Raw genomic sequence first — 57,671 nt, 5'->3', positions numbered from 1 at the left:
GATAATCGACTTCGGCGCCAGCCAAGTACTGGAAGCTCATCGGATCGACCACCAGGCTTACACCTTCGCGCTCGACGATGGTGTCGTCATCGGCCACTTCTTCATCAAAAGTGAAACCGTACTGGAAGCCCGAGCAGCCACCACCGGTGACGAACACGCGCAATTTCAGACGTGGATTACCTTCCTCATCAACCAGGTTTTTGACCTTGTTCGCCGCACCGTGCGTGAATTGCAGCGGAGTGGGGGTGAAGGATTCGACGCTCATGCTGTCTTTCTCCCGGCCAGTGGCCGACGTATTACTTGGGGATAGCCTCATTATCCGCTTCCCCTACCAAAATGGTCAACTATTGATCAGCGCCCCGGAGCGGGGCATTGATCGTTAGCTGCAACTTACGGCAGCAATGCCGCGTGGGACAAACCCAAGCGCTCATCGAGGCCAAACAGGATATTCATATTCTGCACCGCCTGGCCCGATGCGCCTTTGACCAGGTTGTCGATCACCGACAACACCACAACCAGGTCGCCACCTTGCGGACGATGCACGGCGATACGGCAGACGTTGGCGCCGCGCACACTACGGGTCTCCGGATGGCTGCCAGCCGGCATCACATCTACGAACGGCTCGTTGGCATAACGCTTTTCAAACAATTGCTGCAAGTTTACCGACTTATCCACAACGGTCGCGTACAGCGTGGAGTGGATACCGCGGATCATCGGCGTCAGGTGGGGCACGAAGGTCAACCCCACATCGCCACCGGCGGCGCGACGCAAGCCCTGACTGATTTCCGGCAGATGACGGTGCCCCTTTACCGAGTACGCCATCATGCTTTCGCCGGCTTCACAGAACAGCGAGCCCACTTTCGCACCACGGCCCGCGCCGCTTACACCCGACTTGCAGTCGGCAATCAAACGGCTGGTATCGGCCAAACCGGCTTCGAGCAGCGGCAAGAAACCCAACTGGGTCGCGGTCGGGTAGCAACCCGGCACTGCAATCAGACGGGCATTTTTGATCTGCTCGCGATTCACTTCCGGCAAACCGTAAACCGCTTCACCGAGCAGTTCCGGGGCACCGTGCGGCTGGCCGTACCACTTGGCCCACTCTTCGGCATCCTGCAGGCGGAAGTCGGCAGAGAGGTCGATCACCTTGGTACCGGCTTCCAGCAATTCGCCAGCCAGGGCATGGGCAACGCCGTGGGGCGTGGCGAAGAACACCACGTCGCAGGCCGCCAGGGTTTGCGTGTCCGGCACGGTGAAGGACAGATTGTCGTAGTGGCCGCGCAGGTTCGGGTACATCTCATCGACGCGAGTGCCCGCTTCCGAGCGCGAGGTAATCACCACCACCTCAGCTTGCGGATGCTGAGCCAGCAGGCGCAGCAATTCGACCCCGGTGTAGCCTGTGCCGCCGACGATACCGACCTTGACCATCACGAACCCCCTACAGATAAAAGGACACCCGGCTGCGGAAAGCGTAGCGAGCGAAGAGTAGGCAAAGCGAAGGCAAGTGAGAACGCGCAGTGGGCTGGAGCCAATGAGCATTTCGAACCTGCTTTCAACGCCGCCTGACCGAGCGCAGTAGCTGTTCCGTAGTCGGGGAAAGGTGCCGATGATACGGGTGCTCCGGCCACGGGCCAACCGTATTGGTGACGTATAGCCGATATAACCTGTTTAATACGGCCACTTCCGGGCATTTAAACCCCGCCCCTTTTATTTCTGTTCGAGAACCTGCGAATGCTCTACCTCTGGGTCAAAGCGTTTCACATCATCGCCATGGTTTGCTGGTTCGCCGGTCTGTTCTACCTGCCGCGCCTGTTCGTCTACCACGCCATGAGCGAAGACAGCACCAGCAAGGAGCGTTTCTGCGTCATGGAGCGCAAGCTCTACCGAGGCATCATGACGCCGTCGATGATTGCCACGGTCGGCCTCGGCATCTGGCTCCTCACGCTCAACCCCACACTGCTCAGCCAAGGCTGGATGCACGCCAAGCTCACACTGGTGCTGCTGCTTATCGGCTATCACCATATGTGCGGCGCCATGCGTAAGCGGTTTGCCGCGGGCGAGCAACGCCACAGCCATGTGTTCTACCGTTGGTTCAACGAAGCGCCGGTACTGGCGTTGCTGTTTATCGTAATTCTGGTGGTGGTGCGTCCGTTCTAATCAGCACAGCTGCCTCAACTTGATTGGAGATTGTTTATGTCTTTGCCCGCCCTGCTCGAACAACGTCTGCGTTTGCCGGTAGTTGCGGCACCGATGTTTCTGGTTTCCAACCCGCAGCTGGTGTTGGCGTGCTGCAACAGCGGCATAGTCGGTAGCTTTCCGGCCCTCAACCAACGTGAAAGCAGCGGCTTCAAGGCCTGGCTGGACGAGATCAATGCAGGGCTGAACGCCGACGCCGCGCCGTATGCGGTCAACCTGATCGTGCACAACACCAACCCGCGCCTGCAGGCGGACCTGGCCATCTGCGTCGAGCAGCGCGTGCCGATCGTGATCACCAGCCTCGGCGCCGTAAAAGAGGTGGTGGATGCCGTGCACAGCTACGGCGGCCTGGTGTTCCACGACGTCACCACCCGCCGCCACGCCGAGAAAGCTGCCGAGGCTGGCGTTGATGGGCTAATCGCCGTCGCCGCCGGCGCAGGTGGCCACGCCGGCACCTGGAGCCCGTTCGCGCTGGTCGCGGAAATCCGCCAGTTCTTCGACAAAACCCTGTTGCTGGCCGGCTGCCTCAACCACGGTCACGAAATTCTTGCCGCACAAATGCTCGGCGCCGACCTTGCCTACCTCGGTACCCGCATGATCGCGGTAAAGGAAAACGATGCCCCGCAGGCGTACAAAGACATGATCCTCGGCGCCAAAGCCGCCGATATCGTGCACACCCCGGCGGTGTCCGGCGTACCGGCAAGCTTTATGCGCCAGAGCCTGGAGCAAGGCGGCTTCGACCTGGGCAAGCTGCAAGACAAAGGCGCGGTGAACTACGGCGAAAAGCTCAAGCCCATCAACGACGAAGCCAAGGCCTGGAAAACCGTATGGTCGGCTGGCCAGGGCGTCGGCGACATCACCGACCTGCCGACCGTGGCCGAGTTGGTCAAGCGCCTGGATGACGAATACCGCGCCGCCCAGCAGCGCACCGTGCAACTGGGGCAGCGCTGGCCGCGATGAACCGTCGCCACCTGCTCGGCCTGGGCGCACTGGGCCTGTTGGGTATCTGGGCGGCCCGGCCGAGCGACAGCGGTCGCCCGTACGACGACTACTTTGGTGCCCTCAATCAGCTGTTGAAACAGCAGGGCGGCGGCATTCCCCAGTTAGTAGTAGACATGCAGCGCCTGGACGCCAATGCCGAACTCCTGGCTCAGCGGTTGGGCACCAAGCTGCCGCTGCGCCTGGTGGCCAAATCCCTGGCCAGCGATGGCCTGCTGGACTACCTGGCGAAAAAACTCGGCACACGCCGCTTCATGGCGTTCCACCAACCACAGGTGAATCAACTGGCGCGCCTGTTCGAGGACGCCGACCTGCTGCTGGGCAAACCATTGCCGCTTAGCGCCGCCCTGGGCTTCTACCAGCAACTGGGCAATACCACGACCTTCGAGCCGAGCCGCCAGGTCACCTGGCTGATCGACACACCCCAGCGCCTGCAGCAATACGCCGAGCTGGCGACGGCCCTGAAACAGCCACTGCAAATCGCCCTGGAGATCGACCTGGGCTTGGCGCGCGGCGGGTTTAGCGATCCCCAGGCGTTGGGTCAGGCACTGACTGCGTTACGTACCAGCAAAGCGCCGCTAACGGTACGCGGTCTGATGGGCTATGACGCCCAAGTCGCCCATTCACCGCCGTGGATCGGCCGTGACCGCGCCTTGGCCGACAGCAATGCGCGCTACCGAGCGTTTGTTGCCACGGCGCAGACGTTCGCCGACCTCTGGCCCGCAGATCCGCTGCTCAATGGCGCTGGTAGCCTGACGTACGCCCTGCATGCGCGCGGCGATACGCCGCTGAACGAAGTCTCGGTCGGTTCTGCCCTGCTCAAACCCAGCGAGTTCGACAGTGACCTGCTGGCCGAGCATCTCCCCGCACTCTGGATCGCGACCCCGGTGCTCAAAGCGCAGACCGGTGAACTCCCCTATCTGCGAACCCTGCAAACGGCGCTGCAAACCTGGGACCGCAATCGCCAGCAAGCCTATTACCTGTATGGCGGCCGCTGGCAGGCAGACCCCGTTGCGCCCGCCGGGCTGAGCTACGACAGCCTGTACGGCCGCAGCGCCAACCAGGAGCGGGTAAACGGCTCGAGCGCCACGGCGTTGCGGGTCGACGACTGGGTTTTCCTGCGCCCACAACTGAGCGAAGGCCTGCTGGATGACTTCGCGGAACTGCGACTGGTGCGCAACAACCGCCTTGTAGGTCGCTGGTTACCGCAAAACATGGGCTGAAGCGTGACTCGCATCACGCTCACGCTTGTCTGAAACGCCAAAGGGCCATTACGCTGTGGCCACTTCATCTCTCGCTGACAGGGACGTGCGCATGACCGATACACGCTACAAGATCGTATTCACCGGCGAGTTGATGCCGACAGCGACACTGGACGCTGTTAAAGACAACCTGGCACGCCTGTTCAAAAGTGACCGCGACAAGATTGATGGGCTGTTCACCGGCAACCCCGTCGCCCTCAAACGTGACCTGACCGATGCCGAGGCTGACAAGTATGTAGGCGCTCTGCAGAACGCCGGCGCCAAGGTCTACAAGGAAAAGGATCTGGCCTCCAGCCTCAGCCTGGTGGAAACCGACGACCACCACACCGCGGCGGTCGAGCCCGACGAAAATGTGCGCATGACCTGCCCCAAGTGCGGTCATGAGCAGGCCCAGGGTATCGAGTGCAGCGCCTGCGGCATCGTGATCGAGAAGTACCTGGCCCGTCAGGCTCAACTGGCTGAGGCCGGCGCTACCGAACCGGCGCCAGCAGCCGCTGCCGCCGTCGCCTCGCCCTATGCCACGCCGCAAGCCCAGGTAGGCGATGTGATGCCCGAATACGGCGAGCTCAACTACTTCACCGTCGAAGGCCGTATCGGCCGCGTGCGCTACTTGGGTTGGAGCATGGCGATGACCTTGCTGGCCATCCCGATCATGGGCGTGTTTGCCGGTATTTCGGCACTGTCGTCAATTTTCGGCGGCTTGCTGGTGATTCTCGCCGTCATCGCGATGGTGGTGGTCGGTGTGTTTATCGGCGCCAAGCGCCTGCACGACATCGGTTGGTCCGCCTGGCTCTGGTTGCTGTTGCTGGTGCCGGCGGTTGGCTCTGTATTTGCCATCATCATGCTGGTGGTGCCCGGTACGCCCGGCCCGAACCGCTATGGTCCGCCGCCGCCACCGAATAGCAAAGGTGTGGTGGTGCTGGCCTGGACCATGCTGCTAGTCCCCATCATCGGTATCCTCGCTGCCATCGCCTTACCGGCGTATCAGGGTTATGTTCAGCAAGCCGAAGAAAGCAGCTACTCCGAGCCGGCTGTTGATTCGGCCGAGCCCTCTGTCGATATGGCCGAGCCTGCCGAAGCGGTAGAGCCGGCCGAACCTGGCGAGCCGGCTGATGAAGCCGAGTCGAGCCAAGAGTAAGCCCTGCACTGACCTACATTTCACTAGCCGCGCGGAGAACCCCATGCCCCGTTATGCACTGGTAACCGGGGCCTCCAGCGGCATCGGTCTGGCCTTGGCAGAAGCCCTGGCCAGGCGCGGGCGCAACCTGATTCTGGTGGCCCGTCAGCGCGACGTGCTGGAAAGCGTCGCCTGCGAGTTCACCCAACGCTTCGGCGTGGAAGTGCTGTTTCGCACTTGCAACCTCGCCCACCCCACCCAACTCACCGGCCTGATCCATGAACTGGAACAAGGCGAGCTGCATATCGACTTGCTGGTGAACAATGCCGGCCTCGGCACCTCGGGGCCATTTCTGGACAGCGACTGGGGCCGCGAACAGCAACAACTCGAAGTCAACCTGCTGGCCCTCACCCGCCTCTGCCATGCCGTGGGCAATAGCATGGCGCTGCAAGGCGGCGGGCAGATTCTGAATGTCGCCTCGGTAGCGGCCTTTCAACCTGGCCCGTGGATGAGCAGTTACTACGCGGGCAAAGCCTACGTACTGAATCTCTCGGAAGGCTTGCGCGAGGAAATGAAAAGCCGTGGCATCAAAGTGTCCGTGCTTTGCCCGGGGCCGACCCGTACGGCGTTCTTTCGCGGCGCAGCCATGGAAATGGGCAAGCTCGATGGCAGCAAGCTAATGATGAGCGCCGAAGAACTGGCCCTTTACACCGTACGGGCGCTGGAGAAAAACCGCGCCATCATCATTCCCGGTTGGCGCAACCGCCTGGCTGCCCGCAGTTCACGCTTCGCCCCGCGCTGGCTGGTACGCAAACTGGCCGGGGCGATCAACAAGCGCTTTACCGCGCAATAGGCATCAGCCCGCCGACACCGTACGCCCCTGCGCCCAGGCGCGCAGCCCGGCGAGGTCTTCGGCCATCACCACTGACAGCGGCGCCGTGCTGCTGATAGTGCGCAGCAGCAAGCCTTGGTCCACCGGCTGCTGTTGTGCCTGTGCGGCATACAAGGCGCTGACCACCACCTGCTCGATCTCGGCGCCGGTAAAGCCATCACTCACCGTAGCAAGCTGCGGCAGATCGAATGCCTGCGGATCGAGCTCACGGCGCAGCAGGTGGATGCGGAAAATATCGGCGCGGGTGTCGGCATCCGGCAAGTCGACGAAGAACAGCTCATCAAAGCGGCCTTTGCGCACCAGCTCCGGTGGCAGGCGGTCGATGGCGTTGGCCGTGGCCACCATAAATACCGGCGCCTTGCGCTCGGCCATCCAGGTCAGCAAGGTACCGAGCACCCGCTGGCTGACGCCGCCGTCCTGATCACCGCTGGCCAGGCCTTTTTCCACCTCATCCATCCACAACACACAGGGCGCCATCTGCTCCGCCAGGCGCAGGGCTTCACGCAGGTTGCGCTCGGTTTCGCCAAAGAACTTGTTGTACAGACAGGCGAAATCCAGGCGCAGCAGCGGCAGGCCCCAGAGCCCGGCCACTGCCTTGGCCGCCAGGCTCTTACCACCGCCCTGCACGCCGACCAGCAACATGCCCTTGGGCAGATCGGCGGCTTTGCCGGCGAGAAAAATATCCTGCCGCTCAGCCAGCCAGCGTTTGAGGTTAAGCAAGCCACCCACTTCGGCAAACCGCGCGGTGTCGTGTTCAAAGCTGAGCACGCCCTCGAGGTCGAGCAGCTTGAATTTGGTTTTGTTCAGCTCGGGCAAATCTTCCTGGGTGATGGCGCCATCGTTGCAAATCACACCGCGCGCCAGCACCCGCGCCTCGGCGTGGCTCATGCCGCGCAGGTTTTTCACCACTTGCTGCAAGGTACGGTTGTCGGTACGTACCCGTGCGCCGCGGTTGCGCTCGCTCCAGCGCGCGGCTTCTTCGCGCACGATGGCCAGCAACTCGTCTTCGGATGGCAAGGACAGGGAGAAACGCGCCGCATAGCGCTGCACTTCCGGCGGCAACTTGAGGGCATGGGATACCAGCACAACCGTGGGCTTGTGTTGCGCCTGGGCCATGGCGATTTCCTTGAGCAGGCGCACCAGCTTGGGGTTGTCCTCCATAAACGGATGCAAATCGCAGAGTACGTAGAGGTTGGGCATCGGGTCATGCTTGATCAGGCGCAATGCGGCCTCAGGCTCGAAGCTGGGCATTTCGCCCTGCGGCTCGCCACCGAAGCCCAGCTTCTGCATGCCCTCGGTCACCGCCCAGGTGTACAACCCCAAGCCGCGTTTCACCGCAAGGCTGGTGAGGGTTTCCATTACCCGCTGTTCATCCCAGGACTCGATCACGACCAGTTTCACTTTGGAGTCGAGTACCAAGCCCAAGTCATGGATATCGTTCTTCACACCGCGTCCCTATGTGCGCTCGCCCTCAAAGGCGCGCGTGGTTAAACTCCGGCTTCCTATCGCCAGTTGGAGACCTGTCCGTGGACTGTCTGTTCTGCAAGATCGTCGCCGGGGACATTCCCGCGCGCAAGCTTTATGAAGACGACCAGGTTGTTGCATTTCACGATATTGGCCCACAGGCGCCGGTGCATTTCCTGGTAATTCCGAAAAAACACATCGCCACCCTGCACGACCTCGGGGAAGAGGACAAAGCCCTGGCCGGCCATATGCTCTTCACCGCCCAGCGCCTGGCCAAGGAGCAAGGCTGCGAGCAAGGCTTTCGCGCCGTGATGAACTGCAACGAGGATGGCGGGCAAACCGTCTACCACATCCATATGCATGTGCTCGGCAAGCGCCAGCTGGCCTGGCCTCCGGGTTGATGCGGGCGCTTATTGCCCTGGGCCTTAGCGGCCTGCTGAGCTGGCCGGCCGGTGCCGTCGAAGCCTTTCACGACACGCTCAATACCGAAGAACCCGGGCCGGAACTGGTGAAAGTGCCAGCCGGTCAGTTTCTGTTCGGCGACAGTACCGGGCGCGGGAATTACAACGAGCAGCCGGCGCATCTGGTCACCATCGCCAAACCCTTCGCCATCGGCCGCTTCGAGCTGACCTTCGCCGACTGGCAACGCTACGCCCGTGCCACCGGCAAGCCACTGCCCGACAACGAAGGCTGGGGCTTGTCCGAGCGGCGGCCGGTTATACATGTGTCCTGGTTCGACGTGCAGAGTTACCTGCAATGGCTCTCCAAAAGCACCGGTCAGCGTTATCGCCTGCCAACCGAAGCCGAGTGGGAGTATGCCGCACGGGCCGGTAGCAACAGTTTCTACTGGTGGGGCGAGCAGCTCGACAGCCCCGAAGACCACCCGCGCGCCCATTGCCGAGGCTGTGGTTCGCCGCGTTCCGATCAGTACAAAACCAGCCAGGTCGGCCAATTCGCGCCCAATGCGTTTGGCCTGTACGACACGGCTGGCAATGTCTGGGAATGGACCGCCTCGCGCTTTGTCACCCCCTTCGACGGCAGCGAGCAACAGGCCGCCGGCCTGCTCGACCAGAGCCCCCGGGTGGTGCGTGGCGGCGCCTGGAATGCCGGCCCGACGTACCTGCGCAGCAGTTTTCGTGACATGAAGCAGCCCGGCAAAGATGACTATGCTTTAGGTTTTCGCGTGCTCCGCGAGCTGCCCTGAACCTGCCATGTGCCGCTTCTGGCTTATGATTGGAGTAAACTGCCCGCAGACTTTTCCGGAGGTAATCCTATGACTACCGAACGCCACTACTCCCCGGTCGACCGCCTGCTGCTGCAGGCCGACGCCGCCCTGCGTACCCTGCTGCCGTTCAGCGGCCAACCCTATCGCCCGTCGCCCGGGCTGACTCAACCTGATGTGGAGCTGAACGCCGACGACACCCGCCACGTGGCTGGCCTGATGCGCGTCAACCACACCGGCGAGGTCTGCGCCCAGGCGCTTTACCAAGGGCAGGCACTGACCGCCAAGCTGCCCCACGTGCGCAAAGCCATGGAACATGCGGCCGAAGAAGAAATCGACCACTTGGCCTGGTGCGAACAACGCATCCGCGAGCTGGGCAGCCACCCGAGCATTCTCAATCCGGTGTTTTATGGCTTGTCGTTTGGTGTTGGCGCGGTGGCCGGGCTGATCAGCGACAAGGTCAGCCTGGGCTTTGTGGCCGCCACCGAAGATCAGGTGTGCAAACACCTTGATGATCACCTGACGCAGATTCCTGTCGAAGACGAAAAGTCGCGGGCGATTCTGGAGCAAATGCTGAGCGATGAAGCGCAGCATTCGGCCAGTGCATTGGACGCCGGCGGTTATCGGTTCCCGCGTCCGGTGAAGTTCGGCATGAGCTTGTTGTCCAAGGTGATGACTAAAAGCACGTACCGCATCTAAGTTTCTACGCAAATAAAAAGGGCGCCTTGATGGCGCCCTTTTTATTTGCGGTAACGCGCAAGCGCATCGAGGCTGAAGCCTCTCCTACAGAGGTCGGGGTCACTTGTAGGAGAGGCTTCAGCCTCGAGCAGTTGATCTTCGATCAGCCAACCATATTGCGGGCGTAGAAGATCTCCAGCATCTCGTGCTTCACCCGCTTGGTTACCGTGTCGCGCTGTTCGGCGGACAAGTTCTGCGTGGCATCGCCAAACAAATAGTTATCCAGCTCGAACTCTTTGAGGAGCATTTTGGTGTGGAACAGGTTCTCCTGGTACACGTTCACGTCGGTCATCTGATAGGCCGCCTGCGTGTCGTCGGAGAGGTAGTTCTGGATCGAGTTGATCTCGTGATCGATAAAGTGCTTCTTGCCCTGCACGTCGCGGGTAAAGCCGCGCACGCGGTAGTCGACGGTGACGATGTCGGAGTCGAACTGGTGAATCAGGTAGTTGAGCGCCTTGAGCGGTGAAATTACGCCGCAGGTGGACACGTCGATATCCACGCGGAACGTGGCAATGCCGTCTACCGGGTGAATTTCCGGGTAGGTGTGCACAGTGATATGACTTTTATCCAGGTGCGCGAGGATGGTATCGGGGAGCGGGCCTGGGGATTCCTCGATCTGGCTTTCAGTCGGTGTGACCGGTTGCTCGGAGATCAGAATGGTCACGCTGGCGCCTTGCGGATCGTAATCCTGGCGAGCGATGTTGAGGATATTGGCACCGATAATGTCGACGACATCCGTGAGAATCTGCGTCAGCCGCGCTGCGTCGTACTCGGTATTGATGTACTGGACGTAGGCCTGCTGGTCTTCCGGCGTTTCCGCGTAGCAGATGTCGTAGATGTTGAAGCTCAAGGTCTTCGTCAGGTTGTTGAACCCGTGGAGCTTGAGTTTGCTTTTCACCGTAAGGAACTCTCTTTTAACGATGCGGCGAGGCCGCGTGATCGAGCATGCCCGTCAGTTGTGAACAACACAGCTGCGTAGGACGGTTAACACCTCTTCGCTTTGGCGATTTTGGGTATGGGTTCGTGGCGCCGCACTTATAGCGACGCCCCGGAAAAAGGGGCGCCATTATGCAGAGGTCGGCCAGCGGCTGCCAGGGCCTTTGCCACCTGCTTTCGATCGAAAGAGTGTGCGCCACTTTTATGAAACGAACGTGTCGGGCCGATCAGCCCAGTTCGATGATTTCGTAGTCGTGGGTAATTTCCACGCCGCCACGGCCGAGCATGATCGAGGCCGAGCAGTATTTCTCAGCGGACAATTCCACCGCGCGCTTTACCTGGGCCTCTTTCAGGCCACGGCCTTTGACCACAAAGTGCACATGGATCTTGGTGAACACTTTCGGTTCTTCGCTGGCGCGCTCGGCTTCCAGAAACGCCTCGCAGCTTTCAACCGGCTGGCGGGACTTCTTCAGAATGCTCACCACATCGTAGTTGGTGCAGCCGCCCAGACCAATGAGCACCATCTCCATCGGCCGCACGCCAAGGTTGCGTCCGCCGCTCTCGGGCGGGCCATCCATGACTACCACATGGCCGCTGCCAGACTCACCGAGGAAAAGAGCTTCGCCAGCCCACTGAATCCGCGCTTTCATTGCCACGTCTCCGCTGTTAAAAGGGACGGGGAGCTTAGCACAAGCATATAGACCCACTTACTCAAGACCGGCAGGTCGATAGTTAGCCATCATTGTTAGCCACGTCTCAAAACCGACTAACGGCCGCGACTGTCTGTTAAGCTGGCGACAATTTACTGGCACACTTGCTCGAATAACTATTAAAAAAATTTGCTGCTAGACAATGGGTTGCACTAATTTTTTCTTCGGGGCTAGGGCATGGTCGCAATAACTCTCACACCAAAAATAAAGAACATCGACAAACTGCTCGCGCATTGTCACCGTCGTCGCTACACCGCCAAAAGCACCATCATCTACGCAGGCGATCGCGGCGAGACGTTGTTCTTTATAGTCAAAGGCTCGGTCACCATTCTTATCGAGGATGACGACGGCCGTGAAATGATCATCGCCTATCTCAACTCCGGCGATTTCTTCGGTGAAATGGGGCTGTTCGAGAAGGACGGCATCGAGAAAGAACGCAGCGCCTGGGTACGGGCCAAAACCGAATGCGAAGTGGCCGAGCTCAGCTACGCCAAGTTCCGCGAACTCACCCAGCAAGACCCGGACATTCTCTACGCCCTGGGCAGCCAGATGGCTGAACGCCTGCGCAACACCACGCGCAAGGTGGGCGACCTGGCGTTTCTCGACGTCACTGGCCGCGTAGCACGCACGCTGCTCGACCTGTGCAAACAGCCCGACGCCATGACTCACCCCGACGGCATGCAGATCAAGATCACCCGTCAGGAAATCGGTCGCATCGTGGGGTGCTCGCGGGAGATGGTGGGACGTGTGCTCAAGGCACTTGAAGAACAAGGCCTGGTCAACGTCAAAGGCAAGACCATGGTGGTGTTCGGCACCCGCTAAGCCCACAAGGCTTGGATAAAAACACGAACAATAAAAAGGCCAGCTTCGGAGCTGGCCTTTTTATTTGTAGCGGTTTTTCCAGGCGCGGCGCTTTTGTAGGAGAGGCTTCAGCCTCGAGCTTTAGATCTCAAAAACATCGCGGCTGAAGCCGCTCCCACAGGGATCGATTTGGCTACCAGCCTAGTCGATGCTGACCGGCCCTTTACGTTCCGGGAAAAACAAGCGCTGCAACTCCAGCCCAGGGTTGGCCGCACGCATAAACGCTTCGCCTACCAAGAAGCCAAACACATTGCTGATTTCCATCAGCTCAACATCGGCGCGGTTCATGATGCCGCTTTCGGTTACCACCATGCGGTCGCGGGGAATGCGCGGCAGCAGGTCGAGGGTGGTTTCCAGACTCACTTCAAAGGTGTGCAGGTTACGGTTGTTGATGCCCACCAACGGGGTATCCAGCACCTTCAGCGCGCGGTCGAGTTCTTCGCCGTCGTGTACTTCGACCAGCACATCCAGGTTGACCGACTTGGCCACCGCCGCCAGTTCGCCCATCTGCACGTCATCGAGTGCCGAGACGATCAACAGAATGCAGTCGGCGCCCAAGGCACGGGACTCGATAATCTGGTACGGATCGATCATGAAGTCTTTGCGAATCACCGGCAGGCTGCAGGCGCCACGCGCCAGCTTCAGGTAATGATCGGCGCCCTGAAAAAAGTCGATATCGGTAAGCACCGAGAGGCACGCTGCCCCACCGGCCTCATAACTCTGGGCAATTTCAATCGGGTCGAAGTTCTCGCGCAGCACGCCTTTGCTCGGCGAAGCTTTTTTCACCTCGGCGATTACACCCGGCTGCTTAGCCTTGGCCGCCGCTAGCAAGGCAGTGGCAAAACCGCGTGGTGCATCGGCTGCACGGGCCTCACGCTCCACGTCGGCGAGGGTGGCCACCGCCTTGCGAGCAGCCACTTCTTCGGCCTTGCGGGCGAGGATTTTCTCCAGGACGGTAGGCACACTCACGCTTGATTCTCCTGGCGGAACACCGCCGTAAAGGACGCCAATTCTTCCATCTTTTCCCGGGCCAAGCCGGTGTGCAGGGCGTCATGGGCCAGCTGCACACCTTCATGCAGGCTAGTCGCTAAATCGGCGGCATACAGGGCCGCGCCCGCATTCAGCACAATCAAATCACCGGCTTTCTTGCCGGCGTCGGTTTTGCGCCGGCCCAGGGCATCGCGAATCAGCTCCAACGAGGCGGCCGGGCTGCCCACTTCCAGTCCCATCAGGGTCTGGCTGGTGATACCAAAATCTTCCGGGCGCACATCGTATTCAGTGATCTGGCCATCTTTGAGCTCAGCCACATGGGTCGGCGCGGCGAGGCTGAATTCGTCCAGACCGTCACGCGAATGCACCACCAGAATGTGCTCGCTGCCCAGGCGCTTGAGCACCTCGGCCAGCGGCCGGCACAGCTCCTGACTGAACACGCCGACCACCTGGTGTTTGACGCCAGCGGGGTTGGTCAGCGGGCCGAGCATATTGAACAGGGTACGCAGGCCCATTTCACGGCGCGGTCCGGCGGCGTACTTCATCGCCTTGTGGTGCACCTGGGCGAACATAAAGCCCACGCCCACGCTGTCGATGCAACGCGCGACCTGCACCGGCGTGAGTTCGAGGTAGATACCGGCCGCTTCCAGCAAGTCGGCGCTGCCGCTCTTGCCCGACACCGCGCGGTTACCGTGCTTGGCCACCTTGCCGCCCGCCGCCGCGACGACGAACGCCGCCGCCGTGGAGACGTTGAAGATATTGGCGCCGTCGCCGCCGGTACCGACCACGTCGACCACATGCTTGAGGGTCGGCAGTTCAACCTGGGCCGCCAGCTCGCGCATCACCGAAACGGCACCGACGATTTCGTCGATGGTTTCGCTCTTCATGCGCATGCCCATCAAAAACGCACCGATCTGCGCGTCAGTGCACTGCCCGGTCATGATCTCGCGCACCACGTCCTGCATTTCTTCGGTGGTCAGGTCGAGCTGCGCGACCACGCGGTTCAGGGCTTCCTTGATATTCATGCGCGCACACCCCCGGTCTGCTTGAGGAAGTTGGCAAACAGCTCATGGCCCTGTTCCGACAGGATGGATTCGGGATGGAACTGCACGCCCTCGATATTCAGGGTCTTGTGGCGCAGGCCCATGATTTCGTCCACCGAGCCATCTTCATGCTGGGTCCAGGCGGTCACTTCCAGGCAATCGGGCAAGGTTTCCAGCTTGACCACCAGCGAGTGGTAGCGGGTGACGGTCAGTGGGTTGTTCAGGCCTTCGAATACACCGGTGTTGTTGTGGTACACGGCACTGGTCTTGCCGTGCATCACCTGGCGAGCGCGCACCACATCACCGCCAAACGCCTGGCCGATGCTCTGGTGGCCCAGGCACACGCCGAGAATCGGCAGCTTGCCGCCAAAGTCTTCGATGGCTTCGATGGAAATACCGGCTTCGCTCGGGGTGCAGGGGCCGGGCGACACCACAATGCGCTCGGGCTTGAGGGCTTCGACTTCGGCCACAGTCAGCTCGTCGTTGCGCACCACCTTCACGTCAGCACCCAGCTCGCCCAGGTACTGCACGACGTTGTAGGTAAAGGAGTCGTAGTTGTCGATCATTAACAGCATGGCAGTTACTCCTTAAACGTCGGCAGACGGGGTGGTGGTTTGTTCGGCCAACGCCACCGCGCGGAACATTGCACGGCGCTTGTTCAGCGTCTCTTCCCACTCCAGCGCCGGCACCGAGTCGGCAACGATGCCGCCACCGGCCTGCACATGCAGTTCACCGTTCTTGATCACGGCGGTGCGAATTGCAATGGCCGTGTCCATGTTGCCGTTCCAGGCCAGGTAACCCACGGCACCACCGTAGACGCCACGCTTGACCGGTTCCAGCTCGTCGATGATTTCCATGGCGCGAATCTTCGGCGCACCCGACAAGGTGCCGGCCGGCAGAATCGCCCGCAGCGCGTCCATTGCCGTGAGGCCTTTTTTCAGTTGGCCGGTGACGTTGGACACGATGTGCATCACGTTGGAATAGCGCTCGATCACCATCTTCTCGGTGAGCTTTACGCTGCCGATTTCCGAAACCCGGCCGGTGTCGTTACGGCCCAGATCGATCAGCATCAAGTGCTCGGCGATTTCCTTGGCGTCGGCCAACAGGTCTTCTTCCAGCGCACGGTCGGCTTCTTCGGTAGCACCCCGCGGGCGGGTGCCGGCAATCGGGCGCACGGTGATCAGGTTATCTTCGCAACGCACCAGCACTTCCGGCGAGCTACCAACCACATGGAAGTCGCCGAAGTTGAAGAAGTACATATACGGCGTCGGGTTAAAGCAGCGCAGCGCCCGGTACAGGTCGATGGGCGCGGCCTTGAAGTCGATGGACATGCGCTGCGACGGCACCACCTGCATGCAGTCGCCGGCCAGGATGTATTCCTTGATGGTGTCGACCGAGCGCTCGTAGTCCTCGCGGGTAAAACTGGAGCGGAAGTTCGGCTCGCGGCCGGACTCCTTGGTGAAGTCCAGGCCACGGCGCGGGGTGATCGGCTGGCGGAGTTTTTCCAGCAGCTCTTCCAGGCGCGCCAGCCCATCTTCATAGGCGTTCGGTTGCGCTGGGTCGGCCAGTACAATCGCGTGCATCTTGCCGGCCAGGTTGTCGAACACCACCACGGCGTCGGACACCATCAGCAGAATATCCGGCACACCGATCGGGTCTGGGTTCGGGCTCTTGCCCAAGCGTTTTTCCACATAGCGCACGCAGTCGTAACCGAAGTAGCCCACCAGGCCGCCATTGAAGCGCGGCAGGCCGGCGATGGTCGGCACGTTGTAACGAGCTTTGAAGGTTTCAACGAAGGCCAGCGGGTCTTCGCTTTCCAGGCTTTCGATCTCCACGCCGTCGTGGGTCACACTGACGTGGTGGTCATGCACACGCAGCACGGTGCGGCACGGCAGACCAATGATCGAATAACGCCCCCACTTCTCGCCGCCTTGAACGGACTCGAGCAGGTAGGAGTTGGGTTGGTCGGCCAGCTTCAGGTAGATCGACAGCGGTGTGTCGAAGTCGGCCAGGGTTTCGCAGGCAAGCGGGATGCGGTTATAGCCTTCAGCGGCTAGACGCAGGAATTCTTCGCGGTTCATGTAAACAGCCTCATGGCTTGAGGGTAAAAACCTGGCTGGGGGTTGCGTCACGTCAGGCGTCTTGGCAGCTCTTCAACTGCACGCCCTCGCTTTGTTAATCGCAACCGCACTGCTCAGGTTTAGGGTCGTAATGGCAAACACACCGGAGAACCGGCCAGGCTCTAATCAGGCGCGCCAACGCCAACGGGCCAGGGCCTTGAGGATTTTCATCCCGGATTTGACGAACCAGTGTTTGCGGGTGACCACCACGATGGCATCTCTTGGGCGGGGGGATTTGACAGCGTCGGGCAACATTATCGCAGCGCCACGCTCGGCGCAATCAGGCAGCAGTTCGCGTAGATCGTCGATAACCAGGGCCGGATCTTCTTCGGCAATCGGACGACCATGGTTGTAGCCATAACTCATTGCCACGCATGGCACGCCGGCCGCTTTGGCCGCCAGCACATCGCTGCGCGAGTCACCCACAAATACCGCTTCGCCTGCGGACACTTCGGCCATCTGCATGACCACGTTCAAGGCCGCCGGATCAGGCTTCTGCTGAGGCAGCGTGTCGCCACCGATAATCCAGCGGAAGTAGCGACCAATACGCATCTCATCGAGCAGCGGGCCAACAAACCGCTCGGGCTTGTTGGTGATCAGCGCCATCTCGATGCCTTGGCTTTTCAGCCACTTCAGCGTTTCGCGCACGCCTGGGTACAAGGCGCTCAGCGCATGGTTGTCGGCGTACAGCTCCATAAAGATCGCCAACGCCTGCTCGGTCTCTTCTTCGCTGACCGCTTCATGCTCAAGGCCGCCGGCCAGGGCGCGACGCACCAACACGCGCACGCCGTTACCCACCCAGGTACGCACCTGTTCGATGCCGGCAGGCTCGCGGTCGAGTTGCTTGAGCATCTGGTCCACAGCGGCGGCCAGGTCCGGCACCGAGTCGATCAGCGTGCCGTCCAGGTCGAACATCACCAGGCGCGGCATGCGCCCGGCGAGCACCTGCGCAAAGCCGCTCATGGGCGGGCGAGCGCGAGTTCGGCGCGCATCTGGGCGATGACGGTTGCGTAGTCCGGAGTGTTGAAGATGGCCGAGCCGGCCACGAAGGTGTCAGCGCCGGCAGCGGCGATTTCACGGATGTTCTGCACGTTCACGCCGCCGTCGATTTCAAGGCGGATATCACGGCCCGAGGCGTCGATCAGCGCGCGCGCTTCACGCAGTTTGTCGAGAGTGCCGGGAATAAACTTCTGCCCGCCAAAGCCCGGGTTCACGCTCATGAGCAAAATCATGTCGATCTTGTCCATCACGTATTTGAGGCTTTCCAGCGAGGTGGCCGGGTTGAACACCAGGCCGGCCTTGCAACCGCCTGCCTTGATCAACTGCAGCGAGCGGTCGATGTGCTGGGATGCTTCAGGGTGGAAGGTGATGTAGGTGGCGCCGGCGTCGATAAAGTCACCAATGATGCGGTCCACCGGTGACACCATCAGGTGCACATCAATCGGCGCGGTCACGCCGTACTTGCGCAGTGCCGAGCAGACCATCGGGCCGATGGTGAGGTTGGGCACGTAGTGGTTGTCCATCACATCGAAGTGGATGATGTCGGCGCCAGCGGCGAGCACGTTATCCACTTCTTCACCCAGGCGGGCGAAGTCGGCGGAGAGGATGGATGGGGCAATAGCGAAAGGCTGCATGGCGCACCTCGGACAAAATTCGTCGCGCATTGTACCCGATGTGTTAACAACCGACCTCCTGGGCGTCGGCCATGCGGCGTTGAGATTGCGCGGCCCGCGCTCACGTACTGGAGTACGGTCCGCGCGGTCCGCGCAATCTCGCCTTGCCTGGCTCTAGCCCCAGAGCTCTCGACCGCAGCAATCAAAAGCAGATCAAACGCATCGTGGGCTCAGCTTTCGCTTGAGGAGGTGCGCAACTTCTCACTGCGCCCACGCAGCCACTCCAGCGTCAGCAGCAGCACGATGGAGAAACCGATCAACAAGGTCGCCGCCGCCGCAATGGTCGGGCTGAGGTTTTCGCGAATGCCGCTGAACATCTGCCGCGGCAATGTCGCTTGTCCCGGCCCGGCGAGGAACAGCGTGACCACCACTTCATCGAACGAGGTGGCAAAGGCAAACAGCGCCCCGGAGATTACGCCCGGCGCAATCAGTGGCAAGGTCACCCGGCGAAACGCGGTAATGGGTGATGCCCCCAGGCTGGCTGCTGCCCGCACCAGGTTGTAGTTAAAGCCCTGCAAGGTGGCCGACACGGTGATGATTACAAACGGCACACCCAGTACCGCATGCACCACGATCAGCGACAGGTAACTGTTGCCCAGCCCCAGCGGCGCGAAAAACAGGTAGCTGGCCACGCCAACAATCACCACCGGCACCACCATCGGCGAAATCACCAGGCTCATCACCAGCGCCTTGCCACGGAATTCACCGCGGGTCAGGCCGATGGCCGCCAGCGTGCCGAACACCATGGCCAGTATGGTGGCGGCCGGGGCAACGATCAGGCTGTTTTTCAGCGAGCGCATCCAGTCGGCCGAGGCGAAGAAGTCCTGGTACCAGTGCAGCGAAAAACCTTGCAGCGGGTACACCAGAAAACTGCCGGAGTTGAACGACAACGGCACGATCACCAGCACCGGCAGAATCAGAAACAGCAGCACCAGCGCGCACAGACCGCGCAGGGCGTAGTACCACACGCGTTCAATCGGAGACATATAAGGGCTTTGCATCGAATGTTCTCCTTATCAGCTCAGGCGCAGGCGGCTTGCGCCCACCAGCCAGCTGTAAACCACGTAGAGGGCCAGGGTAGCGAACAGCAGCAGGCCGCCCAGGGCCGTAGCCATGCCCCAGTTGATGCTGGTGTTGGTGTAGAAGGCGACGAAGTAGCTGACCATCTGATCGGTCGGGCTGCCCAGTAGCGCCGGGGTGATGTAGTAGCCAATGGCAAGAATGAACACCAGCAGGCAACCGGCGCCGACACCGGCCAGGGTCTGCGGGAAATACACCCGCCAGAAACTGGCGAACGGATGGCAGCCCAGCGAAATCGCCGCCCGCATATAAGTAGGGGAGATGCCCTTCATCACGCTGTAGATCGGCAGAATCATGAACGGCAGCATGATATGGACCATGGCGATGTACACCCCGGAGCGGTTGAACACCAACTCCAGCGGCTTATCGATAACCCCCATGGCCATCAACGCGCTGTTGATCAGGCCGCCCGATTGCAGCAACACGATCCAGGCCGCCACGCGCACCAAGATCGAGGTCCAGAACGGCAGCAGTACCAGAATCATCAACAGGTTGCTCTGGCGCGACGGCAGGTTGGCCAGCAGGTAGGCCAGCGGATACGCCAGCACCAGGCAGATGGCGGTAATCACCAGGCCCATCCAGAAGGTGCGGGCAAAGATATCCAGATAGATGGCCTGGTCCGGGGTGGCGGGTGCCACTTCGCCGACGTCGTCGATGCGGTGGTCCACAGCGGCCAGCAGGTAATACGGCGTCACGCTGCTGGTGTTGCGGCGGATCACTTGCCAGTAAGCGGGGTCGCCCCAACGCTCATCCAGCCCTTCCAGCGCCTCTTTATAAGAGGCCGGGGTTTCGGCGAATGGCAGCGCTTTGGCGGTTTTCATCAGCAGGCTGCGGTAGCCGGCCGACTCCATATTCAGACGCTTGGACAGGTCGCCCAAGACTTGATTCTTGCGGGCTTCGCCCAGGTCTTCGCTGATGGCCTTGTACACAGGCTCTGCAGGCAGGCCTTTGCCATCCCACTCGGCGACAGCCACCACGGTACGCGGCAAACCATTGACCACTTCCGGGTTGGCGACGCTTTTGTACAGCAGCGCCACGATCGGCACCAGAAACACCAGCAGCAGAAACAGCACCAGCGGCGCGATCAGCGCTTGTGCCTTGAGGCGGTTGACCCGCTCGGCACGCGCCAGGCGTTGTTTCAAGGTGGCTTCGGGAATGGCGACGGCCATGGAAAACTCCGGATCTAAAAGATGAATCTCGGTCCCTTGCAGGAGCGAGCAAGCTCGCGAAGATCGTCAACGAAATGCCGGTCTGACGCGGCGCTCTCAGGTTCTTCGCGAGCAAGCTCGCTCCTACGGTGGGGTTACACGCTAATTACTTGGCTGCCCAGGAGTTGAAGCGTTGCTCCAACTGCTCGCCGTTATCAGCCCAGAACGTCACGTCGATCTGCACTTGATCAGCGATGTTTTCCGGGGTGGTCGGCATGTCTTTCAGGATGCCTTTGTCCAGCAGTGCAACGGCTTTGGAGTTGGCCGGGCCGTACGCGATGTTTTCCGAGTAGATCTTCTGCTGCTCAGGTTGAACCGAGTAGGCGATGAACTTCTTGGCTTCCTCGGCGTTTTTCGCACCCTTTGGAATGGCCCAGGCGTCGAAGTCGTAGATGCCGCCGGTCCATACCACTTTCAGGTTGCTTTCTTTCTGCACGGCAGCGATACGGCCGTTGTAGGCCGAGCTCATCACCACGTCACCGGAGGCGAGGTACTGCGGCGGTTGTGCGCCGGCTTCCCACCACTGAATGTTCGGTTTCAGCTCGTCGAGTTTTTTGAACGCGCGGTTCTGGCCGTCTTTGCTGGCCAGCACTTTGTAGACGTCTTTGGGCGCCACGCCGTCGGCCATCAGGGCGAATTCCAGGGTGTACTTGGCGCCTTTGCGCAGGCCACGTTTACCCGGGAACTTGGTGGTGTCCCAGAAATCGGCCCAGCTGGTGGGTGCGGTTTTCAGCTTGTCGGCGTTGTAGGCCAATACGGTGGACCACACGAAGAAGCCCACGCCGCAGCTCTGGATGGCGCCCGGCACGTAGTCGGCCTTGTTGCCGAACAGGGCTGGGTCGAGGGTTTCGAACATGTCTTCATCGCAACCGCGCGACAGTTCCGGCGACTCTACTTCCACCAGGTCCCACGACACGCTGTTGGTGTCGACCATGGCTTTGACCTTGGCCATTTCACCGTTGTATTCGCCAGCCACGATCTTGCCTTTGCCTGCGGCTTCCCACGGCTGATAGAACGCTTTGACCTGGGCTGCCTTGTTCGCTCCCCCGAACGAGATAACGGTCAGATCGGCCGCCATGGACTGAGCGGCAATCGCCAGCCCAAGTGCCACGGTGACGAGTTTCAGTGCTTGTTTCATTGTTGTTCTCCACAGTGCTGAGTTGAATGACGCGTTTACTGCGAACTTCAAAACGGTCAGGCACTTTCCAAGAGCGGATCGAGTGCTCTGACGTGCTCCACTTGCCAGCCGAGGGGTACGACGTCGCCCACCGCCAATGCCGGATCGAGATCGGCGATAGGTTGTTTGACGTAGAAGTCGGCCTTGCCACACACCTCCAGGCGCACACGCACGTGGTCGCCCAGGTAGATAAATTCGGCCACACGGCCGGAGAAACGGTTGCTGCAGCTGTCGCTGGCGCTGTTGAGCAGTACGCGCTCGGGGCGTACCGACAGGGTTACGGGCTCGCCGGCCTGACCGACATTGACTGCCAGCGCATTGACCTTTTCGCCACGCGCCAGCTCTACCACGCAGCGGTCGCCGTCGGTGCTGACCAGGCGGCCATTGAGGCGGTTGTTCTCGCCGATGAAGTTGGCGACGAAGGTGTTCTTCGGCTCTTCATACAGTTCGCGCGGCGGGGCAATCTGCTGAATTTCGCCTTGATGGAACACGGCCACGCGGTCGGACATGGTCAAGGCTTCGCCCTGGTCGTGGGTCACGTACACCACGGTCACGCCCAGGCGTTGGTGCAGGTGCTTGATCTCCATCTGCATGTGTTCACGCAGCTGTTTATCCAGCGCGCCCAACGGTTCGTCCATCAGTACCAGCTGTGGCTCGAACACCAGTGCACGGGCCAGGGCCACCCGCTGCTGCTGACCGCCAGACAGCTGGCCGGGGTAGCGATTGCGGAAGGTATCGAGCTGTACCATCGACAGCGCGCGTTTTACCCGCTCGCTGACATCGGTCTTGTTCATGCCGCGCACGGTCAACGGAAACGCCAGGTTTTCGGCCACAGTCATATGCGGGAACAGCGCGTAGTTCTGGAACACCATGCCAATGTCGCGTTTGTGCGGCGGCACGTTATTGATGGAGCGGCCGGCCAGCAGAATCTCGCCACTGGTGGGCGTTTCGAAGCCGGCGAGCATCATCAGGCTCGTGGTTTTACCCGAGCCGGACGGCCCCAGCAGGGTGAGGAATTCGCCTTTGCGGATATCCAGGTTGAGGTCTTTGACGATGAGGTTCTCGCCGTCGTAGCTCTTCTGAACGCCACGAAAGCTGACCAGCACATCGTTGACTTGCGACTCGCCCATGACCCCACCCTTTTGATTTTGTACGTCGTGCCTTAAGGCTAGAGGGACCTGAAGGCAGCGCAAATCGGGGGCTATGAGAGATTGCTATAAGCAGAGCGGAAGACTGAGGGTAGGGATTGCCCTACCCCGGTGGCGTGATTGGGTATTGCCGAGCACAGGGGTGCGGGGCAGAGCGGGCGAACGAAGTCGTAAATAGACAAGCCGTAGGTTGGGTTGAGCCAAAGGCGAAGCCCAACGATACGCAAAAGGTAGCCCTCACACTGCAGCCAAACAGTACGGCGGGCGACGCGGTCGTTCTGCTGGGGTTCGGCGGAGGGCTGATGGTGGCGCATCGTTGGCTTCGCTGCGCGCAACCCAACCTACCCGGCGTCACTCATCACACCAACTTGTGCTCCATGGCGTACTTCACCAACTCCGCCACCGAGCTGGCATTCAACTTCTGCATCAACCGCGCTTTATGGGTGCTGATGGTCTTGTTGCTCAACGCCAACTGCTGAGCAATGTCGTTGACGTTGGCGCCCTGCACCAGTCGCTCGAACACCGAAAATTCGCGTTCCGAGAGCCGCGTATGCAGCGGCTGCGAATCGGTAAGCCCAACTTCGAACACCATGCGATCAGCCAGCTCCGGGTCGATGTACCGCCCGCCCGACGCCACCCGGCGAATGGCGGTCAGCAACAGTGCCGGATCGCTATCCTTGGTGGCGTAGCCGGCGGCGCCGGCCTTCAGTGCACGGGCTGCCATCTGCGCTTCGTCGTGCATCGACAACACCAGTATCGCCGGCGGGTTGGTCAGCGCGCGAATACGTGGAATTGACTCCAGGCCGTTTACCCCAGGCATGGAGATATCCAGCAGCACCACTTCGCATTCAGTCTGGCGCAGGGTTTCCAGCAACTGCTCACCATTGCTCGCCTCGCCAACCACGCACAGGTCTTTGGCCAGGCCAATCAGCTGTTTGATGCCCTCACGGACAATGGTGTGGTCTTCGGCGACCAGTACACGAATCACGGCAAACGCTCCTACTCAAGCTAACGGAATATGCACAGTCAGGGTGGTGCCCTCGCCCACCTGGCTTTCCAGGCGCAGCGTACCGCCCAGCATCAGCACGCGCTCACGCATGCCCACCAGACCGAACGACGCAGTGCGGCCCGGCTGCGCGATAAAGCCGATGCCATCATCGACCACCGTCAGGCACAGGTCGTCGCCGTCCAGCGCCAGACGCAGGGCCACAGTATGCGCCTGAGCGTGGCGCATCACGTTGGTCAACGCCTCCTGCAGAATGCGAAACAAGCCAATGGCCTTGGCATCCGCCAGCGCCGGCAGGTTGTCCGGCACCTGCACGATGCACGGAATTTGTGTACGTGCTTCGAAGCGCTGGGCTTGCCATTCGATGGCCGAGGCGATGCCGGCATCCAGAATCGGCGGGCGCAACGCGGTTGCCACATCACGCACCAACTGGAACAGGTTGGCGATCAACCGCTTCATGCTGTTCAAGCGGTCTTGCAAGCCAGGGTCGAGCTCGGCATAGGCCAGCTCGCACATGGAGGTTTCCAGCTTCAGCACGGTAAGCACCTGGCCCAGTTCGTCGTGCACTTCGCGGGCAATACGGGCTTTTTCTTCTTCGCGCACGCTTTCCAGGTGCGCTGACAGCTCGCGCAGCTGGGCGCGGGAATCGGCCAGCTCCAGCTCAATGCGTTTGTTGTCGGTGATGTCCCAGGCAATGCCGTCCCACACCACCGAGTTGTCGTCCAGGCGCCGGGCCATGGCCTTGATGTCGGCCCACCGCTGCTCGCCACTCTTGGTAAGGATGCGGCCTTGCCAATGCCAGTCACGGTCGTTGGCAAACGCCAGGTCCTGGCTGCCGTGGTAGCTGGCTTTGTCTTCGCTGTACACCAGGCTGCGCAGGCCACGATCCGGCGCCTGCAACACGGCGGCGGGATAACCGACCATGCCTTCGCTACCGTCGCTGATAAACGCGAAGTCGACCTCGGCGCCGGCATGCGGCCGCTCCAGACGAAACACCATGCCCGGCACATTGGCGGCAATGCCCTGCAAACGCGCCTGGCTTTCCTGCAAGGCAGCTAGTGCCCGGCGGCGTTCGGTGACATCGGTGATGTACACCACCAGGTACTCGGCCTGGCGAAAGCGCAGAAAACTCAACGACACATCGGCCGGCAAGGTGCTGGCATCAAAGCGCAGCAAGGTGCTTTCAAAACTCAGCGGTTCGCCATCACTGCCGCGCGCCCGTTTCCACAGGGCCAGCCAACGGTCCATATGCAGGTTGGGATCAAAGGCCGCCAGCGGCCTTTCCACCACGCCGCCGGCCGGGTAACCGAGCATCTGTTCCGCCGCGCGATTGGCGTAGCGCACGTGGCTGTCCCAGTTGACCCACAGGATGCCGACCGTGCTCTGGTCGATGGAAAACTGGGTCAGGCGCAGCGCTTCCTCGGCCGCCTCGCGCAGCTCCAGCGCGTGGCGAGCTTGCAGCAATGCGCGTTCCAGGTTGCGCACCTGGCGGCGCAGCCAGAACAGGCAGGCGACGGCCGCCAGCAGCAAGACAGCAAACAGGCTGGTGAGGTTTTGCCAAAAGCCCGGCGACTCGCTTAAACGCGGGTATTTGATCTGCACCCAACGGTTATGCAGCTCATCCAGTTGCTTGGGCGAGAGGCCGGCCAGGGCCTTGTCGATCAGACCGGACAACTCTGGCCAATCGCGCCGCGAGGCCACCCGCAATAGTTGCGGAAAGCCAATATCCCCCACCACCGCCAGCTCGCCGAACTCGGCTTCGCCAGATAAGCGACTGAGCTGAGCCTCATCGATCACCACGTATTTCACTTGCTGGGCGAGCAGGTTCTGCAACGCCTGGCGCTCGCTGTCGACGCCGTGCAGATTGAGATTGGAATAGGACGTGCGCAGGTAATCGGCCACCGCACTGGGGGTGCGCACGGCCACCGGGTCGCTGCTACCCAACTGCTCGAAATCCACTGCTGCGCCGCCAACCCGTGCGCCGACCACTAACTGCGGCACGCGCATATAAGGGTCGGAAAACAACCACTGGCGCAGGCCCGCCGGGGTTTGCATCTGCCCTGGCGCGAGGTCGAACAGGCGGGCCTGGGCGGCGGCTTCGAGGGCGGCCTGGTCCGGGTAGGTCTGCCACAGCAGCTCCACATTCAAGGCGCTGGCCAGGGCTTTCATCAGGTCGATATGGGCGCCGGAGAGCTTCTGCACCCGGCGATCCATTTGCGCATAGGGCGCTTGCAGCACCACGCCCACACGCAATTGCCTATGCGCGGCCAGCCAATCGCGTTGCTCGGCGCTCAGTGCCACTGTTGGCGGGGGCGCTTCACTGAAAGCCGCACCTGGCTGCAGCGCGATCAGCAGTAAACAGGCGCCCAGGAAGTAACGAATCATCCCCAGCAAACCTCGGCGAAGGGGTGGAAAGCGGCCTACCTTACTCCACGCCTGACAAATAGCCGACAGCCGATTAGGCTGCACCCATTGCCATCGCCAAGGACTCACCCGATGCCCCGCTCGCTTCGTCCGTATGTTGCTGCGTTGTCTCTGCTGCTGTGCGGCGCAGTGCAGGCCGCTGATGAGCCGGCGCCAGCCAAGGAAGGCGACGCCCCTGCTGCGGTAGTTGAGCGCGCGCCGCTGGCCGAGCGCAGCGTGGATGACGCCACGGCCCTGGCCAAGCGGGTGCCGGAAAAAGAACAGCAAAAGCTCACGGCCGGTGACGAAGAATTTCTCGCCCTGTGGAAGTTGGCCAATGTCGGTGACGCCTATGGCGTGATCATTCTGATCCCCGGCGACGGCGAGACCGCCGACTGGCCGCTGGCCATGGCGCCCCTGCGGGAAAAACTGCCGGACGCTGGCTGGAATACCTTGAGCCTGAGCCTGCCCGACCCGCAGGGTGATGAGCCGCCGTTACGGCCCATTGAGGAGGTGGCGCCGGCCGCGGGTGAAGAGAAGAAAGCCGACGCACCCGCCGAGCCAGCCCCGGCCACCACGCCCGAAAACGCCGCCGTACCGGCCGACACCACCCCGCCGCCCAGCGGCATTAGCGATGAACAACGCAGCACCCACTCCACCCGCGTCAGTGCGCGAATCGGCGCAGCCATTGCCTTTGCCCAAGAGAAAAAAGCCAAGGCCATCGTGCTGCTCGGCCACGGCAGTGGCGGCTACTGGGCCGCGCGTTATCTGGCCGACAACAAGCCCAAGCAGGTGAGCAATCTGATTCTGGTGGCCGCAGAAAAACCAGTGGGCTTCAGCCCCGTGCTGGAGGATTTGGTGCCGGAGCTGAAGCTGGCGACCGGCGACTTCTACTACGGCGATCAACCGCTGGACCGCGATGCCGCCAAATTGCGCAAGGAAGCCAGCAAGCGGCAGAAACATCCAGCCTATATTCAGGTGGCCATGGCGTCGCTGCCGGGCGACCGGGGGACTGAGCAGGAGCAGTTGTATCGGCGGGTGAAGGGGTGGTTGAGTCAGCATCTGCAGTCGGGCGCAGCGCAGCCCGATCAGCCGACGCCGGTAGAAGCGCCAGAGCCGCCACCGCCGCCGGAGCCGACGTCGCCTGGGATCTGATTCTTGTAGTTTGGGTAGGTATGCGTCCCCCACCGTCATTCCAGCGCAGGCTGGAATCCAGAATCGCCCAAGCATCCTCCGCTCGCTCCGAAACTCTGGGTCCCAGCCTGCGCTGGGACGACGGTGTTCGCCCGCTCAACTCCGTCATCCCCGCGCAGGCGGGGATCCAGAATCGAGCAGGAGAACGTCGCCTGCGCGGGAATGACGGTGGTTTTAATTGAGAACAGGGGTCGCAAGGCAGCCCTACCTAAACCCGCGCTGCTCGCGCACCACCGCATAAGCACTGTGCAACTCGCGGGTTTTCTCGGTGGCTTCGCGCACCTTGGCCGCGCTGGCGCCAGCGCCCACCAGCTTGTCCGGATGATGGCGGCTCAGCAGACGCCGGTAGGCATTCTTGATGGCTTGCACGTCGCTACCATGGGCAACATTCAATACCCGTAGCGCCTGTTCGTAGCTGACCGTACTGCTCACGCTGGTGGTTTTGCGCGGTTCGAATTCCGCCCCCAGCGCCGCCACCGTATCGTGCCCTCTGCCCAGCCATTTGCCCCACAACACGATCAACTCGCGCTCGGTGCTGGTGGCGCGGCCATCGGCCCAGGCCATGCGCCAGCAAGCGCGCAGCACCTCGTCCGCCACGGCGGCCTGGCTGCGCAACCGGCGCAGCGGCACGCGCAAACCATCCTGGCCATTCTTGCCCCGGGTAAACGCCTCGATGGCGCGGCGCTGCTCGCCGTCGGTCAATTGCAGGCGCTGCATCTCGGCCCGCGCCTGCTGGATATGCACTTCCAGCACCTGACCGTCACTCTTGGCCAGACGGCCGAGCAGCACAAAGAGCAGGTCCTGATCGCTAACACCGGCCGGCCGAGCGCCTTTCAAGCGTCCACGCAGGTCAGCCCAGCTTTCCAGGGCCATGCGCCGATCAACCACCTGACCGAGCAGAATGCCCAGCAAAGCGCCCGGGATACTGGCCAGCGCCAAGCCGGCGGTGGCGCCTACAACGGTCGCAGGCCAGAGCATCAGCCAGCCACCGCGAGCAGCTGTTCGACTTCTTGCAGGCGCTCATGGGTGCCAACATCCACCCAATGGCCACGATGGTGCTCGCCAGTGACCTTGCCGGCTGCCATCGCCTCGCGCAGCAGCGGCGCCAGCTTGAAGGCGCCCGGTTGGCAGCCGGTGAAAAGCGCCGGTGCCAGCACGGCGATACCGCTGTAGGTCAAGGTGGCAGCACCTGGTTTTGCGTCACTGAGCACACCGTTCTCCAGGACAAAATCGCCGGCCGGGTGGTGGGCCGGGTTGTCGATCATGATCAGATGGGCCAGGCCGTTTAGCTGCCTGGGGATGGCATGAAAATCGTAGTCGGTCCAGACATCACCATTGACCACCACAAACGCCTCGTCACCCAGCAACGGCAGTGCCCGAAAAATGCCGCCGCCGGTTTCCAGCGGTTCACCCTCGGGCGAGTAGACGATGCGCAGACCAAACTGCGCGCCGTCGCCCAGGTGGTCTTCGATTTGTTGGCCCAGCCAGGCGTGGTTGATGACCACCTCGCGAAAACCGGCCGCCGCCAACGCGCGCAGGTGGTATTCGATCAAGGGTACGCCTGCCACCGCGATCAAGGGTTTGGGCGTGTGCAGGGTCAGCGGGCGCATGCGCTCGCCTTTGCCTGCCGCCAGAATCATCGCCTTCATCGCGAAACCGCCTTGGTGTGGCCGAGGCTGGCGAACAGCTCACCGAGTTCGGCCAGCTCTGGCCGACGGGCCAGCACGGTCTCTATATAGGAGAAGAAACGCGGAACATCGCCCAGGTACTTGGGCTTGCCATCGCGGTGACAGATGCGGGCGAAGATGCCGATGATTTTAAGGTGACGCTGCACCCCCATCAGATCGCTAGCCTGCAGGAAGTCTTCGAAGTCCGGCTGCACCGCAATGCCCAGGGCAGCGGCCTGCTGCCAGTAATCGCTCAGCCAGGCACGCACACGCGGCTCGGGCCAACTGAGAAAGGCGTCTTTGTACAGGCTGGTGATGTCGTAGGTAACCGGACCGTAGACGGCATCCTGAAAATCCAGCACGCCGGGGTTCGGCTCGCTCAGCATCAGGTTGCGCGGCATGTAGTCGCGATGCACCAGCACCTTGGGCTGAGCCAGCGCGCTGTCGATCAGCACGGTGCAGATCCGTTGCCAAGCGGCTTGCTGGGCGTCGGTAAATGCCAACCCCAGTTCATGGCGTACATACCAGTCGCGGAACAACTGCAGCTCGCGGTCCAGCAGCGCCACGTCGTAATCGGGCAATGGGGTGTGATGCGGCAACTGCTGAAATGCCAACAACGCGTGCAACGCATCGGCGAACAACGCGTCGGCATTCTCCTCATTTATGACGTCAAGGTAGGTTTGGCGACCCAGGTCCGGCAGCAGCAAAAAGCCACGTTCGAGATCTTCGGCCAAAATTTCCGGCACATTTATTTTTGCGCTCGCCAGCAAACCGGCCACTTTTACGAACGGTCGGCAGTCTTCCTGAGGCGGTGGGGCGTCCATCACGATCAGCGTTCGGCCCTCGCCCTGCCAGCGAAAATAACGTCGAAAACTGGCGTCGCTGCTAGCAGCAGTAAGGGTTGCGGGGGGAACCGAGCCCCAACCACGAGCGCTAAAAAGGGCCGGCAGTTGCTCATCGAGCCACACGGACAGCTGTTGCAGGCGTACATCTTCATCAAGCATTACAAGGGTCTCCGACGGCCCTAGCCGTTGTGCGGGTCATGCTTTATTATCCAGCATCTTTTTCAGCCCATCGAGAGGCGTGCGGTCCTAGCGGGCCGATGGCGCGCAGGAAGCCCGGACTACAAGATGGCAGTAAAATACCCCGCGTTTCGTAAAAAATTCCCTCTGCTGGTTACCGGCAGCCTATTGGCCTTGCAACCTGTTGCTACCCAATATGTGGTCGCCGCCGAGCAGTATGACTGCCAGGTGTCGCCTTCGGGTGGTTGGGCGTGTGCGCCGAAAACGGACACCGCCGTGTTGCCTCCTCGCCCGGTGCATAGCGCCGGCGCGGTGAGCTCCATGGCCGGCACCTCGGCCGAGAAGACCAGCACGGTCGCCTCGGGTGAAGCCGCCGAGGCCAAACCGCAACTGGTGACCGAGAGCAAAGGCAAAGCCCTGAAATCTCGCAGTGCTGACTACAGTCACCTCGACTGGGTTCCGCGCGACAAGCTCACCGCCGAGCAACTGGCCGAAACCGGCCCGTATTGCTCCGGTGCGTACGTCGAGCCTGAACGCCCGGGCATGACCGACAAGACGGCGAAGAAAGACGCGCCGACTTATCTGTCCGCCAAAGCTTCGCGCTACGAGCAGGAACAGCAGGTCGCCACCCTCGCCGGTGACGTGATCATGCGCCAGGGCAGCATGCAGGTGCAGGCCGATGAGGCCAGCCTGCTGCAAGCCGAAAACCGCGGCGAACTGAACGGCAATGTGCGCCTGCGTGACAATGGCGCGCTGGTAGTGGGTGACCACGCCCGCATTCAGCTCGACACCGGTGAAGCGCAGATCGACAACGCCGAGTACGTGCTGCACAAGGCCAACGTGCGCGGTAGCGCGCTGTATGCCAAGCGCCAGGAAGACACCATCATCCGCCTCAAGGATGGTACGTACACCCGCTGCGAACCCGGCAGCAACGCCTGGAACCTCAAAGGCAACAACATCACCTTGAACCAGGCCACCGGTTTCGGTACGGCCACCAACGTGACGTTGCGGGTAAAAGACATTCCGGTGTTCTACACCCCGTACATCTATTTCCCGATCGACGACCGTCGCCAGTCCGGCTTCCTGCCGCCTAGCATCGGCTCGTCGAGCGATACCGGCCTGATGCTGGTCACGCCGTACTACTTCAACCTGGCGCCCAACTACGACGCCACGTTGTACCCACGCATCATGACCGAGCGCGGCGTGATGATGGAAGGCGAGTTCCGCTACCTCACCGAAAGCAGCGAAGGCAAAGTCAGCGCCGCTTACCTGAACGACGGTGACGACGAGCGCAAGGACGAGCCCAAGTACGAGAAGAACCGCTACCTGTACAGCCTGGAAAACCAGACTGGCCTGGACTCGCGTCTGCTGGGTGAGATCGACTACACCAATATCAGCGACCCGTATTACTTCCAGGATCTGGAAACCGATCTGGACGTCAGCAACAAGACCTTCGTAGACCAGCAGGGCTCTCTGACGTATCGCGGCGACAGCTTCGACGCCAAGCTCAATGTGCACGCCTACGAACTGGCCACCGTTGCCGACGTAACGCCGTATGACCGCCTGCCGCAGGTGACCTTCAATGGTGTGCTGCCGTTCCAGCCCGGCGGCCTGAACTTCACCTATGACACCGAGTTCGTGCGCTTCGACCGCAACCTGGACGAGTACACTTACAACGGCAACGACAGCCCGGACAGCTTTCTGCAAGGCTTGACCCGCGCCACCGGCGACCGCGTTCATCTGGAGCCAGGCGTCAGCCTGCCGCTGAACTGGAACTGGGGTTACGTCAAACCGACGATGAAATACCTGTACACCGACTACAGCCTGGACCTCGACCAGAAGGGTAAAACCACCCTGCTCGCCGGCCAGGACTACAGCAGCAGCCAGGACCGTGGCGTGCCGCTGTACAGCGTCGACAGTGGCCTGTATTTCGACCGCAACACCACGCTGTTTGGCAATAACTTCCGCCAGACCTTCGAACCGCGCGCCTACTACCTGAACGTACCGTATCGCGACCAGTCGGATATCCCGATCTTCGACACCAGCGAAACACCGTTCAGCTACGCCTCGCTGTTCCGTGAAAACCGCTTCTCCAGCAGTGACCGCATTGGCGATGCCAACCAGCTGTCGCTTGGCGCCAGCAGCAAGTTCATCGAACCGAACGGCTTCCAGCGCGCCAGCGTCGCGCTTGGCCAGACCTTCTACTTCGAAGATCGCAAGGTGCAGTTGCCGGGTATCGACGGGAAGGACGAGGCCTCGGTATCGCCGTACGCCCTCACCGGCGAATACCGCGTAAACCGCGACTGGCGTGTGAGCTCGGACTTCAACTGGGACCCGGATGCCGGCGAAACCCGCTCGGGTAACGTCATGGCCCATTACCAGCCTGAAGCCAACCCCGGCAAGATCATCAACGCCGGCTACCGCTACCGTAACGACGTCAAACGCTTCAACCCGCGCACTGGCGAGTTCGAAGTGGCGGGCGACGAGTACAAGATCGATCAGTCCGACTTCTCGGTTATCTGGCCGGTGGTTCCGCAGTGGAGCGCCATCGCGCGCTGGCAGTTCGACTACAACCAGAGCCGTACGCTGGAAGCCTTTGGTGGTTTCGAATACGACAACTGCTGCTGGAAACTGCGTCTGATCAACCGTTACTGGGTTGAGTACGACGAATTCGACCTGCAACGCGAAGAGAAAGGCGACCGCGGGATCTTCCTGCAAATCGTGCTGAAAGGCCTCGGTGGCGTTGTCGGCAATAAAGTTGAGAGTTTCCTCGACCAAGGCATTCAAGGTTATCGTGAACGTGAAGACCAAGCTTACTGATTGTCTGCGCCCGCTGTTGCTGGGCGCTGTGCTTCTGGGTACCGCGGCACAGGCCGAAGTGCAGTCCATTGATCGCGTCGTGGCCATTGTCGACAACGACGTCATCATGCAAAGCCAACTGGACGACCGCCTGCGCGAGGTGCAAAACACCATCGCCAAGCGCGGTGCCGCCCTGCCGCCGGAACACGTCCTCAGCCAGCAAGTGCTGGAACGTCTGATCATTGAAAACTTGCAACTGCAGATTGGTGATCGCTCCGGCATTCGCATTACCGATGAAGAACTGAACCAGGCCATCGGCACCATCGCTCAGCGCAACAACATGAGCGTCGAGCAGTTCCGCGCCGCTCTGGCGCAGGACGGTCTGTCCTTCGATGACGCCCGCGAGCAGGTTCGTCGCGAGATGATCATCAGCCGCGTGCGCCAACGCCGTGTGGCCGAGCGCATTCAGGTTACCGATCAGGAAGTGCAGAACTTCCTGGCTTCAGACCTGGGCAAGATGCAGCTCTCCGAAGAGTTCCACCTGGCCAACATCCTGATCCCGGTTCCGGAGAGCTCCTCGCCGGAAACCATTCAGGCTGCCGACAAGCAGGCCACGCAGATCTACCAGCAACTGAAACAAGGCGCGGACTTCGCCCAACTGGCGATTTCCAGCTCTGGCAGCGAAACGGCACTGGAAGGCGGCGACATGGGCTGGCGTAAAGCTGCTCAGTTGCCGGCCCCGTTCGACGGCATGATCGGCGCTCTGTCGGTAGGCGACGTCACCGAGCCGATGCGCACTCCGGGCGGTTTCATCATCATCAAACTGTTGGAAAAACGCGGCGGCGGCAGCCAGGTCAAGGACGAAGTTCACGTTCGTCATATCCTGATCAAGCCAAGCGAAATCCGCAGCGAAGCTGAAACCGAACGTCTGGTTCAACGCCTGTACGACCGAATCATGGCGGGCGAAGACTTCGCCGAACTGGCCAAGGCCTTCTCCGAAGACCCGGGCTCGGCCCTGAACGGTGGCGACCTCAACTGGATCGACCCGAGCTCCCTGGTGCCCGAGTTCCAGAAGGTAATGGCCAACACCGCCAGTGGCGAAGTGTCCAAACCGTTCAAAAGCCCTTACGGCTGGCACGTGCTGGAAGTTCTTGGCCGCCGCGCCACCGACAGCAGCGAAGAGTTCCGCAAACAAGCGGCCCTCAACGCCCTGCGTAACCGTAAGTACGACGAAGAGCTGCAAGCCTGGTTGCGCCAGATCCGCGACGAGGCGTACGTAGAAGTCAAACTGTGACCCTACCGCGCTTCGCTCTGACACCCGGCGAGCCGGCGGGTATAGGTCCCGACCTATGCCTGCTGCTCGCGCAGCACGCCCAGCCTTACCCCCTTATCGCCATCGCCAGCCGCGATCTGCTCAATGAGCGGGCCGCCCAGCTTGGCGTTGCCGTGCGCGCGGTAGCCGTTACGCCCGAGGCCTGGCCAGATGCGCCCGCTCCCGCCGGCACCCTGTACGTGTGGGATACCCCGCTGCACAGCGCCGTGGTGGCCGGCCGACTCGACTCGGCCAACGCCGCTTACGTGCTGGAAACCCTGACCCGCGCCGGGCTTGGCTGTGTAAACGGCCACTTCGCCGGGATGATCACCGCCCCGGTACACAAGGGCGTGATCAACGAAGCAGGCATCGCCTTTTCAGGTCATACCGAATTTCTTGCTGACCTGACCCACACTCATCAAGTGGTGATGATGCTTGCCACCCGCGGCCTGCGCGTGGCGCTGGTGACCACGCACCTGCCGCTCAAAGACGTGGCCGCTGCTATCACGGCCGAGCGCCTGGAACGGGTGACGCGCATTCTGCACGCCGACCTGGTCAGCAAGTTCGGTATTGCAGCCCCTCGTATCCTGGTGTGCGGCCTGAATCCTCACGCGGGCGAGAGCGGCCACCTGGGGCGCGAAGAAATCGAGGTAATCGAGCCAACGCTTGAGCGCCTGCGCGGCGACGGCCTGAACCTGATCGGCCCGCTCCCCGCCGATACCCTGTTTACCCCGAAATACCTCGAGCACTGCGACGCCGTGCTGGCCATGTACCACGACCAGGGCTTGCCCGTGCTCAAGTACAAAGGCTTTGGCGCCGCCGTGAACGTTACCCTGGGCCTGCCGATTATCCGCACGTCGGTCGACCACGGCACCGCCCTGGATCTGGCCGGCAGCGGCAAGATCGACACCGGCAGCCTGCAGGTGGCCCTCGAAACGGCCTACCAGATGGCTGAAAGCCGTTAGCCTGACCTTTCTTTTGTCGCGTCCTGCGCCTTAACTGGCACAGATGCCGCCCGCCCTATTTCGCAGCAGAGCCTTTATGACTGAGCACTACCAACATCGCGCCCGCAAGCGCTTCGGCCAGAACTTCCTGCATGATGCCGGCGTTATCCACCGCATCCTGCGCGCCATTCATGCCAAGCCCGGCGAGCGTTTGCTGGAGATCGGCCCGGGCCAGGGCGCGCTCACCGAAGGCCTGCTGTCCAGCGGCGGCATGCTGGACGTGGTGGAGCTGGACCTGGACCTGATCCCGATCCTCAAGGGCAAGTTCGACAGCAACCCAAACTTCACCCTGCATCAGGGCGATGCCCTGAAGTTCGACTTCACCAGCCTCAATCCAGCGCCCAACAGCCTGCGCGTGGTCGGCAACCTGCCGTACAACATTTCCACGCCGCTGATTTTTCATCTGCTGGAGAACGCCAGCCTGATCCGCGACATGCACTTCATGTTGCAAAAGGAAGTGGTTGAGCGCCTGGCCGCCACACCCGGCGGCGGCGATTGGGGCCGGCTGTCGATCATGGTGCAGTACCACTGCGCGGTAGAGCACCTGTTCAATGTCGGCTCCGGGGCGTTCAATCCTGCACCGAAAGTGGACTCGGCGATTGTCCGCCTGGTGCCGCACGCCACCCTGCCGCACCCGGCCAAAGACCAGCGTTTACTGGAACGCGTGGTGCGCGAAGCCTTCAACCAGCGGCGCAAAACCCTGCGCAATACGCTCAAGGCCCTGCTCAGCGGTGAGGCGATTGAAGCTGCCGGAGTCGATGGCAGCCTGCGTCCGGAACAGCTCGACCTCGCCGCCTTCGTGCGCCTGGCCGACAAGCTGCATGAGCAGACAACTGTGGCGCCCGCACACTAAACTCGATACTCCGCTGTTCGCTTAACTGAGCCTTTCGCATGTCCGATAGCCGTTACCAGATCGACGTCAGCGTCGTAACCCGTTTTCTTCCGGAGCAATCGCAGCCGGAACAGAACCGCTTTGCGTTCGCCTACACCGTCACCATCCGCAATAACGGCGAGCTACCTGCCAAGCTGCTGTCGCGGCACTGGGTGATTACCGACGGTGATGGCCGCGTGCAGGAAGTACGCGGGCCAGGAGTGATCGGCCAGCAGCCGACCATCGAAGCCGGCGGCAGCCACACCTACAGCAGCGGCACCCTCATGGCCACGCGCGTGGGTACCATGCAGGGCAGCTACCAGATGGTTGCCGACGACGGTAAACGCTTCGACGCCGTCATCGCGCCATTTCGCCTCGCCGTTCCCGGGGCCCTGCACTGATGACGGTGTACGCCGTTGGCGATCTGCAAGGTTGCCTGGACCCACTGAAATGCCTGCTGGCGCGTGTGGCATTCGACCCCGCCAGAGATCGGCTATGGCTGGTGGGCGACCTGGTCAACCGTGGCCCGCAGTCGCTGGAAACCCTGCGTTTTCTGTATGCCATGCGCGAAGCCGTGGTGTGCGTGCTGGGCAACCACGACCTGCACCTGCTGGCTGCCGCGCACAATATCGAACGCCTTAAAAAGGGCGACACCCTGCGTGAGATTCTCGAGGCGCCAGATCGCGACGAGTTGCTCGACTGGCTGCGCCTGCAGAAACTGCTGCACTACGACGCCGAACGCGACATCGTCATGGTGCATGCCGGTATTCCGCCGCAGTGGTCGCTGAAAAAAGCGCTGCGCTGCGCCGAAGAAGTAGAAGACGCGCTGCGCGACGATGCGCGCCTGCTGCCGTTTTTAGACGGCATGTACGGCAACGAGCCGAGCCGCTGGGACAGTGACCTCAAGGGCGTCACCCGCCTGCGGGTGATCACCAACTACTTTACCCGCATGCGCTTTTGCAAAGCCGATGGCACCCTGGACCTGAAAACCAAGGAAGGCGTCGGCAGCGCGCCGCCCGGCTACCTGCCGTGGTTCAACCACAAGCAGCGTAAAACGGCCGGGCAGAAAATCATCTTCGGTCACTGGGCCGCGCTGGAAGGCCGCTGCGACGCGCCGGGGGTTACCGCCCTGGATACCGGTTGCGTCTGGGGCGGTGCCATGACTTTACTAAACGTCGACAGCGGCGAGCCCTATCGTTGCGACTGCAAGGAGCTAATGCCATGAGCGAATTCAAACGCATCCCACCTGAGCAAGCCCAGGCCCTGCGCGAGCAAGGCGCGGTGGTGGTGGATATCCGTGACCCGCAAAGCTATGCCATGGGCCATATCAGTGGCTCGCGGCATCTGGACAACCACTCATTGCACGACTTCATCACCCAGGCCGATCTAGACGCCCCGCTCATCGTTTCCTGCTACCACGGCAACTCCAGCCAGAGCGCAGCAGCCTATCTGGTCAGTCAGGGCTTTTCCGAGGTTTATAGCCTGGACGGCGGCTTTGAACTGTGGCGCGCCACCTATCCGGCCGAGACCGCCAGCGAGTCTGCCGAATAATTTTTTCCAAGCGTCTACCCCGCGCCCTGCCTGGCCTCTCGCCCTTCTGTAACAAAGACCGACACATGCTTATCGTTTGTCGGTCCTTGACCTCTCCAATTCCGAACTATCCTTAGCCTCAGGCCATCCATATAGGGGAGAGCCGGCACACCGGCTTCCGGGGCTATCGGCAGCGACCTTTAGGTGTTCTGGGGGATTCTCATTTGCCGACTCGTCGGCAGATTGCCAGCACCCGCTCGACCGATCCCGCCCGGCTCGACCATCAAGCGAGGTGACGTCATGAGTATTTTCAGCCACTTCCAACAACGCTTCGAAGCGACTCGCCAGGAGGAATATTCCCTTCAGGAATATCTCGACTTGTGCAAACAGGACAAGAGCGCTTACGCCACGGCAGCTGAACGCCTGCTGATGGCCATTGGCGAGCCCGAGTTGATCGACACCTCGCACAACTCCAGGCTGTCGCGGATCTTTTCCAACAAGGTGATTCGCCGCTATCCGGCCTTTGAAGACTTCCATGGCATGGAAGAATGCATCGACCAGATCGTCTCCTACTTCCGCCATGCCGCTCAGGGCCTGGAAGAGAAGAAACAGATTCTTTACCTTCTGGGCCCGGTGGGCGGCGGTAAGTCGTCCCTGGCCGAGAAGCTCAAACAGCTGATGGAGAAGGTGCCCTTCTACGCCATCAAGGGCTCGCCGGTTTTCGAATCACCTCTGGGGCTGTTCAATCCGGCCGAAGACGGCACCATCCTCGAAGAAGACTTCGGCATTCCGCGGCGCTACCTGAGCACCATCATGTCGCCGTGGGCCACCAAACGGCTGGCCGAGTTCGGCGGCGACATCAGCCAATTCCGCGTCGTCAAGCTCTACCCCTCCATCCTTAACCAGATTGCCGTGGCCAAGACTGAGCCGGGGGACGACAACAACCAGGACATTTCCGCGCTGGTAGGTAAAGTCGATATTCGCAAGCTGGAGGAATTCCCGCAGAACGACGCCGACGCCTACAGCTACTCCGGCGCGCTGTGCCGTGCCAACCAGGGGCTGATGGAGTTCGTCGAGATGTTCAAGGCGCCGATCAAGGTGCTGCACCCGCTGCTCACGGCCACCCAGGAAGGTAACTACAACAGTACCGAGGGCCTCGGTGCCATTCCGTTTATGGGTGTGCTGCTGGCCCACTCCAACGAATCGGAGTGGCACAGCTTTCGTAACAACAAGAACAATGAGGCGTTCATCGACCGGATCTACATCGTCAAGGTGCCGTACTGCCTGCGCGTTAGTGACGAGATCAAGATCTACGACAAGCTCCTGTTCAACAGCTCCCTGGCAAAAGCCCACTGCGCGCCTGACACCCTGAAAATGCTCGCGCAGTTCTCCGTGCTGTCGCGCCTGAAAGAGCCGGACAACTCCAACGTCTACTCGAAAATGCGCGTGTATGACGGTGAAAACCTTAAAGACACCGACCCTAAAGCCAAGTCGATCCAGGAATACCGCGACAGCGCCGGCGTGGACGAAGGCATGAACGGTTTGTCGACGCGCTTTGCCTTCAAGATTCTGTCCAAGGTCTTCAACTTCGACCCGCACGAAATCGCCGCCAACCCGGTGCACCTGCTGTATGTGCTCGAGCAGCAGATTGAGCAGGAACAATTCCCCGCCGAAGTGCGCGAGCGCTATCTGCGTTACATCAAGGAATACCTGGCGCCGCGTTATATCGAGTTTATCGGCAAGGAAATCCAGACCGCGTACCTGGAGTCCTACAGCGAATACGGGCAGAACATCTTCGATCGCTATGTGCTGTACGCCGACTTCTGGATTCAGGACCAGGAATACCGGGATCCGGAAACCGGCGAAATTCTCAATCGCGTAGCGCTCAACGAAGAGCTTGAAAAAATCGAGAAGCCGGCCGGCATCAGCAATCCGAAGGATTTCCGCAACGAGATCGTCAACTTCGTGCTGCGCGCGCGGGCCAACAACAATGGCAAGAACCCGACCTGGCTCAGCTATGAAAAGCTGCGGGTCGTGATCGAGAAGAAAATGTTCTCCAACACCGAGGATCTGCTGCCGGTCATCAGCTTCAACGCCAAGGCCAGCAAGGAGGACCAAACCAAGCACAACGATTTTGTCTCGCGGATGGTCGAGCGCGGCTACACCGACAAGCAGGTTCGCCTGCTGTCCGAATGGTACCTGCGGGTTCGCAAGTCGCAGTAACCTGCCACGCAGGCTTGGGCCTGCGTCGTTGCCGCAAGGCCTGCACATACGTGCCGGCCGCATGAACCGCTGCGGGTCTGCTCGTTACGGTGCTCGCCGTAACGAGCGCGAAAGACTCGGGGGTTCTGAGGAGCGTCCATGAGCTATGTGATAGACCGCCGTTTGAACGGCAAGAACAAAAGCACGGTAAACCGTCAGCGCTTTTTGCGACGGTACCGCGACCATATCAAGAAGGCCGTTGAGGAAGCGGTCAGCCGCCGTTCCATCACCGATATGGAGCATGGCGAACAAATCAGCATTCCCGGCCGCGATATCGATGAACCGCTGCTGCACCACGGCCGTGGTGGCAAGCAGACCCAGGTTCACCCCGGCAACAAGGAATTCACCACCGGCGAGCGCATTCCAAGGCCCCAAGGCGGTGGCGGCGGCAAGGGCGCGGGCAAGGCCAGCAATTCCGGCGAGGGCATGGACGAATTCTCCTTCCAGATTACCCAGGAAGAATTTCTCGATTTCATGTTCGAAGACCTCGAACTGCCCAACCTGGTAAAGCGCCAGCTCACCGGCACCGACACCTTCAAAACCGTGCGCGCAGGGGTCAGCAATGACGGCAACCCTTCACGCATCAATATCGTCCGCACGCTGCGCGCCTCCCACGCCCGGCGTATTGCATTGTCCGGCAGCAGTCGCAGCAAACTGCACCTGGCCATCGCCGAACTGGACCGCCTTAAAGTCGAAGAACCCGACAACTTCGCTGATATTCAGGCCGTAGAAGCCGAAATAGTGCTACTGCGTGCCCGCATTAAACGGGTGCCATTTCTCGATACCTTCGACCTCAAATACAACCTGCTGGTGAAGCAACCCAACCCCAGCTCAAAGGCGGTGATGTTCTGCCTGATGGACGTGTCCGGCTCCATGACACAGGCCACCAAAGACATCGCCAAGCGCTTCTTCATCCTGCTGTACCTGTTTCTCAAGCGGAATTACGAAAAGATCGACGTGGTGTTTATCCGCCACCACACCAGCGCCCGCGAAGTGGACGAAGAAGAGTTTTTCTACTCCCGGGAAACCGGCGGCACCATCGTGTCCAGCGCGCTCAAGCTGATGCAGGAAGTGATGGAGGCGCGCTACCCCACCAGCGAATGGAACATCTACGCGGCACAGGCCTCCGACGGCGATAACTGGAACGATGACTCGCCCATCTGCCGCGACATTCTGATGAAACAGATCATGCCGCTGGTGCAGTACTTCACTTATGTGGAAATCACCCCGCGCGAGCACCAGGCGCTGTGGTTCGAATACGAACAGGTGGGCGAGGCCTTTGCCGATACGTTTGCCCAGCAGCAACTGGTGTCCGCCGGCGATATCTACCCGGTATTCCGCGAACTGTTTCAGCGCCGACTCGTCAGCTGAGGTATCGCCATGAGCGCTCGAGAGAAGAAAAGAGGCCAGCCCATCTCCACGGGCTCGGAATGGACCTTCGAACTGATCCGCGCCTACGACAAGGAAATTGCGCGGATCGCCGAAGGCTATGCACTGGACACCTACCCCAATCAGATCGAAGTGATTACCGCCGAGCAGATGATGGATGCCTACGCCTCGGTGGGCATGCCGCTGGGTTATCACCATTGGTCCTACGGCAAACATTTTCTCAGCACCGAGAAATCCTACAGCCGCGGGCAAATGGGCCTGGCGTACGAGATCGTGATCAACTCAGACCCCTGCATCGCCTACCTGATGGAAGAAAACACCATCTGCATGCAGGCCCTGGTGGTGGCCCATGCCTGCTACGGGCACAACAGCTTTTTCAAAGGCAATTACCTGTTCCGCACCTGGACCGATGCCAGCTCGATCATCGATTACCTGGTGTTCGCCAAGCAGTACATCATGCAATGCGAGGAGCGTTACGGCATCGATGCCGTGGAAGACCTGCTCGACTCCTGCCATGCGCTGATGAACTACGGCGTCGACCGCTACAAACGCCCGTATCCGATTTCCGCCGAAGAAGAGCGCCAACGTCAGAAGGAACGCGAAGAGCACCTGCAACGGCAAATAAACGACCTGTGGCGCACCATTCCCAAGGGCGCTGACAAGGGCAACGAAAAAGATGCCGGCCGCTTTCCGGCCGAGCCGCAGGAAAACATCCTGTACTTCCTGGAAAAACACGCGCCGCTGCTGGAGCCCTGGCAGCGCGAAGTGGTGCGCATCGTGCGCAAGATCGCCCAGTATTTTTATCCACAGCGCCAGACGCAGGTGATGAACGAAGGCTGGGCCACGTTCTGGCACTACACGCTGATGAACGACCTCTACGACGAAGGCCTGGTTACCGACGGCTTTATCATGGAGTTCCTGCAGTCGCACACCAGCGTGATCTACCAACCGCCGTTCGACAGCCCCTATTACAGCGGCATCAACCCGTACACCCTGGGTTTCGCCATGTACAGCGACATCCGCCGGATGTGCGAAAACCCCACCGAAGAAGACAAACGCTGGTTCCCTGAAATCGCGGGGAGCGACTGGTTGTCGGCGGTGAAATTCGCCATGAAAAGCTTTAAGGACGAGAGCTTTATCCTCCAGTACCTGTCGCCGAAAGTGATTCGCGATCTGAAGCTGTTCAGCGTGATGGACGACGACCAGAAAGACGAACTGGTGGTGCCCGCCATTCACGACGAGCCCGGCTACCAGACCATTCGCGAAACCCTGGCAGCGCAGTACAACCTGGGCAACCGCGAGCCGAATATCCAGATCTTCAGCATCAACCGGCGTGGCGACCGTTCACTGACGCTGCGCCACCAACAGCACGACCGCAAACCGCTGGGTGACTCCACCGAAGAGGTGCTCAAGCACTTGCATCGCCTGTGGGGGTTCGATATCCACTTGGAAACCGTACGCGGCGATCAAGTGATACAAACCCAGCACGTGCCGCCCCGTGGCGAGAGCGACAGTAACGAGTACCCGCGGCTGGATCTGGCCATCCCGCCCATTTGATTGGTTGACCGACGGCGGGCTTGCGTTGAGCATATTGCTTCCTCAGCGGAGCCTGTCGTTTATGCCTGTTCTACGAATTATCCTACTCAGTCTGCTGCTCGCCGGCTGTGCCACCTCCTCGCCGCAAGTGCTGGTGGTGCAGACCGCCACCCCGTCGCTTGGCACACGCCACACCTTTGAAATGCTGCCGCCCAGCACCAGCACCGACGGCCAGTTGCCGCCTACCACCGACTACGCCCAGGTGGAGGCCAGCCTGCGCCAGAGCTTGCTCAACCACGGCTACCGCGAAACCAAGAAAGCTGAAGTACGGGTGGCTTACACGCTGACCCTGAACGAAACGCCGCTGGAGTTTCGCGTCGACAACCCGCCCACTAACCCGCTGGGTAGCTACCTGGCGGTGCACCGTTTTCAGGACGAATCCGTCACCCTGCGCCTGCGCATCAGCGATCGCGCCGATAAAACCCTGTGGCAAGGCCTGATCACCACCAGCCTGAGCCCGTCCTGGAAGCGCGCCGAGCTGCTGCACGGTGCGGTAATCGCTCTGCTGCAACAGATTCCCGTCAGCCGCTAAACCCTGGCCTCTGGCGCCGCAGCGGGTATGCTGTGGCGCTAATGGAGGGTTTTTCATGCAGATTTACAAAGTCGGCGGCGCCGTACGCGACCGCTTGCTCGGTCGCCCCGTTACCGATGTCGATTGGCTGGTCGTAGGCGCCACCGCCGAAGAAATGCTCGCCCAGGGCTACCGCCCGGTCGGCGATGATTTTCCGGTGTTTCTGCACCCCAAAACCCAAGAGGAATACGCCCTCGCCCGCACCGAACGCAAAAGCGGGCGCGGCTACGGCGGCTTTACGTTCTACGCCAGCCCCGAGGTCACGCTCGAAGAAGACCTGACCCGCCGCGACCTGACCATCAATGCCATGGCCGAAGACGACGACGGCACCGTGCTCGACCCCTACGGCGGCCAGAAAGACCTCGAGGCGCGCCTGCTGCGCCACGTCTCCCCCGCGTTCGCCGAAGACCCGCTGCGGGTACTAAGGGTGGCGCGCTTTGCCGCCCGCTATGCGCCGCTGGGCTTTGAAGTGGCGCAAGAAACCCTGGCGCTTATGCGCAACCTGAGTGAGTCCGGGGAATTGTCTGCGTTGACCCCGGAGCGCAGCTGGAAGGAAATCTCCCGCGCGCTGATGGAAGACCGTCCGGACGTGTTCATCGAGGTGCTGCACCGCTGCGGCGCGCTGAAGGCGATGCTGCCGGAGGTGGACGCCCTGTTTGGCGTGCCGCAACCCGAGGCTCATCACCCCGAGATCGATACCGGCGAGCATGTGCTTAGCGTGCTGCGCCAATGCGCCGAACATAGGCAACCCTTGACCGTACGCTGGGCCAGCCTGCTCCACGACCTGGGCAAAGGCGTGACGCCGCCGCAAGAGTGGCCACGGCATATCGCCCACGAACATCGTGGTATCAAGCTGATCAAGGCGGTGAATGAACGTTGCAAGGCGCCGCGTGATTGCCAGGAGTTGGCGGTACTGGTGGGTGAATACCATACCCATGGGCACCGGGCGCTGGAACTGAAGGCCTCGACCTTGCTGGAGTTGCTGCAGACCTTCGACGTTTATCGCCGGCCGCAGCGCTTCGAAGAGTTTATTGCCGCGTGCGAGATGGATGCTCGCGGGCGGCTTGGTTTGGAGCAGCGCGATTATCCGCAGGCCGCGTACCTACGCGGCGCCGCGCAAGCAGCGCGTGCGGTGCAGGTGCAGCCGTTGGTGGAGCAGGGACACAAAGGCGCGGAGCTGGGCGAAGCCCTCAAGCGTGAACGCCTGAAGGCCCTACAGGCGTACAAAGCCGCGGACGATAACACTGCGTAGGAGCCAGCTTGCTGGCGAAGCTTTTAATCCGCCGTTTCCAGGATTCGCCAGCAAGCTGGCTCCTACAGGGGTCATGCGCGTGGCGTGAGTGGCTGCCCGCGCCAATCAAACGCCACCGGCGCCAATTCCTGCTGAATCTGTGCATCACGCCATAGCTCGGCATAGGGCTTGCGCGCACCTGGGTGTAGAAGATCCGGCACCAACAACGCCAGCGGCCATAGCACAAAGGCGTTCTTGAGAATTTCGGCACGCGGCAAAATCAGCCCGTCGAAATCACCGACCAGATCGCCGTAGGTCAGCACGTCGATATCCAGCGGCAGGCCTTTGCGGTTCGGCGCATAACGGCCATTGTCGGCTTCGATATGCTTGAGGCGGCGATCCAGCTCGTGCAGCGGCAGATCGGTTTGCGCGAGCACCACCAGGTTGAAAAACGGCCCACTCTTGATGCCCACCGGCTGGCTTTCAAACACCGGCGAGCACTGCATGCCATGGAGAAACTGGGCCAGAGCCTCCAGGCCCGCCGTCAGATGCGTTTCGCGCTCGACGTTGCTACCCAGGCCCAGCAGGATGGGGGTCAGAGACATCCGCGCTGAATCTCCACGCCCACACCGCCGGTAGCCGCCGGCACCGCACCGGGCTTGGTGAGTTTCAGGCGCAAGCCAGGAATATTGAATTCGCTCATCAGCATTTCAGCCAGGCGCTCGGCGAAAGTTTCCACCAACAGAAACTGCGCCTGCTCGGCAAAGGCTTGAATGCGAGTGGACACCGAGGCGTAGTCCAGGGCTTTGGTCAGGTCATCACCGGCAGCGGCCGGGCGGTTGTCCCAGGCGAAGCTCAGGTCCAGGCGCAGGCACTGGCGAATGTCACGCTCCCAGTCATAGGCACCGATCACGGTGTCGACTTCCAGACCTTCGATAAACACTCTGTCCAAGCACTCTGCTCCGCCGCACGACAAGGGCGCTGTGCCCCGCTAGAATCGGGGCTCACTCGCCCCGGATGGATACCATGTTCTGGTTGCTGGCGATCCTCGCCTACCTGCTCGGCTCGCTGTCCTTTGCCATCTTGCTCAGCCGCCTGGTCGGTGGTCCCGATCCGCGCGCTGCCGGTTCCGGCAACCCCGGCGCCACCAATATGCTGCGGGTGGCGGGTAAAAAGCTGGCCATTCTGACCTTGTTCGGCGACCTGCTCAAAGGCTTGTTGCCGGTGCTGCTCGCCCATGCTCTGGGGTTCAACGTACAACAACAAGCCTGGATCGGCCTGGCCGCCGTGGTCGGGCATCTCTACCCGGTGTACTTCAATTTTCGCGGTGGCAAAGGGGTGGCAACAGCGGCGGGCATGCTGCTGGGGCTCTATCCGCCTGCCGCCCTGCTCGCCGTACTGGGCTGGGGGCTGACCTTCTGGCTGACCCGTACCAGCTCGCTTGCGGCCCTGATCGCCACCCCGCTGACCCTGCCGCTACTGGCCTGGCAACAACCGGGCGCCTTGCTGCCCATGTGTGTGTTGACGGGCTTGATCGTGTGGCGCCACCGCAGCAATTTACGCGACCTGCTGGCCGGGCGCGAACGGCATTTCTAAGCCCTAGATCGCCGGCAACTGCTCCATGGGCCAACGCGCCTGCACCGAGATTTCCGGGCCTTCGTGCTGACCGGCCAACAGCCGCTGGCAACCGGCGTAGGCGATCATTGCGCCGTTGTCGGTGCAAAACGCCGGACGGGCGTAGAACACATTGCCCTTGAACTCACCCAGCATCTTTTCCAGCGAGCGCCGCAGTGCCTGGTTGGCACTCACGCCGCCGGCAATCACCAGACGGTTGAGGTGGGTCTGCTTGAGGGCCCGGCGGCACTTGATGGTCAGAGTCTCGACCACGGCGGTCTGGAAGGCCAGGGCGATGTCGCAACGGGTTTGTTCGCCGTCGTCGCCAGCATCGCGGCACTGCGTCCAGGTGTTGAGCGCAAAGGTTTTCAGGCCGCTGAAGCTGAAGTCCAGACCCGGGCGGTCGGTCATCGGCCGCGGAAAAACAAAACGGCCGGGCACGCCGCTGAGCGCCAGACGGGCGATTTCCGGGCCGCCGGGGTAGCCGAGGCCGATGAGCTTGGCGGTCTTGTCGAACGCCTCGCCAGCGGCATCGTCGAGCGACTCACCCAGCAGTTGGTACTGGCCGATGCCATCGACGCGCACCAACTGGGTGTGGCCGCCGGAAACCAGCAAGGCGACAAAGGGAAATTCCGGCGGGGTTTCTTCCAGCATGGGCGCCAGCAAATGGCCTTCCATATGGTGCACGCCGAGGGCCGGGATATCCCATGCAAACGCCAGCGCCTGCGCGCAGGCGGCGCCCACCAGCAAGGCACCTACCAGCCCGGGGCCGGCGGTGTAGGCGATTGCATTGATATCCGACGTGGCGCAGCCGGATTGCTCAAGCACTTCGCGAATCAAGGGCAGCATGCGCTTGACGTGATCACGCGAGGCCAGCTCCGGCACCACGCCGCCGTAGGCTTTATGCAGGTCGATCTGACTGAACAAAGCGTCGCCCAGCAAGCCGCGCTCGCTGTCATACAAGGCAACGCCGGTTTCATCGCAGGAGGTTTCTAATCCCAGCACAAGCATGGGTGTTCCCTTCAGACTGGGCAATTTCGAAGGCGCGCATGATAATCGCCGTCTGTAGCGCCGCCTAGCGGTTTTCGATCAGAGGCTTTGCATTCCTGGCAATGAGGCGTTAACATCCGCAACCCTTAAAAACCCGACGTCCTCCAGCTCTGTTTTTGCAACGAGTACGTCTACCCCGGTAATGAATGAAGGTAGCTCTGGATGCCAGCCGTCAAAGTTAAAGAGAACGAACCCTTCGACGTAGCTCTGCGTCGCTTCAAACGCTCCTGTGAAAAAGCCGGTGTTCTGGCTGAAGTTCGCAGCCGCGAGTTCTACGAGAAACCAACTTCCGAGCGTAAACGCAAAGCTGCAGCCGCAGTTAAGCGCCACGCCAAGAAAGTGCAGCGCGAACAGCGCCGCGCCGTTCGTCTGTACTAATACGCAGACTGACGCCGCCTGTTTTGCCACGCCCGACGCAAGTCGGGCTGCCGGCAAAATCGATAGCACAACGCTCCAAACGCATTAGCGAAGTTATCAACGTTGCCTGGCAACCGCGATAAGCCTCGCTTTTTCGCGTTTGTGCGGGAAAATTTCCGCGCATTCTGACCGTAAAAGGCCTGTAGAGCCAATAGCCAACTCTTGGCATGATTAGCCACCCCGCCGCTTCGTGCGCCGGGAAAGCGCTTTGCATCTATTTCCGAACACCTGAAATTGCGGCAGCAATGCCCGCGATTCGACCGACTTCGAGAGCGCCATGGCCGGGCTGATTCCCCAAAGCTTTATTGACGATTTGCTCAACCGCACCGACATCGTCGATGTGGTCAGCTCGCGCGTGCAATTAAAGAAAACCGGGAAAAACTTCAGCGCCTGCTGCCCGTTCCATAAAGAGAAAACACCCTCGTTCAGCGTCAGCCCGGACAAGCAGTTCTACTACTGCTTTGGCTGCGGCGCCGGCGGCAACGCCCTGGGTTTTATCATGGACCACGACAACCTGGACTTCGTCCAGGCCGTGGAAGACCTGGCCAAAAGTGCCGGCATGGAAGTGGTACGCGAAGAAAACGGCCGCGGCGGCCCGCACAAACCGCGGCAGCCCACCGATTCGCCGCTGTACCCACTGCTGACTGCCGCCGCCGATTACTACCGCCAGGCACTGAAAAGCCATCCGACGCGCAAGGCGGCCGTCGATTATTTGAAAGGCCGCGGCCTGTCCGGCGAAATCGCCCGCGACTTCGGCCTGGGTTTTGCCCCGCCCGGCTGGGACAACCTGATGAAGCACCTGGCCACCGACACGCTGCAGCAGAAGGCGATGATCGAAGCCGGCCTGCTGATCGAAAATGCCGACAGCGGCAAACGCTACGACCGTTTCCGCGACCGGGTGATTTTCCCCATTCGCGACAGTCGCGGCCGAGTCATCGCGTTCGGCGGCCGTGTGCTGGGCGACGACAAACCCAAGTACCTGAACTCACCCGAAACGCCGGTCTTCCATAAAGGCCAGGAACTTTACGGCCTGTACGAGGCGCGCAAGAGCAACCGCGACCTCGACGAAGTGATGGTGGTTGAAGGCTATATGGACGTGATTGCCCTGGCCCAGCAAGGCCTGCGCAATGCCGTCGCCACCCTCGGCACCGCCACCAGCGAAGAACACCTCAAGCGCCTGTTTCGCATCGTCCCCAGCGTGTTGTTCTGCTTCGACGGCGACCAGGCCGGCCGCAGCGCCGCCTGGCGCGCACTGGAATCGACCCTGCCGAGCCTGCAAGACGGCCGCCGCGCGCGCTTCCTGTTTCTGCCCGAAGGCGAAGACCCGGACAGCCTGGTGCGCGCCGAGGGCACCGATGCCTTCCGTGCCCGCATCAACCAACAGGCGCAGCCGCTGGCCGACTACTTCTTCCAGCAACTGACCCAGGAAGCTGACCCTCGCTCCCTGGAGGGCAAGGCACACCTGGCGACCTTGGCCGCTCCGCTAATCGACAAAATCCCAGGCGCGAACCTGAAGATTCTGATGCGTCAGCGCCTGACGGAAATCACCGGGCTGAGCAGCGAATCGTTTAACACGCCGCCGCACAACCCGGTCAGCGCCCCGTCGGTGCCATCGTCGCCTCACTACGACATGGACGACGCACCGCATTACGACCCCAGCGCCTACTACGATGCGCCGGCCGATTTTGGCCACGAACAATTTGCGCCACAGCCCGAGCAAGCCTGGCAGCCGAAAACCGGCTTCAAAGGCAAAGGCCAGGGCGGCGGAAAAAAATGGGAAAAAAACTGGAGCAAGAAAGGCGACCGTGACCGCGACGATTTCCCGCGCGGCCCGCGGGTTGCCGCCCCAGTGGAATCACCCACGCTTACCGCGCTGCGCACCCTGCTGCACCATCCGCAATTGGCGGAAAAAGTCGAAGATGCCAGCCATTTCGCCGCAGAAAACGACACCTATGCCCAATTGCTGGTCGCCCTGCTGGGCGCCATGCAAAAGAATCCGAAGCTGCGTTCGCTGCAATTGATTGCCCGGTGGCACGGCACCGAACAGGGCCGCTTGCTCAAAGCATTGGCAGAAAAGGAATGGTTGATTGATGCCGACAACCTTGAACAACAGTTTTTCGACACTATAACTAGTCTGGCAGCACGCCAACGCGAGCGCAGCCTGGAACATTTGCTGCGTAAAGCCCGTCAAAGTGAGCTCAGCGCAGAGGAGAAAGAACAACTGCGCGACCTGCTCAGTCGTACCGCAACTCCCGTCACCCCGACCTCAACTGGCGCGTGAGGTCTCAGCTCTGGTATAATCCTCGGCTTGTTTTTTGCCCGCCAAGACCTTCAGTGGATAGGGTGTTATGTCCGGAAAAGCGCAACAACAGTCCCGCCTTAAAGAGTTGATCAGCCGTGGTCGTGAGCAGGGTTACCTGACTTACGCAGAGGTCAACGACCACCTGCCGGAGGATATTTCAGATCCGGAACAGGTGGAAGACATCATCCGCATGATTAACGACATGGGGATCAACGTATTCGAGAGTGCTCCGGATGCGGACGCTCTGCTATTGGCTGAAGCCGATACCGATGAAGCGGCCGCCGAAGAAGCAGCCGCTGCTTTGGCTGCGGTAGAAACCGATATTGGCCGCACCACCGACCCGGTGCGCATGTATATGCGCGAAATGGGTACGGTCGAACTGCTGACCCGCGAAGGCGAGATCGAAATCGCCAAACGCATCGAGGAAGGCATTCGTGAAGTTATGGGCGCTATTGCTCATTTCCCAGGCACGGTCGACAGCATTCTTTCCGAATACACCCGCGTTACCACCGAGGGCGGCCGTCTGGCCGAGGTCCTCAGCGGCTACATCGATCCGGATGACGGCATTGCCGCGCCGGCCGAAGTACCCGTCCCGGTAATCAAGGACGGCGCTGCGGCGGCCGAACCTGAAACCGAAGACGAAGAAGCCGACGGTGACAGCGAAGACGAAGAAGAAGGTGATGGCGGCCCGGATCCGGAAATCGCTCGCGTGCGCTTTGGCGCCGTGGCCGATCAACTGGAAAAGGCCAAAAAGGTGCTGAAAAAGCACGGTCGCGACAGCAAGCAAGGCCTGGCCGAACTCGCTGAACTGGCCGACCTGTTCATGCCGATCAAGCTGGTTCCCAAGCAGTTCGACGCACTGGTAACCCGTGTTCGTGATGCCCTGGATCGTCTGCGTCAGCAAGAACGCGCCATCATGCAGCTGTGTGTGCGTGATGCCCGTATGCCGCGCGCCGACTTCCTGCGTCAGTTCCCGAGCCACGAAATCGACGAAAGCTGGGCCGAGCAACTGTCCAAAGGCAAAAGCAAATACGCTGAAGCCATTGGCCGTCTGCAGGCCGACATCCAGCGTTGCCAGCAAAAACTGGTGGCCCTGGAAACCGAGACTGGCCTGAAACTGGCCGAGATCAAGGACATCAACCGTCGCATGTCGATCGGTGAGGCCAAGGCCCGCCGCGCGAAGAAAGAGATGGTTGAAGCGAACTTGCGTCTGGTGATCTCCATCGCCAAGAAGTACACCAACCGTGGTCTGCAATTCCTCGATCTGATCCAGGAAGGCAACATCGGTCTGATGAAAGCGGTGGACAAGTTCGAATACCGTCGCGGCTACAAGTTCTCGACTTATGCCACCTGGTGGATCCGTCAGGCGATCACTCGCTCGATTGCCGACCAGGCCCGCACCATCCGTATTCCGGTGCACATGATCGAGACCATCAACAAGCTCAACCGCATCTCCCGTCAGATGCTTCAGGAAATGGGCCGCGAGCCTACTCCCGAAGAACTGGGTGAGCGCATGGAAATGCCTGAGGACAAAATCCGTAAGGTGTTGAAGATCGCCAAAGAGCCGATCTCCATGGAAACACCGATCGGCGATGATGAAGACTCCCATCTGGGTGACTTCATCGAAGACTCCACCATGCAGTCGCCAATCGATGTCGCCACGGTAGAAAGCCTCAAGGAAGCGACCCGCGAAGTACTGGCCGGCCTCACTGCCCGTGAAGCCAAGGTACTGCGCATGCGCTTTGGCATCGACATGAATACCGACCACACCCTCGAGGAAGTTGGTAAGCAGTTCGATGTAACCCGCGAGCGGATCCGGCAGATTGAAGCCAAGGCGCTGCGCAAGCTGCGTCATCCGACCCGCAGCGAGCACCTGCGCTCGTTCCTCGACGAGTAATTCGTTACTCAACGAGTAGCGCTTAACAAAAGCGCAAACAAAACCCCCGGCTCCGCCCGGGGGTTTTGCTTTCTGCGTGCTGGCAACACGCCACAAGCGCTACACTCGGCGAACCACCTATCGCTGTTTCGAGGCTGCGTGATGCCGCGACTGCTTGCCACTCTTTTGCTGTGTTTGGCCTATTGGGCAGTGCCCGCTTACGCGTTGACGCTGACCGAGGACGAGCAAGCCTGGCTGGCCGCGCACCGCACCCTGCGCATGGGCGTGGATGCCACCTGGCCCCCCTTCGAATACCGTGACGAGCAAGGCCGCTATATGGGCCTGGCTGCCGACTACATTGCCCTGGTGGAAAAGCGCCTGGGCGTGAAGATGGAGATCTACGAGCCCAGCACCTGGAGCGAAGTGCTCGATCAGGCGCGAGCAGGCACCATCAACTTGCTGCCCGGTGCCATGTCCACCCCCGAGCGCCAGAGCTACCTGAACTTCACCCGCCCCTACCTCGACTTTCCCATCGTCATTCTGGCCCGCACCAATGGCCGACAACCGCGCGAACTGAAAGACCTCTACGGCCTGAAAATCGCCGTCGTCGAAAACTACGCGCCCCACGAGCTGCTGCGCAGCCAGCACCCCGACCTTAATCTGCTGCCCGTGCCGAATGTGGCTGCGGCCCTGCAAGCCCTGGCAACTGGCCAGGCCGACGCCTTGGTCGGCGACCTCGCCTCCAGCGTCTGGGGCCTGCGTCAGCTCAAGCTCGAAGGCATCGCCATCACCGGCGAAACACCCTACCGCTACCAACTGTCCATGGCCGCGCCCAAAGACCAGCCCATGCTGGTGAACATTCTCGACAAAGTGTTCGCCGACATGACCGCCAGCGAAATCGAAGCCATGCAAGAGCACTGGCTCGGCGGCGTGCTCGACCAACGCGGCATCTGGCGCAAAACCCTGATGTTCGCCGTGCCCAGCCTGCTGGTCTTGCTGCTGGTGTTGATCGCCGTGGTCGCGGTAAACCGGCGCCTTACCAGCGAAATCAACCGCCGCAGCGCGCTGGAACAAGACCTGCGCACCAGCGAACAACACTACCGCAGCCTGGTGGAATGCCTGTCAGCCGTTACCTGGGAAGCCAACCTCGCCGACTTCAGTTACTCCTACGTATCGCCCCACGCCGAAAAACTCTTCGGCTACCCGCTAAGCGCCTGGCAACACCCCGACTTTTGGGCCAACGCCCTGCACCCCGAAGACCGCGACCGCACCCTGAGCTACTGCCGGGCAGAAACCGACGCCGGCCGCGACCACACCGTCGACTACCGCATGTACGCCGCCGATGGCCGTCTGATCTGGGTGCACGACATCGTCACGCTAATCGAACACCGCGGCGCCACCGTGCTGCGCGGCGTGATGATTGAAGTCACCGAAACCAAACAGATCGAGCAGGCACTGCGCCTGTCCGAACAGAAATTCGCCTCCGTATTCCAGCAATGCCCGGACATCCTGCTGATCGCTCGCCAGGACGACGGCCGCCTGCTCGAAGTGAACCCCAGCTTCGAACTGCACACCGGCATTCGCGCGGCCGACGCCATCGGCAAAAGCGGCACTGAACTCAACCTGTGGGGCGTACCCGGTGCCGGCCCCCAGGTACTGCAACGCTTGCAACGCGATAGCCTGCGCAACCTGGAAATGCAGTTTCGCCGGCAGAACGGCGAACTGTTTACCGGGCTGATCTCGGCGCAGCCGTTCCAACTGGCCGATACACCGGCGCTGGTCGTCGTGGTGCGCGACATCAGCCAGGTGAAGCAAACCCAGGAGCAGCTGCAATTCTCCGAAGAAAAATTCGCCAAGGCCTTTCACGCCTCACCCGACGGCCTGCTGCTCACCCGCATGCAAGACGGCCTGATCCTCGAAGTGAACGAAGGCTTCAGCACCCTGACCGGCTACACCATGGTTGACGTAACCAACCAATCCACCATTGGCCTGGGCCTGTGGCACGACATGCAAGACCGCGCCACCATCATGCAACGCCTGCGCGACAGCGGTACCGTGCGCGACTACACCGCCGTAATCCGCGCCAAAGACGGCGAACTGCGGCTGTGCGAAATTTCCATGCAGGGCATGCAGATCAAAGGCGAACGCTGCGTGCTGACCATCGCCCGCGACGTCACCGAACGCACCCGCAACCAAGAAAAACTCCAGCTCGCCGCCACCGTGTTCGAGAGCACCGCCGAAGGCGTGCTGATCACGGACATCGAACGGCGCATCACCGCCGTCAACCGCGCCTTTACCCAAATCACCGGCTACAGCGAAGCCGAAGCCCTGGGCAACTCACCCAGCCTGCTCGCCTCCGGCCAACACGACAGCGCCTTCTACACCGCCATGTGGCACCAACTGGACGAGGTCGGTCACTGGCAAGGCGAAATCTGCAACAAACGCAAAAACGGCGAGCTGTACCCCGAGTGGCTGACCATCAGCGCCGTGCGCAACAGCGAGGGCCAGATCACCCATTTTGTCGGAGTATTCGCCGACATCACCTCGCTCAAACACGCCCAGGACGAACTCGATCACCAGGTGCACCACGACTCACTGACCGGCCTGCCCAACCGCCTGCTATTCGAAAGCCGCCTGCACGCCATGCTCGCCGACGCGCAGACAAGCCAGGCCCTTGGCGCCGTGCTGTTTCTCGACCTCGACCGCTTCAAACACATCAACGACAGCCTCGGCCACCCGGTCGGCGACATCCTGCTGCAAGCCACCGCCAAACGCCTGCGCAGCCAACTGCGCGACATCGACACTGTGGCCCGCCTGGGCGGCGATGAATTCATCATTCTGTTGCCCGGCCTGCAGCAAGCCAGCGACGCCGAGCGGGTCGCCAACAAACTGCTCACCTGCTTGAGCGCGCCCTTCCACGCCGACGGCCACGAATTCTTTATCACCGCCAGCATCGGCGCGAGCCTGTTTCCCCTGGACGGCTCCGACGTCGCCACCCTGATCAAAAACGCCGACGCCGCCATGTACCGCTCCAAAGCCAAAGGCCGCAACCGTGCCGAGCTCTACACCAGCGACCTGACCCAGCAAGCCACCGACCGCATCGCCCTGGAAAACGAACTGCGCCGCGCCATCGAACGCAACGAACTGAGCCTGCACTACCAACCCAAACAATGCCTGCAAACCCGCAACATCGTCGGCGCCGAAGCCCTCCTGCGCTGGCACAGCCCGGTGTTCGGCAACGTCCCGCCCGAACGCTTTATCGCCTTGGCCGAAGACAACGGCCTGATCCTGCCCATTGGCGACTGGGTGCTGGCCCAGGCCTGCAAACAGATGGGCGAATGGCAACAACACAACCAGCCCTTCGGCCCGCTGTCCGTCAACCTCGCCGGCGCTCAACTGCGCCAACCGCGCCTGGTAGAACGCATCGCCAACCTGCTCGCCGAACACCACCTGCAACCGTCCATGCTGCAACTGGAAATCACCGAAAGCTTCATCATGAACCAGACCGAAGAAGCCCTGGTTATCCTCCACGACCTGAAAAACCTCGGCGTACTGCTGGCCATCGACGACTTCGGCACCGGCTACTCCTCCCTCAGCTACCTCAAACGCCTACCGCTCGACACACTGAAAATCGACCAATCCTTCGTCCGCGGCCTACCCGAAGACACCCACGACGCCGCCATCACCCGCGCCATCATTGCCCTGGGCCGCAGCATGCAGCTCACCGTCATCGCCGAAGGCGTCGAAACCCCCGAGCAAGAACGCTTTCTGGTCACTGAGGGCTGCGAACAAATCCAAGGCTTTATCCTCAGCCGCGCCGTAACCCCCGACAAATTTGCAGGCACTTTCCTAACCCCGCGCCACGCAATTGGCACACAGCAAACCGCACCGGTATAATCCGCGCACTTTCTGAGGGCCTATAGCTCAGTTGGTTAGAGCAGAGGACTCATAATCCTTTGGTCCACGGTTCGAGTCCGTGTGGGCCCACCAACTCTAAAGCCGCGCACTGCGCGGCTTTTTCATGTCCACAGAAAAATAGCTAGACCAGTCCTATAGTCCAAAGGTACAAATTCAGTACAGTGCCGGTACAGCGGCGCACTTTTGGAGCAGGAAAAGATGGCCACCATCGTCAAAACGGAAGCCGGCACATGGAAAGCCCTAGTGCGTAAAACAGGCTGGCCGACCAACACTAAAACCTTCCGCACTAAACGCGATGCTGAAGACTGGGCGCGCCGCACCGAAGACGAAATGGTCAGGGGCGTTTTCATCCAGCGCAGCGGCTCAGAGCGCTTGACTTTGGAGATGGCACTTAAACGCTACCTCAGCGAAGTAAGCCCTACCAAGAAGCCGACTACACAGCGCGCCGAGGCCACCAAAGCCCAACAGCTGATCAGCCACATGGGCAAATACTCCATGGCCGCCCTCTCTGCTGAAATCATCGCCGGCTACCGCGACACCCGCCTGGCCTCGATCACCAATCGCGGCAAACCTACCAGCAACAACACCGTACGCTTGGAGCTGGCACTGCTCAGCCATCTGTTCACTGTGGCAATTCAGGAGTGGGGACTTGGCCTGAGCTTCAACCCGGTGCTGAACATCCGCAAACCGAGCCCCGGCGAAGGCCGCGACCGACGCTTGTCTACAGAAGAAGAACGTCGCCTACTGACCGCAGTAAACAATCACAGCAACCCTATGCTGGGCTGGATCGTCCGCATCGCCCTGGAAACCGGCATGCGCTCATCTGAAATCACATCCCTGCGCAGGCATCAGGTCGATATGAAAAAGCGCGTGGTTCGTCTCTCAGACACAAAGAACGACAGCGCACGCACCGTCCCCCTCAGCAAATGGGCCACAGAGACTTTCCAGACAGCGCTGAACAACCCAATACGTCCAATTGACTGCGACTTGGTGTTCTTTGGTGAGCCAGGCAAAAGTGGAAAGCGCGGCCCCTACGCATTCACCAAAACCTGGGGCTTGTTGAAGACCAAGCTCGGCATGCCCGATCTGCGCTTCCACGATCTGCGGCATGAGGCGGTCAGTCGGCTGGTTGAGGGCGGCCTATCTGACCAAGAGGTATCCGCCATCAGCGGGCACAAATCGATGCAGATGCTGAAGCGTTACACGCACCTGAGGGCTGAGGATTTGGTTAGCAAGCTGGATAACCTGCACAGGCAAAGCTGACCCGCTCAGGCAGCGTCAACACGGATAGATTTTACGATTTAGCCCCTTGCAACCTGTATCAACGTCGCCACTGTGTGACTTGCTCAGACATGAGCATGACCACGATGCACAGGTACTGATCAGCAATTATCAGTATCTAAAGGTAGTCCAGAAAGCCAATCGGACTCCAGCGCACGGTCATAGGAATCCCGAGCCAGATTCAAAACCTCGGTCGAGCTTGGCTCAATTTCAGAGAAAGCCTGCCGCTCTGCATCCCTTGCAACCTCTAATTTCAAAAGCTGCACTTGAGCGGCGCGCTCTGAAGCCCCGCTTTCCCAGCCAGCCCCCTCCCCGTAGCAATGACGAAACATATCAATTAGCTGAGTGAAATATGGCTTGGTCGCATTTCTCAGCGAGCACGGCCGCTCCGGGTAGAACTGCTTGCTCCTACCGTTAACACATGCCACATGGCCATTCTTCGCGTCAGAGACGCCTGTCACTAACCAGAACGCGAACTCCGGCCAGAGCCTAGAGATAGCTTCAAGCATCTCAGCTGTAGGCC

At 61.0% G+C, this 57,671-nt stretch carries 51 protein-coding genes, 1 tRNA gene and 2 pseudogenes (2 of these 54 running past the window's edge); 30 read left to right on the top strand and 24 right to left on the bottom strand.

The genetic code is table 11. The features are described 5' to 3' along the window. Both erpA and argC read right to left on the bottom strand, forming a co-directional pair. Positions 1–265: the 5' portion of an iron-sulfur cluster insertion protein ErpA gene (gene erpA, locus PKE98_RS20420; RefSeq protein ID WP_108099340.1), read on the bottom strand. The gene continues 86 nt to the left of window position 1, outside the view; 265 of the gene's 351 nt are visible here — the first part of the coding sequence; its start codon is at positions 263–265; its stop codon lies off the left edge, out of view. Between the two features lie 125 nt (positions 266–390). Continuing rightward, positions 391–1,425: an N-acetyl-gamma-glutamyl-phosphate reductase gene (argC, locus tag PKE98_RS20415; RefSeq protein ID WP_271197232.1), complete on the bottom strand. Its 1,035-nt coding sequence runs from the start codon at positions 1,423–1,425 to the stop codon at positions 391–393. Between the two features lie 303 nt (positions 1,426–1,728). Here argC and hemJ point away from each other — a divergent pair, with 303 nt between their 5' ends. The 5 genes from hemJ to PKE98_RS20390 all read left to right on the top strand — a co-directional run bounded on the left by hemJ (position 1,729) and on the right by PKE98_RS20390 (position 6,424). Further along, a complete protein-coding gene (gene hemJ, locus PKE98_RS20410; protein ID WP_271197231.1) occupies positions 1,729–2,154 on the top strand; it encodes a protoporphyrinogen oxidase HemJ in 426 nt (141 codons plus the stop codon). A gap of 36 nt (positions 2,155–2,190) precedes the next feature. Continuing rightward, a complete protein-coding gene (locus PKE98_RS20405) occupies positions 2,191–3,153 on the top strand; it encodes an NAD(P)H-dependent flavin oxidoreductase (RefSeq protein ID WP_271197230.1) in 963 nt (320 codons plus the stop codon). Next, complete coding sequence (locus tag PKE98_RS20400; RefSeq protein WP_271197229.1) at positions 3,150–4,415, top strand: alanine racemase; 1,266 nt, start codon at positions 3,150–3,152, stop codon at positions 4,413–4,415. The genes PKE98_RS20405 and PKE98_RS20400 overlap by 4 nt, the downstream gene beginning before the upstream one ends. Before the next feature lie 91 nt (positions 4,416–4,506). Continuing rightward, positions 4,507–5,592 carry a DUF805 domain-containing protein gene (locus PKE98_RS20395; protein WP_271197228.1) on the top strand — a complete coding sequence of 362 codons (1,086 nt, stop codon included), beginning with the start codon at positions 4,507–4,509 and terminating at the stop codon, positions 5,590–5,592. Positions 5,593–5,635: 43 nt separating this feature from the next. After that, complete coding sequence (locus PKE98_RS20390) at positions 5,636–6,424, top strand: SDR family NAD(P)-dependent oxidoreductase (RefSeq protein WP_271197227.1); 789 nt, start codon at positions 5,636–5,638, stop codon at positions 6,422–6,424. Between the two features lie 3 nt (positions 6,425–6,427). Here the strand turns inward: PKE98_RS20390 and PKE98_RS20385 are convergent, their stop codons facing one another. After that, a complete protein-coding gene (locus PKE98_RS20385) occupies positions 6,428–7,909 on the bottom strand; it encodes an AAA family ATPase (RefSeq protein WP_271197226.1) in 1,482 nt (493 codons plus the stop codon). An 80-nt stretch (positions 7,910–7,989) separates the two neighbouring features. Between PKE98_RS20385 and PKE98_RS20380 the strand changes: the two genes are divergently transcribed. The 3 genes from PKE98_RS20380 (at position 7,990) to coq7 (ending at position 9,848) form a co-directional block, all read left to right on the top strand. Next, positions 7,990–8,328 carry a histidine triad nucleotide-binding protein gene (locus PKE98_RS20380; RefSeq protein ID WP_271197225.1) on the top strand — a complete coding sequence of 113 codons (339 nt, stop codon included), beginning with the start codon at positions 7,990–7,992 and terminating at the stop codon, positions 8,326–8,328. Next, positions 8,328–9,131 (top strand): formylglycine-generating enzyme family protein, encoded by an 804-nt coding sequence (locus PKE98_RS20375; RefSeq protein WP_271197224.1) that lies wholly within the window; start codon positions 8,328–8,330, stop codon positions 9,129–9,131. The genes PKE98_RS20380 and PKE98_RS20375 overlap by 1 nt, the downstream gene beginning before the upstream one ends. Positions 9,132–9,200: 69 nt before the next feature. Beyond that, positions 9,201–9,848 carry a 2-polyprenyl-3-methyl-6-methoxy-1,4-benzoquinone monooxygenase gene (coq7, locus tag PKE98_RS20370; RefSeq protein WP_271197223.1) on the top strand — a complete coding sequence of 216 codons (648 nt, stop codon included), beginning with the start codon at positions 9,201–9,203 and terminating at the stop codon, positions 9,846–9,848. Positions 9,849–9,990: 142 nt separating this feature from the next. On the opposite strand, the gene speD is transcribed toward coq7, so the two are convergent. Further along, complete coding sequence (gene speD / locus PKE98_RS20365) at positions 9,991–10,785, bottom strand: adenosylmethionine decarboxylase (protein WP_271197222.1); 795 nt, start codon at positions 10,783–10,785, stop codon at positions 9,991–9,993. A gap of 265 nt (positions 10,786–11,050) precedes the next feature. Continuing rightward, positions 11,051–11,473, bottom strand: a complete 423-nt coding sequence (locus tag PKE98_RS20360; protein WP_122450745.1) for an OsmC family protein — start codon at positions 11,471–11,473, stop codon at positions 11,051–11,053. Positions 11,474–11,710: 237 nt separating this feature from the next. Here PKE98_RS20360 and crp point away from each other — a divergent pair, with 237 nt between their 5' ends. Next, the gene (gene crp, locus PKE98_RS20355; protein WP_108099316.1) at positions 11,711–12,355 is read left to right on the top strand and encodes a cAMP-activated global transcriptional regulator CRP; all 645 of its coding nucleotides are present in this window, start codon (positions 11,711–11,713) and stop codon (positions 12,353–12,355) included. 180 nt (positions 12,356–12,535) lie between these two features. On the opposite strand, the gene trpC is transcribed toward crp, so the two are convergent. The 12 genes from trpC to PKE98_RS20295 all read right to left on the bottom strand — a co-directional run bounded on the left by trpC (position 12,536) and on the right by PKE98_RS20295 (position 26,224). Next, entirely contained in the window at positions 12,536–13,363 is an 828-nt protein-coding gene (gene trpC, locus PKE98_RS20350; RefSeq protein ID WP_271197221.1) for an indole-3-glycerol phosphate synthase TrpC, read from the bottom strand. Then, positions 13,360–14,409 (bottom strand): anthranilate phosphoribosyltransferase, encoded by a 1,050-nt coding sequence (gene trpD / locus PKE98_RS20345; protein WP_271197220.1) that lies wholly within the window; start codon positions 14,407–14,409, stop codon positions 13,360–13,362. Before trpD ends, trpC begins: the two co-directional genes overlap by 4 nt. Beyond that, entirely contained in the window at positions 14,406–15,002 is a 597-nt protein-coding gene (locus PKE98_RS20340; RefSeq protein ID WP_271197219.1) for an aminodeoxychorismate/anthranilate synthase component II, read from the bottom strand. The genes trpD and PKE98_RS20340 overlap by 4 nt, the downstream gene beginning before the upstream one ends. A 12-nt stretch (positions 15,003–15,014) precedes the next feature. After that, positions 15,015–16,508: an anthranilate synthase component I gene (gene trpE, locus PKE98_RS20335; protein WP_271197218.1), complete on the bottom strand. Its 1,494-nt coding sequence runs from the start codon at positions 16,506–16,508 to the stop codon at positions 15,015–15,017. 165 nt (positions 16,509–16,673) lie between these two features. Then, on the bottom strand, positions 16,674–17,510 hold the full coding sequence (locus PKE98_RS20330) for a phosphoglycolate phosphatase (RefSeq protein WP_271197217.1): 837 nt from the start codon (positions 17,508–17,510) through the stop codon (positions 16,674–16,676). Continuing rightward, on the bottom strand, positions 17,507–18,181 hold the full coding sequence (rpe, locus tag PKE98_RS20325) for a ribulose-phosphate 3-epimerase (RefSeq protein WP_271197216.1): 675 nt from the start codon (positions 18,179–18,181) through the stop codon (positions 17,507–17,509). Before rpe ends, PKE98_RS20330 begins: the two co-directional genes overlap by 4 nt. 209 nt (positions 18,182–18,390) lie before the next feature. Then, positions 18,391–19,221 (bottom strand): ABC transporter permease, encoded by an 831-nt coding sequence (locus tag PKE98_RS20320; RefSeq protein WP_271197215.1) that lies wholly within the window; start codon positions 19,219–19,221, stop codon positions 18,391–18,393. A 15-nt stretch (positions 19,222–19,236) separates the two neighbouring features. Continuing rightward, positions 19,237–20,469, bottom strand: a complete 1,233-nt coding sequence (locus tag PKE98_RS20315; protein WP_271197214.1) for an ABC transporter permease — start codon at positions 20,467–20,469, stop codon at positions 19,237–19,239. A 145-nt stretch (positions 20,470–20,614) separates the two neighbouring features. Next, positions 20,615–21,646, bottom strand: coding sequence for an ABC transporter substrate-binding protein (locus PKE98_RS20310; protein WP_271197213.1), 1,032 nt, complete (start codon positions 21,644–21,646; stop codon positions 20,615–20,617). Between the two features lie 56 nt (positions 21,647–21,702). Next, the gene (locus PKE98_RS20305; protein WP_271197212.1) at positions 21,703–22,815 is read right to left on the bottom strand and encodes an ABC transporter ATP-binding protein; all 1,113 of its coding nucleotides are present in this window, start codon (positions 22,813–22,815) and stop codon (positions 21,703–21,705) included. A 376-nt stretch (positions 22,816–23,191) separates the two neighbouring features. Beyond that, positions 23,192–23,821 (bottom strand): response regulator, encoded by a 630-nt coding sequence (locus PKE98_RS20300; RefSeq protein ID WP_271197211.1) that lies wholly within the window; start codon positions 23,819–23,821, stop codon positions 23,192–23,194. Positions 23,822–23,836: 15 nt separating this feature from the next. Beyond that, positions 23,837–26,224 (bottom strand): PAS domain-containing sensor histidine kinase, encoded by a 2,388-nt coding sequence (locus PKE98_RS20295; protein WP_271197210.1) that lies wholly within the window; start codon positions 26,222–26,224, stop codon positions 23,837–23,839. Positions 26,225–26,335: 111 nt separating this feature from the next. Between PKE98_RS20295 and PKE98_RS20290 the strand changes: the two genes are divergently transcribed. Continuing rightward, the gene (locus PKE98_RS20290; protein WP_271197209.1) at positions 26,336–27,397 is read left to right on the top strand and encodes an alpha/beta hydrolase family protein; all 1,062 of its coding nucleotides are present in this window, start codon (positions 26,336–26,338) and stop codon (positions 27,395–27,397) included. A gap of 243 nt (positions 27,398–27,640) precedes the next feature. Here the strand turns inward: PKE98_RS20290 and PKE98_RS20285 are convergent, their stop codons facing one another. From PKE98_RS20285 to PKE98_RS20275, 3 genes are read right to left on the bottom strand one after another with little or no spacing between them, the layout of a single operon-like run. Beyond that, the gene (locus PKE98_RS20285; RefSeq protein WP_271197208.1) at positions 27,641–28,414 is read right to left on the bottom strand and encodes a TerB family tellurite resistance protein; all 774 of its coding nucleotides are present in this window, start codon (positions 28,412–28,414) and stop codon (positions 27,641–27,643) included. Then, complete coding sequence (gene murU / locus PKE98_RS20280; RefSeq protein ID WP_271197207.1) at positions 28,414–29,085, bottom strand: N-acetylmuramate alpha-1-phosphate uridylyltransferase MurU; 672 nt, start codon at positions 29,083–29,085, stop codon at positions 28,414–28,416. The genes PKE98_RS20285 and murU overlap by 1 nt, the downstream gene beginning before the upstream one ends. Then, positions 29,082–30,107: an aminoglycoside phosphotransferase family protein gene (locus PKE98_RS20275; protein ID WP_271197205.1), complete on the bottom strand. Its 1,026-nt coding sequence runs from the start codon at positions 30,105–30,107 to the stop codon at positions 29,082–29,084. The genes murU and PKE98_RS20275 overlap by 4 nt, the downstream gene beginning before the upstream one ends. Positions 30,108–30,233: 126 nt before the next feature. Here PKE98_RS20275 and PKE98_RS20270 point away from each other — a divergent pair, with 126 nt between their 5' ends. From PKE98_RS20270 to PKE98_RS20215, 12 genes are all read left to right on the top strand, one after another. Further along, positions 30,234–32,945 carry an LPS-assembly protein LptD gene (locus PKE98_RS20270; RefSeq protein ID WP_271197204.1) on the top strand — a complete coding sequence of 904 codons (2,712 nt, stop codon included), beginning with the start codon at positions 30,234–30,236 and terminating at the stop codon, positions 32,943–32,945. Continuing rightward, positions 32,926–34,218, top strand: a complete 1,293-nt coding sequence (locus tag PKE98_RS20265) for a peptidylprolyl isomerase (protein WP_271197203.1) — start codon at positions 32,926–32,928, stop codon at positions 34,216–34,218. Before PKE98_RS20270 ends, PKE98_RS20265 begins: the two co-directional genes overlap by 20 nt. Further along, entirely contained in the window at positions 34,215–35,201 is a 987-nt protein-coding gene (pdxA, locus tag PKE98_RS20260; protein WP_271197202.1) for a 4-hydroxythreonine-4-phosphate dehydrogenase PdxA, read from the top strand. Before PKE98_RS20265 ends, pdxA begins: the two co-directional genes overlap by 4 nt. Before the next feature lie 76 nt (positions 35,202–35,277). Then, positions 35,278–36,093 carry a 16S rRNA (adenine(1518)-N(6)/adenine(1519)-N(6))-dimethyltransferase RsmA gene (gene rsmA / locus PKE98_RS20255; RefSeq protein WP_271197201.1) on the top strand — a complete coding sequence of 272 codons (816 nt, stop codon included), beginning with the start codon at positions 35,278–35,280 and terminating at the stop codon, positions 36,091–36,093. Positions 36,094–36,131: 38 nt separating this feature from the next. Next, positions 36,132–36,512, top strand: a complete 381-nt coding sequence (gene apaG, locus PKE98_RS20250; RefSeq protein WP_271197200.1) for a Co2+/Mg2+ efflux facilitator ApaG/CorD — start codon at positions 36,132–36,134, stop codon at positions 36,510–36,512. Further along, on the top strand, positions 36,512–37,336 hold the full coding sequence (locus PKE98_RS20245) for a symmetrical bis(5'-nucleosyl)-tetraphosphatase (protein WP_271197199.1): 825 nt from the start codon (positions 36,512–36,514) through the stop codon (positions 37,334–37,336). The genes apaG and PKE98_RS20245 overlap by 1 nt, the downstream gene beginning before the upstream one ends. Continuing rightward, complete coding sequence (glpE, locus tag PKE98_RS20240) at positions 37,333–37,662, top strand: thiosulfate sulfurtransferase GlpE (RefSeq protein WP_271197198.1); 330 nt, start codon at positions 37,333–37,335, stop codon at positions 37,660–37,662. Before PKE98_RS20245 ends, glpE begins: the two co-directional genes overlap by 4 nt. Positions 37,663–37,941: 279 nt before the next feature. Beyond that, complete coding sequence (locus tag PKE98_RS20235; RefSeq protein WP_271197197.1) at positions 37,942–39,864, top strand: PrkA family serine protein kinase; 1,923 nt, start codon at positions 37,942–37,944, stop codon at positions 39,862–39,864. Positions 39,865–40,002: 138 nt separating this feature from the next. Further along, complete coding sequence (locus PKE98_RS20230) at positions 40,003–41,274, top strand: YeaH/YhbH family protein (RefSeq protein ID WP_271197196.1); 1,272 nt, start codon at positions 40,003–40,005, stop codon at positions 41,272–41,274. 9 nt (positions 41,275–41,283) lie between these two features. Next, entirely contained in the window at positions 41,284–42,849 is a 1,566-nt protein-coding gene (locus PKE98_RS20225; protein ID WP_271197195.1) for a SpoVR family protein, read from the top strand. 61 nt (positions 42,850–42,910) lie between these two features. After that, positions 42,911–43,420 carry a DUF4136 domain-containing protein gene (locus tag PKE98_RS20220; protein ID WP_271197194.1) on the top strand — a complete coding sequence of 170 codons (510 nt, stop codon included), beginning with the start codon at positions 42,911–42,913 and terminating at the stop codon, positions 43,418–43,420. A gap of 55 nt (positions 43,421–43,475) precedes the next feature. Continuing rightward, positions 43,476–44,711 carry a multifunctional CCA addition/repair protein gene (locus PKE98_RS20215; RefSeq protein ID WP_271197193.1) on the top strand — a complete coding sequence of 412 codons (1,236 nt, stop codon included), beginning with the start codon at positions 43,476–43,478 and terminating at the stop codon, positions 44,709–44,711. 71 nt (positions 44,712–44,782) lie between these two features. Here PKE98_RS20215 and folK read toward each other — a convergent pair whose 3' ends face one another. After that, complete coding sequence (gene folK / locus PKE98_RS20210) at positions 44,783–45,295, bottom strand: 2-amino-4-hydroxy-6-hydroxymethyldihydropteridine diphosphokinase (protein WP_271197192.1); 513 nt, start codon at positions 45,293–45,295, stop codon at positions 44,783–44,785. Beyond that, entirely contained in the window at positions 45,286–45,642 is a 357-nt protein-coding gene (folB, locus tag PKE98_RS20205) for a dihydroneopterin aldolase (protein WP_271197191.1), read from the bottom strand. The genes folK and folB overlap by 10 nt, the downstream gene beginning before the upstream one ends. Before the next feature lie 74 nt (positions 45,643–45,716). On the opposite strand from folB, the gene plsY reads away from it, so the two are divergent. Then, positions 45,717–46,286, top strand: coding sequence for a glycerol-3-phosphate 1-O-acyltransferase PlsY (gene plsY, locus PKE98_RS20200; RefSeq protein WP_271197189.1), 570 nt, complete (start codon positions 45,717–45,719; stop codon positions 46,284–46,286). A 3-nt stretch (positions 46,287–46,289) separates the two neighbouring features. Here plsY and tsaD read toward each other — a convergent pair whose 3' ends face one another. After that, positions 46,290–47,315 (bottom strand): tRNA (adenosine(37)-N6)-threonylcarbamoyltransferase complex transferase subunit TsaD, encoded by a 1,026-nt coding sequence (tsaD, locus tag PKE98_RS20195; protein ID WP_271197187.1) that lies wholly within the window; start codon positions 47,313–47,315, stop codon positions 46,290–46,292. A gap of 201 nt (positions 47,316–47,516) precedes the next feature. Here tsaD and rpsU point away from each other — a divergent pair, with 201 nt between their 5' ends. The 7 genes and pseudogenes from rpsU to PKE98_RS20165 all read left to right on the top strand — a co-directional run bounded on the left by rpsU (position 47,517) and on the right by PKE98_RS20165 (position 57,130). Next, entirely contained in the window at positions 47,517–47,732 is a 216-nt protein-coding gene (gene rpsU / locus PKE98_RS20190) for a 30S ribosomal protein S21 (RefSeq protein ID WP_002551877.1), read from the top strand. A gap of 316 nt (positions 47,733–48,048) precedes the next feature. Next, positions 48,049–49,342: pseudogene (dnaG, locus tag PKE98_RS27235) on the top strand (DNA primase); the annotation flags it as partial. A 71-nt stretch (positions 49,343–49,413) separates the two neighbouring features. After that, positions 49,414–50,052: pseudogene (dnaG, locus tag PKE98_RS27230) on the top strand (DNA primase); the annotation flags it as partial. Positions 50,053–50,119: 67 nt separating this feature from the next. Then, a complete protein-coding gene (rpoD, locus tag PKE98_RS20180; RefSeq protein ID WP_271197107.1) occupies positions 50,120–51,970 on the top strand; it encodes an RNA polymerase sigma factor RpoD in 1,851 nt (616 codons plus the stop codon). A 141-nt stretch (positions 51,971–52,111) separates the two neighbouring features. After that, entirely contained in the window at positions 52,112–55,846 is a 3,735-nt protein-coding gene (locus PKE98_RS20175) for an EAL domain-containing protein (RefSeq protein WP_271197106.1), read from the top strand. Between the two features lie 16 nt (positions 55,847–55,862). After that, positions 55,863–55,939: transfer RNA gene (locus PKE98_RS20170), tRNA-Ile, on the top strand. A gap of 126 nt (positions 55,940–56,065) precedes the next feature. Next, positions 56,066–57,130: a tyrosine-type recombinase/integrase gene (locus PKE98_RS20165; protein ID WP_271197105.1), complete on the top strand. Its 1,065-nt coding sequence runs from the start codon at positions 56,066–56,068 to the stop codon at positions 57,128–57,130. Positions 57,131–57,249: 119 nt separating this feature from the next. Here the strand turns inward: PKE98_RS20165 and PKE98_RS20160 are convergent, their stop codons facing one another. Then, on the bottom strand, positions 57,250–57,671 hold the 3' portion of the coding sequence (locus PKE98_RS20160) for a hypothetical protein (RefSeq protein ID WP_271197104.1). 133 nt of this gene lie beyond the right edge of the window; 422 of the gene's 555 nt are visible here — the last part of the coding sequence; its start codon lies off the right edge, out of view; the stop codon is at positions 57,250–57,252.

It is taken from the genome of Pseudomonas turukhanskensis (assembly GCF_027922365.1).
Classification (GTDB): domain Bacteria; phylum Pseudomonadota; class Gammaproteobacteria; order Pseudomonadales; family Pseudomonadaceae; genus Aquipseudomonas; species Aquipseudomonas turukhanskensis.
The sequence above is the reverse complement of the archived record's forward strand: the minus strand, read 5'-3'. Positions and strand labels throughout refer to the sequence as shown.

Excerpts from the sequence above, each read along its gene's own strand:
- argC (WP_271197232.1), bottom strand. The coding sequence starts at position 1,425 with ATGGTCAAGGTCGGTATCGTCGGCGGCACAGGCTACACCGGGGTCGAA.
- hemJ (WP_271197231.1), top strand. The coding sequence starts at position 1,729 with ATGCTCTACCTCTGGGTCAAAGCGTTTCACATCATCGCCATGGTTTGC.
- PKE98_RS20405 (WP_271197230.1), top strand. The coding sequence starts at position 2,191 with ATGTCTTTGCCCGCCCTGCTCGAACAACGTCTGCGTTTGCCGGTAGTT.
- PKE98_RS20400 (WP_271197229.1), top strand. The coding sequence starts at position 3,150 with ATGAACCGTCGCCACCTGCTCGGCCTGGGCGCACTGGGCCTGTTGGGT.
- PKE98_RS20395 (WP_271197228.1), top strand. The coding sequence starts at position 4,507 with ATGACCGATACACGCTACAAGATCGTATTCACCGGCGAGTTGATGCCG.
- PKE98_RS20390 (WP_271197227.1), top strand. The coding sequence starts at position 5,636 with ATGCCCCGTTATGCACTGGTAACCGGGGCCTCCAGCGGCATCGGTCTG.
- PKE98_RS20375 (WP_271197224.1), top strand. The coding sequence starts at position 8,328 with ATGCGGGCGCTTATTGCCCTGGGCCTTAGCGGCCTGCTGAGCTGGCCG.
- coq7 (WP_271197223.1), top strand. The coding sequence starts at position 9,201 with ATGACTACCGAACGCCACTACTCCCCGGTCGACCGCCTGCTGCTGCAG.
- PKE98_RS20360 (WP_122450745.1), bottom strand. The coding sequence starts at position 11,473 with ATGAAAGCGCGGATTCAGTGGGCTGGCGAAGCTCTTTTCCTCGGTGAG.
- crp (WP_108099316.1), top strand. The coding sequence starts at position 11,711 with ATGGTCGCAATAACTCTCACACCAAAAATAAAGAACATCGACAAACTG.
- trpD (WP_271197220.1), bottom strand. The coding sequence starts at position 14,409 with ATGAATATCAAGGAAGCCCTGAACCGCGTGGTCGCGCAGCTCGACCTG.
- PKE98_RS20340 (WP_271197219.1), bottom strand. The coding sequence starts at position 15,002 with ATGCTGTTAATGATCGACAACTACGACTCCTTTACCTACAACGTCGTG.
- trpE (WP_271197218.1), bottom strand. The coding sequence starts at position 16,508 with ATGAACCGCGAAGAATTCCTGCGTCTAGCCGCTGAAGGCTATAACCGC.
- PKE98_RS20330 (WP_271197217.1), bottom strand. The coding sequence starts at position 17,510 with ATGAGCGGCTTTGCGCAGGTGCTCGCCGGGCGCATGCCGCGCCTGGTG.
- rpe (WP_271197216.1), bottom strand. The coding sequence starts at position 18,181 with ATGCAGCCTTTCGCTATTGCCCCATCCATCCTCTCCGCCGACTTCGCC.
- PKE98_RS20320 (WP_271197215.1), bottom strand. The coding sequence starts at position 19,221 with ATGCAAAGCCCTTATATGTCTCCGATTGAACGCGTGTGGTACTACGCC.
- PKE98_RS20315 (WP_271197214.1), bottom strand. The coding sequence starts at position 20,469 with ATGGCCGTCGCCATTCCCGAAGCCACCTTGAAACAACGCCTGGCGCGT.
- PKE98_RS20310 (WP_271197213.1), bottom strand. The coding sequence starts at position 21,646 with ATGAAACAAGCACTGAAACTCGTCACCGTGGCACTTGGGCTGGCGATT.
- PKE98_RS20305 (WP_271197212.1), bottom strand. The coding sequence starts at position 22,815 with ATGGGCGAGTCGCAAGTCAACGATGTGCTGGTCAGCTTTCGTGGCGTT.
- PKE98_RS20295 (WP_271197210.1), bottom strand. The coding sequence starts at position 26,224 with ATGATTCGTTACTTCCTGGGCGCCTGTTTACTGCTGATCGCGCTGCAG.
- PKE98_RS20290 (WP_271197209.1), top strand. The coding sequence starts at position 26,336 with ATGCCCCGCTCGCTTCGTCCGTATGTTGCTGCGTTGTCTCTGCTGCTG.
- PKE98_RS20285 (WP_271197208.1), bottom strand. The coding sequence starts at position 28,414 with ATGCTCTGGCCTGCGACCGTTGTAGGCGCCACCGCCGGCTTGGCGCTG.
- murU (WP_271197207.1), bottom strand. The coding sequence starts at position 29,085 with ATGAAGGCGATGATTCTGGCGGCAGGCAAAGGCGAGCGCATGCGCCCG.
- PKE98_RS20275 (WP_271197205.1), bottom strand. The coding sequence starts at position 30,107 with ATGCTTGATGAAGATGTACGCCTGCAACAGCTGTCCGTGTGGCTCGAT.
- PKE98_RS20270 (WP_271197204.1), top strand. The coding sequence starts at position 30,234 with ATGGCAGTAAAATACCCCGCGTTTCGTAAAAAATTCCCTCTGCTGGTT.
- rsmA (WP_271197201.1), top strand. The coding sequence starts at position 35,278 with ATGACTGAGCACTACCAACATCGCGCCCGCAAGCGCTTCGGCCAGAAC.
- apaG (WP_271197200.1), top strand. The coding sequence starts at position 36,132 with ATGTCCGATAGCCGTTACCAGATCGACGTCAGCGTCGTAACCCGTTTT.
- PKE98_RS20245 (WP_271197199.1), top strand. The coding sequence starts at position 36,512 with ATGACGGTGTACGCCGTTGGCGATCTGCAAGGTTGCCTGGACCCACTG.
- glpE (WP_271197198.1), top strand. The coding sequence starts at position 37,333 with ATGAGCGAATTCAAACGCATCCCACCTGAGCAAGCCCAGGCCCTGCGC.
- PKE98_RS20235 (WP_271197197.1), top strand. The coding sequence starts at position 37,942 with ATGAGTATTTTCAGCCACTTCCAACAACGCTTCGAAGCGACTCGCCAG.
- PKE98_RS20230 (WP_271197196.1), top strand. The coding sequence starts at position 40,003 with ATGAGCTATGTGATAGACCGCCGTTTGAACGGCAAGAACAAAAGCACG.
- PKE98_RS20225 (WP_271197195.1), top strand. The coding sequence starts at position 41,284 with ATGAGCGCTCGAGAGAAGAAAAGAGGCCAGCCCATCTCCACGGGCTCG.
- PKE98_RS20220 (WP_271197194.1), top strand. The coding sequence starts at position 42,911 with ATGCCTGTTCTACGAATTATCCTACTCAGTCTGCTGCTCGCCGGCTGT.
- PKE98_RS20215 (WP_271197193.1), top strand. The coding sequence starts at position 43,476 with ATGCAGATTTACAAAGTCGGCGGCGCCGTACGCGACCGCTTGCTCGGT.
- folK (WP_271197192.1), bottom strand. The coding sequence starts at position 45,295 with ATGTCTCTGACCCCCATCCTGCTGGGCCTGGGTAGCAACGTCGAGCGC.
- plsY (WP_271197189.1), top strand. The coding sequence starts at position 45,717 with ATGTTCTGGTTGCTGGCGATCCTCGCCTACCTGCTCGGCTCGCTGTCC.
- tsaD (WP_271197187.1), bottom strand. The coding sequence starts at position 47,315 with ATGCTTGTGCTGGGATTAGAAACCTCCTGCGATGAAACCGGCGTTGCC.
- rpsU (WP_002551877.1), top strand. The coding sequence starts at position 47,517 with ATGCCAGCCGTCAAAGTTAAAGAGAACGAACCCTTCGACGTAGCTCTG.
- rpoD (WP_271197107.1), top strand. The coding sequence starts at position 50,120 with ATGTCCGGAAAAGCGCAACAACAGTCCCGCCTTAAAGAGTTGATCAGC.
- PKE98_RS20175 (WP_271197106.1), top strand. The coding sequence starts at position 52,112 with ATGCCGCGACTGCTTGCCACTCTTTTGCTGTGTTTGGCCTATTGGGCA.
- PKE98_RS20165 (WP_271197105.1), top strand. The coding sequence starts at position 56,066 with ATGGCCACCATCGTCAAAACGGAAGCCGGCACATGGAAAGCCCTAGTG.